Here is a 55,329-nt window from a genome sequence, read left to right on the forward strand (position 1 = left end):
GCACCCGGCGGCCTGCGCGGTTTTGCCGGTGTGGTCGGTGGCCAACAACCGGCGGCGGCGTATGTGACGGCTGATGGGAAGAACGTCGTGGTGGGCAGTCTGTTCGATGCCAACGGCGAGGATGTGGGCGCCGCGCCGCTGGAGAAACTGGTGGCCAAGCCGATGTCCGAGCGCTCGTGGAAGAAGCTCGACGAGAGTGCGTGGGTGCGTGACGGCAAGGCCGACGCGCCGCGCGTCGTCTATACCTTCAGCGATGCGAACTGCCCGTACTGCCACCGCTTCTGGGAGGCCGCGCGGCCGTGGGTGGACGCGGGCAAGGTGCAGCTGCGCCACGTGATGGTCGGTGTGATCCGCGAAGACAGCCCTGCCAAGGCGGCTGCCATCCTCACCGCGCCCAACCCCAGCGCTGCGCTGCTGGAGAACGAGCGCCTGTTCGACAAGGGCGGTATCAAGCCGGCAGCGTCGTTGACGGCGGAGGTCGCCAACAAGCTCGATGCCAATCAGGTGCTGATGATCGAGCTCGGATTCCAGGGCACACCGGGCATTTTGTTCAAGGACGCCCAGGGAATGGTGCAGCGCCGTTCCGGCATGCCGCAGGGGGATGATATGACCGTGGTGCTCGGCCCGCGCTGAGCACTGGCGACCGTAGTGTCACAGCGCGCCGGGCATTGCCCGGCGCGTTGCGTTTGGGCGGCCGGATATCCGCCTGGTAGTGGGCGACGTCACACGCTGTCGCATTCGGCTTGATTTGGATCAAGGCTGAAATCGCCTGCGTCGCTACGCTGCCCTGCATGCGCTATCTCCTGGATTTCCCCGCACATAGCGGACGCGTGGCCGCCCAGTCAGAAAACTGCCTGAGAACGTTCACGGGGTTCTCACTTTGCGATTGGTACTCAGAGCGCTGGCTGCCGCGCGTCAACGCGGCGGTCATCAGGGATGAGGGGATCCCGTGCGAGCGTACCCATGCAGGCGATGTGTCCGATGGCGTGACCGCCACCGGACCGCGCGTCGGCAGAGGTCGCCCGCATTGCAGTGCCGGGCTGCGTGCTCACCACCTGCGACGTTCTGGTCGTCAGCCGGTGTGGACCCGCGGGACTGTGTACGGTTCAAGGAGGACGTGATGCGCTTGGCTGTGTTGACGGTCGCATGCGTGGCAGCCTTGGCTGCGGCGCCGGTATATGCGCAGGATTCGGCTGCCGCGTTGCGGCAGGACATCCAGACGCTGCGGCAGGCGCTGGAACAGATGGAAGCGCGCCTGCAGGCCATCGAATCCGGCAAACCTCCGCCCGCGTCACCGACGGTCACGGCGGCGCCTGCGCCGAGCACGGGCTCACGTCCCGCACCCTCGCCAGCGCCCTTGACCGCCCAGGCACAGGTGCCCGGCATGGGCCAGGCCATCCTCCCGCAACGCGACTCCGTTGCGGATCCGTCCACCGCCGCATCCCGCCCGGACAGCGCCGCTGGCCCGACCGATCCCGAGCTGAAAGGCTTCTTCGCGATCCCCAACACCGACACCCTGATCCGCATCGGCGGCTACGCCAAGCTCGATGCGATCGCTGATTCACGCGCGGCCGGCGACCAGGAGCAGTTCATTACCTCCTCGATCCCCGTCGGCAGTGCGCACCGGGATGTCTCCAACTTCACCCTGCACGCCAAGCAGACCCGCTTCAGCTTTGAAGCGCGGCGGCCGACCACCCATGGCAACCTGCGCTTCTATCTGGAGAACGACTTCTTCGGCGCCAGCGACAGCTATCAGTTCCGCCTGCGCCATGCTTACGGGCAGCTCGGCAATACCTACGCCGGCTATGGCTATTCGACCTTCATGGATGCCGACAGCCTGCCCGATACGCTGGATTTCGCCGGGCCGGGCGGGGCGGGCTACCTGCTGGTGGCCGGCATCCACCACAGCTTCGCGATGGGCAAGGGCAACACGCTGACCGTGGCTGCCGAAGATCCCGATACCCAGTTGAGCACCCCCGCCGAGGGGATCATGCCGGTCGATCAACTGCCGGATGTCACCGTTACCGCCCGCATGGAGCGCGACTGGGGCCATCTGCAGCTGGGCGCGGTCGCCCGCAGCCTGGGCTACGACGGCGATGCAGGGGATGGCCGCCGTTTCGCCGGTGGCCTGCAACTCAGTGGCTCGGCCGCGGTGGGCGAGCAGGACCTGTTGCTGTTCGGGATGCTCGGTGGCAAGGGCCTGGCCCGCTATACAGCCGACCTGACCGGCTCGGGCATGGATGCGGTGGTGACCGCCGATGGCCGCCTGCAGGCGCTGTCGCTGTACGGCGGCTTCGTCGGGTACACGCACTACTGGTCGCCGCTATGGCGTTCCAACCTGATCTACGGCCAGCTCACCAGCGGGCGCAACGCGGCACTGGCTGCCGATGCGTTCCGCCAGAGCCGCTATGGCGTCTTCAACCTGCTCTGGAGCCCGGCACCGTCCTGGACGATGGGCATGGAACTGCTCTACGGACAACTGGAACAGCAAAGCGGGCAACGCGGCGACACGATGCGGCTGCAGGGCAGCCTGCAATACAACTTCATCAAGTAACTCCCACCGCCCGGCACGACCGGGTCCCTGCCTGGCAAAGGAGCAAACGTCATGGCACAAGCAAAGAAAATCGGGGTCGTCGGTGCCACCTTCCTGGTGGCCGGAAACATGATGGGGTCGGGGGTGTTCCTGCTGCCCTCCAGCCTGGCCAAGATCGGCACCGCCTCCATCTGGGGCTGGCTGATCACCACGGCCGGCGCGCTGCTGCTGGCGTTCGTGTTCGCCAAGCTCGGCAGGCTCGCGCCCAAGGCCGGTGGCCCGTATGCCTATGCACGCGATTGGTTCGGCCCTTACATGGGCTTCCAGACCAACACCATCTACTGGTTCGCCAACTGGATCGGCAACGTTGCCATCCCGATCGCGGCAGTGGGTTACTTCAGCTACTTCTTCCCGATCCTCTCCGAGCCGCTGCCGCGCTGCATCGCGGTGCTGGCACTGGTGTGGGCGCTGAGCTTCGCCAACGTCATCGGCCCGTCGTTCGTCAGCAAGCTGCAGACGGTGACCACCAGCTTCGCCCTGGTACCGATCCTGGGCATCGCGATCTTCGGCTGGTTCTTCTTCGATCCGACCATTTTCAAGGGCGCCTACAACGTCTCCGGTGAATCCAACTTCGGCGCGATCTCCAGCGCAGCGGCGTTGACGCTGTGGGCCTTCATCGGCGTGGAATCGGCTTCGGTCACCGCCGGGGTGGTGGAGAACCCGGAGAAGAACGTGGCCCGCGCGACGCTGGCCGGCGTGTTCCTGGCGGCGATCGCCTACATCGCCAGCTCCTCGGTGATCATGGGCATGGTGCCCAACGGCGACCTGCAGGTCTCCGATGCGCCGTTTGCACTGGCTGCTGCCAATGCGGTGGGTGGCTGGGGCGGTGCGCTGGTGAGCCTGTGTGCCTTCGTGGGTGCGGCCGGCTCGCTCGGCGGTTGGATCCTGCTCACCGCGCAGAGTGCCAAGGCGGCCTCCGATGACGGCCTGTTCCCGAGCATCTTCAGCAAGACCAACAAGGATGATGTGCCGGTCAAAGGCGTGCTGATCGTGGCCGTGCTGATGACCCTGGCGGTACTGGTCACCTCCACCTCCAAGACCGCCTCGGCCCAGTTCGACGTGATCACCTCGGCCGCGGTGGTGCTGACCCTGCTGCCCTACATCTACTCGTGCGTGGCCTGCTATTTCGTGGTGGAGCGCTCGCACACGCTGGTGCATACCGGCGCGTTCTGGCTGCTGACCAGTGTCACCGTCGTGTACTGCCTGTGGGCGATCTTCGGCTCGGCCGGCAACATCGTGCAGTACGCCTTCCTGTTCGTGTTGTTCATCACGGTGTTCTATCCGTTCTTCAGCGAGGAGCGTCGCCGCCAGCGCGGCCAGCTGCCCGCGCTCGACGCCGCCGTCCGCACGACGCTTTCGTGATCTTCCCCCAGGAGAATCCCTGTGTACTTCAAGTCCCTTGATTACCCGATCATCGTCATCGACGACGACTACGAATCCCCGCGCATCGGCGGCATCCTGATCCGTGCGCTGGTGGACGAGCTGCGCAAGAACGACCAGCGCGTGCTGTGCGGCTTGACCCTGGCCGACGCGCAGGCCGGTGCGCGCACCTATGTGGCGGCCTCGGCAGTGCTGATCTCCATCGATGGCACCGAGGAGAATCCGGAGCAGTTCCAGCGCCTGCTGGGCTTCCTGCGCGAACAGACGGCCCGCCGCGCCAACCTGCCTGTCTTCCTGTACGGCGAACGGCGCACGATCGAGAAGGTACCGAGCAAGCTGCTGAAGTTCGTGCACGGCTACATCTTCCTGTTCGAAGACACCAAGAGCTTCATCTCGCGCCAGGTGATGCGTGCGGCCGAAGACTACATGGCCAATCTGCTGCCGCCGTTCTTCAAGGCCCTGATCCACCACACCGCCGAATCCAACTACTCCTGGCACACGCCGGGGCATGCCGGCGGCGTGGCGTTCACCAAGTCGCCGGTCGGGCGTGCGTTCCACCAGTTCTACGGCGAGAACACGCTGCGCAGCGATCTCTCGATCTCGGTGCCGGAACTGGGCTCGCTGCTCGACCACACCGGCCCGATCAAGGAGGCCGAGAACGAGGCGGCGCGCAACTTTGGCGCCGACCATACCTTCTTCGTCACCAACGGCACCTCCACTGCCAACAAGATCGTCTGGCACGGGACCGTGGGGCGCGGCGATGTGGTGTTCGTCGACCGCAACTGCCACAAGTCGCTGCTGCACTCGCTGATCATGACCGGGGGCATTCCGGTGTACTTCACCCCGAGCCGCAACGCACACGGCATCATCGGCCCGATCAGCCTGGATCAGTTCACCCCCGCGGCGCTGCAACAGGCCATCGCCGCCAACCCGCTGGCCAGCAAGGCGTACAAGGCCGGGTCCAAGCCGCGCATCGCGGTGGTGACCAACTCGACGTATGACGGGCTCTGCTACAACGCAGAGAAGATCGCCGAGGAGATCGGCAGCGCGGTGGACTTCCTGCATTTCGACGAAGCCTGGTACGCCTACGCCGCGTTCCATCCGTTCTACGAGAACCATTACGGCATGGCCAAGGGCAAGCCGCGCGAGCAGGATGCGATCATCTTCACCACGCACTCCACGCACAAGCTGCTGGCCGCGTTCTCGCAGGCCTCGATGATCCACGTGCGCAATGCGGCGTCCCGCGAGTTGGATGCCGAGCGCTTCAACGAAGCCTTCATGATGCACACCACGACCAGCCCGCATTACGGGGTGATCGCGGCCTGCGATGTGGCCTCCAAGATGATGGAGGGCGCGGCAGGCGAATCGCTGGTGCAGGAGATGCATGACGAAGCGATCGCCTTCCGCCGCGCGATGCTGCACGTGCGCGAGGACCTGGGCCGCGACGACTGGTGGTTCAGCGTCTGGCAGCCGGACAAGCTGGAGCGCTCGCTGGCCAAGGGCGATGCCCCGGCCCCGATGGTGGCCAAGCGCAGCGAGTGGTACCTGCAGCCGGATGCGCATTGGCACGGCTTCGATGGCCTGGTCGACGACTACGTGCTGATCGATCCGATCAAGGTGACCCTGCTCACGCCCGGGCTGTCGATGGACGGCGAAATGGGCAAGCGGGGTATCCCGGCCGCGGTACTGAGCAAGTTCCTGTGGACGCGTGGCATCACGGTGGAGAAGACCAATCTCTATTCAGTGCTGTTCCTGTTCTCGATGGGCATCACCAAGGGCAAGTGGAGCACCCTGGTCACCGAGCTGATGGCCTTCAAGGAGCTTTACGACGGCAACGCGGCGCTGACCCGTGCGCTGCCGCAGCTCGCCGCCGAGTTCCCGATCGCCTACGCCGGCTGGGGTCTGCGCGATCTGTGCGATGCGCTGCACGCCTTCAACGACGAGTTCGGCGTGGCCCAGGTGATGCGCGCGATGTACGTGGACCTGCCCGAGCCGGTGATGACCCCGGCCGAGGCCTACGACCATCTGGTCCGCGGCCAGATCGAACGGGTCGACATCGAGCAGATCAGCGGCCGCATCGCCGGCACCATGCTGGTGCCATACCCGCCGGGCATCCCGACCATCATGCCGGGCGAGCGCTTCGGCAGCAGCGATGAGCCGATCATCCAATCGCTGCGGATCGCCCGCGAGCAGAATGCGCGCTTCCCGGGCTTCGAGTCGGATGTGCACGGGCTTATCATCGATACCGACGGCGATGCGCCGAGCTACAAGGTGGAGGTGCTGAAGGTCTGACGCCCGCGCGGAGGACCCTCGGCCAGCGATGGATACAGCACGCGAGCAGCGGGTCCTCACATTCTCCATCGGGGTGACGATGGCGGTCAGCGCCATCGGCTTCATCGGCGGCCTGTTGGTGGGGTCGCAGGCGATTCTGTTCGACGGTGTCTACAGCCTGGTGGACGTGGCGCTGACCCTGGTGGCGTTGTCGGTGCTGCGGCTGGTGGCGCGGGAAGAAAGCCCGCGCTTCCAGTATGGCTACTGGCACCTGGAGCCGATGGTGGAGGCGCTTGGCGGGGCGATCCTGTCGCTGGCCTGCATCTATGCGTTGGCCAACTCGGTGATCGGGCTGACCACCGGGGGGCATGAGGTCAAGGCGGGGCCTGCGCTGCTGTGGGCCGCCGTACTGTGCGTGAGCAATCTGGCCATGGCGGCGTTCGTGCGTACCCGTGCGATGCAGTTGCATTCGGCCCTGCTGTGGCTGGACGTGCGCGCCTGGCTGCTCAGCGGGCTGATGAGCCTGGCCGTGGTGCTGGCGTTTGCGATCGCGCTGCTGCTGCGCGGTCGTGAGCATGCCCACTGGATTCCCTACCTGGATCCACTGGTGCTGGCCGCGATCAGTGTCGCGGTGCTGCCGGTACCGCTGCGCAGCGCCTGGAAGGCCATGCGCGAAGTGCTGCAGGTGGCGCCGGATACGCTGGATGCGCGCGTCCAGGCGGTGATGAAGGACTTCGTCGCCGAGCACGGCTATCTGGATTTCACCAGCCACGTGGCCAAGATGGGCCGCATGCGGTTCGTCGAAATTCACATCCTCACTCACCCGGAAACGGTGATCGGCAACATCGGCAATGTGGATCGGCTGCGTGATGAGATCGCCGAGCGCCTGGATGCGCGCGGCAGTGAGTTCTGGTTGACCATCGATTTCACGGCCGATCCGGCCTGGACCTGAGGCGCGCAAGCGGAACGTCAACGACAGTACCGCAGCGTTCCAAGGCGCTGCGTTGACCTCAACCTCGGTTGAGGCCGGAGACTGCGCACCCACTCCCCGACGACGTCTCCCCCCATGTTGACCGATGCCCCTGTTGCGCCCGCCGGCCTGTTCGGCTTCATCAATCCGTCCGGTTTGTACGACCCGACCGCGAACGGCTATTCCCACGTTGCGGTGATACGGCTTCCGGCCCGCGTGATCCACATCGCCGGGCAGGGCGGGGAGACCGCAGATGGCGCGTTGTCGCCGCGCTTCGAGGCGCAGGTCGCCCAGGCGCTGGACAACCTCAGCCTCGCACTGGCGTCGGCCGGTGCCACCCTGGCCGACGTGGCGAAGCTGATCGTGCTGGTGGTGGATCACGATCAGGACCGGCTCGGCATTCTGTCGGATCAGATCGGCCGCCGCTGGCCGCTGGGCCGTGCGCCGACCTGCACGCTGATTCCGGTGCCGCGGCTGGCATTGGAAGGCATGCTGTTCGAGATTGAGGCGACGGCGTACACCGGCTGAGCGATCCGGGGCGGGCCTTCTCATGCGATATACGAAACATATATGATGTGTATATCACTTCAGAGGGCTCGCCTATGGGTATCGTCAACATCGATGACGAACTGCACGACAACCTGCGCCGCGCCAGCGGCGTCTCGGGCCGCTCGATCAATGCCCAGGCGGGGTTCTGGATCAAGATCGGCATGCTGTGCGAGATGAATCCCGGTATGAGCTACCAGGAGATCGTCAGCCGTGAACTGCGTGCCGCCGGGGTCGAACCGGGCGCGTTGCGGGTGGCCGAAGCATGATCAAGACCGCTGAAGAACAGGCGCTGATGCGCGCATCGGGACGCCTGCTGGCGCAGGTGTTCGACGCGCTGGACGAGCTGCCGCTGGAGGGCATGAGCACGCTGCAGGTGAACGATTGGGTCGAGCGTTTCATCGTCGATCAGCTGCACGCCCGCCCGGCGAGCAAGGGCCAGTACGGCTTTGCCTACGTACTCAATAGTTCGATCGACAACGTGGTCTGTCACGGCGTGCCCTCAGCGGATGTGATCCTGCGCAGCGGCAGCATCGTCAACCTGGACATCACCCTGGAGAAGGACGGTTACATCGCCGATTCCAGCAAGACCTATCTGATCGGCGAGGTGGACTACGCGGCCAAGCGGCTGGTGCGTGTGACCCGCGAAGCCATGTGGAAGGGGATCGGCGTGGTGCGCCCGGGCGCGACGCTGGGCGACATCGGTTTTGCGATCCAGCAGCATGCAAAAGCGCATGGCTACAGCGTGGTCCGCGAATTCTGCGGTCATGGCATCGGTCAGGAGATGCACGAAGAGCCGCAGGTGCTGCACTACGGTCGCCGTGGCGATGGGCTGGAACTGGAGGAAGGCATGACCTTCACCATCGAGCCGATGATCAACCAGGGCCGCGCCGCCATCGACATGAGCGACGACGGTTGGACCGTGACCACCCGTGATGGAAAGCTGTCGGCGCAGGCCGAGCACACGGTGCTGGTGACCGCCGATGGCGTTGAGGTCCTGACTCTGCGCACGGGCGAGCGGATGCCCGACTGAGCCGGGCCGCCGGGCCATGCTCGGCGGCCTCATTCGCTACGGGTGGACACCAGCTTGAGAAACGCCTCGTTCTGATAGCGGCTCATGCGCAGCTGCTGACCGGTGTCCATGGTCACCACGTGGTGGCCGTTGAACCAGGGGTGGATCGCCTTGACCCGGCGCACATTGACAATCGCCGAGCGATGCACGCGCGCGAAGTGCCGCGGGTCCAGCCGGGCGGCGAGGGTGGCCATGGTCTCGCGCAGCTCATGCATGTGCCCGACCAGGTGGATCTCCACCGTGTTGCGCGCCGCCTTGATCCAGACGATGTCATCGACCGCCACCAGCACCACATGCTCATCCACGCGCACCGGGATGCGCTGCAGGTAGTCGTCACGCTGCCGCAGCGCATCCAACGCCTGCAGGATCTGCGTCGAGGCCTGTGCGCCCAACGCGGCGGATGTGGACAACCGCGCTTTGGCACGCTGCAATGTGGCGGCAAAGCGCTCACGGCTGAACGGTTTGACCAGATAGTCCACGGCATTGGCTTCGAAGGCCTTCACGGCGTACTGCTCGTAGGCGGTGACGAACACGGTGGCCGGCATCCGCTCGGCACCGATGGTGGCGACCACGTCCAGGCCGGTGATCGCCGGCATCTGGATGTCCAGGAACACCAGGTCCGGCGACTGGTTGCGGATGGCGTTGACCGCCGATACGCCATCGCCGCATTCGCCGACGATCTCGATATCCGCGTCATCGCGCAGCAACCGGATGACCGCATGCCGCGCGATCGGCTCATCATCGACCACGAGAACGGTGAGGCTCATGCCGGCGCAGTGCCCGGGAAGAATTCCGGTGCATCGTCGGCGCTCTCCAGTTCCCGGAACGGAACGCGGATGCGGCACACGACACCTTCCGGCCACATCAGGTCCAGCCTTACCTCGGCGGCATCGCCGTACAGTTCCTTCAGGCGCAGGCGAGTGTTGGACATGCCGATGCCGTGCCCCGCCGATGCGGTCGGTTCGGCCGAGAGGGTGCTGTTGCGGTTGCGCACTTCGATGCACAGCGTGTCGCCATCGCGGCGAGCCTCGATCTCGATGGTGTCGCTGCCCACGCGCTGGCCGATGCCATGGCGTAGCGCGTTCTCCACCAGCGGCTGCAGGATCAGGCTGGGCACCGCGCAGGCCAGCGTGTCCGGGGCGATATACGTGCGGGTGGTGAGCCGATCCTTGAAGCGGGTGCGTTGGATGCCCAGGTACAGCTCGATCAGGTCCAGTTCCTGGCGCAGGCGGATCTCCTGGCCGTCGTAGTCTTCCAGGAAGGCGCGCAGCAGTTCGCTCAGGCGCAGCAACATGTCTTCGGCCGAGACCTTGTCCTCGTCGAGCAGGGTAATGATCGCGTGCAGCGTGTTGAACAGAAAGTGCGGCTGCAGCTGGGATTTGAGCGAGAGCAACCGTGACTGCGCCAGCTCGGTGGCCAGCTGGCTGGCTTCCAGTTCGCGCCGGGCTTTTTCGGCATGGAAATGGATGGCCTGCTGGATCGCGAACAGCGTCCAGTAGGTCAGCAGCCCGATGGCGAAGTGCTGCTCCAGGAAGTAGCCCAACTGCTGAAAGAAACCGCTGGGCTCGAACAGGGTGGAGACCATCGCACCCACGACCATCGCAATGAACGTCATGCACAGGCTGGCCACCACCTGTGCTCCCAGCCCGTGCAGGCGCCCGCTGCCGCGTACTGGAAAGCGCTCGGCGAGGCGGAAGACCGTGGGTGCCAGGGCAGCCCACGTGTACCACTGGATCAGCGACCAGCGCAGGAGATCCCAGAGGGGTTGTTGACTGTTCGGCAGGCCGGCGTTGATCGAGGTCTGCAGGGCGAACACCACGGCCACCGCCGTCCACAGGGCGAGGTAGCGGGACAGGCGAATCCGGGTGCTGCCGAGGCGAATGTGCATGGTGGGTTCCGGGCCAGGCGCTTCTGGCGGACGTCATCTTAGGCAGGCGGACGTGCGTGCGGGAAGCGCCATGAGGCCTCATTACGATTGGTCCGCGCGTGGCGACGATTGGTCCCGGACCGGTTGCCGGGCCGCCGTCGCGACGGCGAGATGGGACGACCGGAACGCGCCCTGCGATGCAGCCGCTGCCGGTATCCCTTCCTTGCTGGAGACCGCTGCCATGACCCTGACCCGCGCCGTTGCCCTTGCCGGACTGCTCTCCACCATGACGGTACCGCTTGCCGGCGCTGCCAACGCCCGTTATCTGACCCTGGTCAACCGCGCGCATGACAGCGTGAGTGCGGTGGAGGTCGCGCCTGCCGGCAGTGACGCGTTCGCGCCCCGTGCGTTGGTGCGCAGGCTGTCCGGGGGCGGCGATGCGGTGACGGTGGACCTGGCTGGCGAGGGCTGCCGCTTCGATCTGCGCTTCACCTTCGTCAACGGCAGGACCCAGGTCTACCAGGACGTGGATGCCTGCCGTGGCAGCAGGCTTGCGATCCAGCCTTGGCCGCAGGACCGTGCGGGTCAGGCGCGTCCCGACCTCCGGGTGGCCGATCAGCAACGGCCGCGCTGATGGATGCGATCAGCCTGGCCTGATCAGCCGCTCGCCTCGAGGTTGGCGTTGAGGCGCACCATCAGCGACTGCAACTGCGCCATGTCGGCGGCGCTGAAACCGGCGGTCGCTGTTGCGCTGGCCGCTTCCATGACCGCCTGTGCGGCAGGCAGCCGTTCGCGTGCCTGCGGGGTCAGCGCGATCAACCGGCTGCGGCGGTCGTCCGGGTCCGGGCGACGCTGGATCAGCCCGTCGCGCTCCATGCGATTGAGCAGCTGCGCCATGCTCGGCTGCTCGACACCGGCGATCCGGGCAAGTTCGCTCTGCGGCAGGGCGTTGCCATGCTTCAGTGACACCAGGACGGGGAGCTGGCTCATCGCGAAACCCAGTTCGCGCAACGGTGCATCCACGATCCTCTGGAAGCCGCGGTAGGCCACGCCCAGCAGCTTGAGGGGCTTGTCGGTGGACAGCGGGGGAGGTGAGGATTGACTTTCCATAGGTGGCTATCTATAAATATAGGCCCCTATGTTAGTCCCGGATGGATGCCATGCCCAGCCCCCCTCGTATTGCCATCGTCGGCGGCGGCCCCGCAGGCCTGACCCTGGCGCGGATTCTCCACACCCACGGTCTGCCGAGTACCGTCTATGAGGCCGAGCGCGATCCCGATGAACGCCCGCAAGGGGGCAGCCTGGACCTGCACGCCGAGTCCGGCCTGCTGGCGCTTGAGCGTGCCGGACTCAGCGCGGCATTCGAGGCGATCGCACGGCACGACGACCAGGGCGAGCGCCTCCTCGACAAGACCGGTCAGGTGCTGTTCGAGGACAACGAAGGCGCCGATCGCAGCCGCCCCGAGGTCGATCGCACGGCATTGCGTGCTCTGTTGATCGATTCGCTTCCTGCCGACACCCTTCGGTGGGGCAGGCGACTGGTGGACGTACGCAGCAGTGCGGACGACCGCTGGGAGCTGGTGTTCGACACCGGTGTGGAAGGACCGTTCGATCTGGTGATCGGCGCCGACGGCGCCTGGTCCAGGGTGCGCCCGTTACTCTCGCCCTATCGGCCGCAGTACAGCGGGCTGACCTTCATCGAGTTCGGCATCGACGACATCGACCGGGCCCATCCCGGCTTGGCTGCATTGGTCGGTCGCGGCAAGGTCGGCATCGAAGGCGACGGCCGCATGATCATCGCCCAGCGCAACGGCCATTCGCACGTGCGCGGCTACGCGGTGTTCCGCGTCCCCGTCGACTGGGCGGCGACGCGGTTCGATTTCACCTCGCCCGAGGCGATGCGCACGTCACTGCTGGAAGAATTCGAGGGATTCGCCGAAACGATCCGCGACCTGTTCCGGGCCAGCAACACCAGATTCGTGGCGCGCCCGATCCACGCGCTGCCGGTCGGACACCGCTGGAATCCACGTGCGGGGCTGACCCTGATCGGCGATGCGGCGCACCTGATGTCCCCCTTCGGCGGTGAGGGTGTCAACGCGGCGATGCTGGATGCCGCGGAGCTGGCCGCGCAACTCGGTCAGGGGCCGGACTGGCAGCGCGCCGTGGCAGCCTACGAGGCGCACATGTTCGAGCGCGTCATCGAGGCTGCGCAGGGCTCGGCCGAGGGCGCTGCGACCCAGCTTTCGCATCTGGGCCTGGCCCCGACGGTAGCGTTCTTCCAGGCGCAGCAGGCAGCACGACGTTCCTGAGCCGTGGTCGGGTCATGAAAGGTCTTGCGGCAGGGCCTTCACGCGATGACGGCTGCATCTTGCCGATAGTGGGCCGTCATCCTGCTTCCTGTTGCGGACCCACATGCCCCTGATTCCCGAGCGCGTGCAGCGCTGGCCCCGGCCGTGGCGCGTGGCGTTGCTGTCGCTGCTGGCGCTGTATGCGCTGTACCTGCTGGCGGGCAATGTGTTCCTCAATACGCCGCTGTTCGATGCGGTGACCAACCGCAAACCTGAAAAATTCACGATGCAGACCGGGCCCGCGCTGACCCTGATGCCCGGGCAGGCCGTGGTCTGGAATATCCGGATGCGTGGCCAGGCCAATCGAACGCAGTATGTGTTCCGCGCCGACCGGGCGAGTGCCTGGATCGATCTGCCGGCGCTGTTGCGCAAGGAAGTGCGCATTCCGCGCATTGATGCCACGGGGGTTGAAGCCGAGGTCGAGCGTGTCGAAAAGGCCATCCCACCGCCGCCGCGGGGTGACCGCGGCTGGACGCTGCGGTTCGATGCGATCCACAGCGAGACGATCCGCAGTGGGCGCTTCGGCAAGTTGCTGATCGTCGGCCAGGGGCGCGGCAATGTCGGTTTCCTCAAGCAGCTCAAGGGCGGGCCGTCGGAGCTGTTTGATTCCACGGCCGGCTTCGATGATGCCCAGGTCAGTTTCGACGGGGTCAACGTGCTGGACGATGCCCATATCGCCGCGCGCTTCCACTTCCCGCGGCACTATCGTGACGACGCGCCGGGGTTGCAGAAACTCGGCATCACCTGGGCGCAGCTGCAGATCGACGCGCGCAGCCAGGGCCTTCGCATCGATACGGGTGGCCCGCATGTCAAGGTGGGCAGCGCGGTTTCCAACGCGCGCCTGACCGCGGATGTAACGCTGGAGGAAGGCGCGCTGCGCCCCGGCAGCCGACTGGTCTGGCGGCTGCCGCTGCATGCCGGCGTCCACGCCGATGACCGCGGTCTGCTGGCACTGCAGCTGGACGTGGCGCAGGACATGCGGGTCCAGGCGCGGCTCCCGCGTGACCCGGAAACGGGCAGCGAACTCAATGCCGATCTGCGCGTGACCGGCCGGAAGATTCCGTTCCAGGCCCCGGCCGAACTGCTTCCACGGCTGTCTGGCAACGTGCAGGGCGCCTGGCAGTTCCAGTCGCTCAATTGGATCAGCGATCTGTTCGTGAAGAAACCCTGGTTCCATCTCGACGGCGGTGGACTGCTCAAGGCAGACGTCGTCGTTGCCGACGGTGAACTGGCGCCGGGCAGCACGGTGGATATCCCGCAGGTGGCCGCCGTGGCCGAGGTTGCAGGGGTGCGGATGCGCGGCGACGCCCACGCACAGGGGCGGATCGTGGAAGGCGAACCGCCGCAGGCGGAGCTGAAGGTGCAGATCCCGCGCTTCCAGGCTGCGCCAAGCAACGCGCCGAAGGCGGTGTTGTTCGATGGCCGCCAACTGGCGCTGACCCTGCGCGGGGATGCGCGGTTGAAGCAGTTGAGCGACGGCATGCGCGCCCAGCTGCGCTTCACCGATGCGCGGGTGCCCGACCTCACCGCCTACAACCGTTATCTGGGCAACGACAACGTGCGCCTGCTCGGCGGTACCGGTCTGCTCAGCGGTGATGTGTCGCTGGATGCCTCCGGCCGGGTAGGCAAGGGCAGTGCCGATCTTCGTGGCACCGGGGCCCGGCTCAGCGTGGCGGGCATGGCGATGCGCGGCGATGCGCAGCTGCAGGCGCGTCTGCAGCGTGCGGATTTCGACAGCCGCCAGTTTGATCTCGGTGGCACCACGGTGGACCTGCGCAACATCCACGTCGGCGATGAAAAGAGTGACGGGCGTTGGTGGGGCAAGGTGGCGATCCGCAGTGGCCACATCGATGCGGCCGCGCCGTTCCAGGTGGATGGCCTGGCCGACCTGCGCCTGCGCGATGCCGGGCCGTTGCTCGGCGTGTTCGCCCAGCGCAGCGAATACCCGCGCTGGGTGCTCGGGATGCTGGATTCCGGGGAGGTGCAGGCCAGTGGGCAACTGCGCTGGCGAAGTGGCGAGCTGATCGTGGAGGATCTGCAGGCCGAGAACGAGCGACTGTCCCTGCAGGCGCGGCTGGATCTGAGTCATGGCAAGCGGCGTGGCGATCTCTACCTGCGCTGGGGCGTGCTGGGGGCCGGCATCGAGCTGCAGGGCGAGCAGCGCAAGTGGCACCTTGCCGGGGCCCGCGACTGGTATGCAGAGCAGCCGCGGCTGCTGCCGGCCACGCCCGCCGCAACGAAGCAGGGTAGCGGCAGGCGCTGACGGGACGCATCTGTTCCCCCTGGCCGGGCGTGGCTTGGTATCCTCGCCGCGCCCACTGTCTGGTGACAGCGTGCCATTTCGCCGTCATCGACCCGTCATCCCATGAGCAACAGCACCCACCGCGTCCAAGGCCTCAACAACGATGAGGTGGCCGCCGACTGGCCCGCCATCACCGACCGCGAGATCAGCTGGCTCAGCGAACGCTTCGCGCCGCTGGCGGGCGCGTGCCGGCTGCTGTGGCACAGCCCGCGACCGATGTCCGCCGCGGCCATTGTCGAGAGCGACGCGGGCCGGGTGTTCGTCAAGCGCCACCATGGCAGCGTCCGCAGTGCGGCTGGCCTGGGCGAAGAGCATCGTTTCATCCAGCACCTGGCCGATCACGGCGTGCCCGTCGTCGAGGTGCTGCGTGACCGCGATGGCGCCACTGCGGTGGAGCACGAGGGGTGGACCTACGAACTGCATGGCGTGGGCCATGGCCAGGATCTGTATCGCGATGCGCCCTCCTGGACGCTGTTGACCGATACCGCGCAGGCGCACGAAGCGGGGCGGATGCTGGCCAGACTGCATCTTGCATCGGCCAGCTACCACGCACCCCAGCGCAACACCCATCTGCTGGTCGCCCGCGATGACCTGATCCGTGCCGCCGATCCCATCGCCGCCCTCCAGGCCGGGCTAGACGATCGCCCCGGGTTGGCGGCCTATCTTGCGCGGCAGGACTGGCAGGCCGATCTGCAGCGGGCGGTGCTGCCATGGCATGACGGCCTGGCCGAGCGGCTGCAGGCCGAACCGCGCCTGTGGGCGCACAACGACTGGCACGTGTCCAATCTGCTATGGCGCCAGGACGGCAGGTCCACCGTGGTCGATACCGTGCTCGATCTCGGGTTGGCCTCACCGACCAGTGCCCTGTTCGATCTGGCCACCGCCATCGAACGCAACGCCATTGCCTGGCTGGCGCTGGAAAGCGGCGAGGCGGCGGTGCGCGTGGATATCGCACTGGCGCTGCTGGCCGGCTACCGCGGGATCGTGCCGCTGTCTGCCGAGCGCGTACACCTGCTGGCCGATCTGCTGCCGATCGTGCAGCTGGATTTCGCACTCTCGGAAGTGGAGTACTTCGAGGCCGTGACCCACTCCCCGGCCAATGCCGACGTGGCCTACCACACCTTCCTGCTCGGGCATGCTGACTGGTTCAGCACCGCGGCGGGGCAGGGCCTGCTGAAGGCGCTGCACGCCGCCGCCTGAGGGCAGGCTCGCAAATCCGTACGGTTTGTAGTGAAATAGTCACAGAAGCGGGGGTGCCTGGCGAAACCAGGCTGAGAGAGTCCCTTGGAACCTGATCCGGTTTGCACCGGCGTAGGGAGCTTTGAGCAGCAGGCATACCGCCGTGATGGGGCGGTGCGCGTGCGCGCCTTCGCTTCGTCTCCCCCAGCTGATGACGAATCGAATGAACCGTTGCTTCCGCCCCACGCTGTTGTCCGCCGCCCTCTGCGCCGCGCTGCCTCTTCATGCCAACGATCTCGCCGATGCGCCCGAGCGCTCGCCGACCGAGCTTGCCGCCGTGCGCGTGCAGGCGCATCAGCCGGCAGCCACCGCCACGCAGACCAGCAGTTTCGGCGCGGGTGACTGGAAGAGCACCCCGGCGTCGGTGAACGTGCTGGATCGCGACCTGCTGGACAGCCGCCAGATCCGTACGCTGTCCGAGCTGGCCAGCAACGATGCCTCGCTGGGCGACAGCTATGCACCGGTCGGTTACTACCAGAACATCGCGATCCGCGGTTTCCCGCTGGATACCGGTACCGGCTACCGTTTCAACGGGCTGTCCATCACCGGCGAGCAACGCCTGGCGCTGGAGAACATCCAGTCGGTGGAGATCCTCAAAGGCGAGGCCGGCCTCGCCGCGGGCGTCATGGCGCCCGGCGGCATCATCAATTACGTGGGCAAGCGCCCGGCCGAGGTCCGCAACGTCACCCTCGGCACCAATTCGGAAGGCTCGCGCTACACCGCGGTGGATCTCGGCCATTGGCTGTCGCCGCGTTTCGGCGTGCGCTTCAATGCCGCGTGGGAAGACACCGACTCCTACATCGACCATGCCGACGGCCGCCGCAACTTCTACTCGCTGGCCACCGACTGGCTGATCGGCGAACGCGGCAAGCTGGAAGTGGATGCCAACTACCAGACCAGCGCGCAGCGCTCGGCCTCGGGCTATCAGCTGCTGGGGGCCACCGAGCTGCCGCGCGGCGTGGACCGCAAACACCTGCTGGGCTATCAGGCCTGGCAGCGGCCGGTCGGCATCGACAGCACCAACCTGACCGCGCTGCATACCTACGATTTCAGCCCGGGCTGGCAGTCGCGGGTATCGGCCAGCTACAGCCGCTCGGTGATCGACGACAACGTCGCCTTCGCCTACGGCTGCTACTACGCCGCCGGATGTGCCGATGGCAGCGTGCCGGGCAACTACTTCGCGCCCAACGGCGACTACGACATCTACGATTACCGCAGCCCGGACGATACCCGCCGCAACCTGGAATTCCGTGGCGAACTGCGCGGCAGTTTCGCCACCGGCGATATCCGGCACGCGCTGAGCGTGGGTGCGGACCGTTTCGAGCGCACCGTGGACAAGCGCCGCAACGTCAACGAATACGTGGGCACCGCCAACATCCACGATGCACAGGTGCCGCAGTTCGAACCGTCGCCGCTGATGCCGGGCCCGTCCGCGCGGCGTCTGGACAGCGCGCAGACGGCGGTGTTCGCTTTGGACCGGATGAGCTTCGGCGAGTGGCAGTGGCTGGCCGGTGGGCGTTTCGTGCGCCTGGATGAGCGTGCCTACGACAAGCGTGGCAACCCCGAGCGGCACAGCCGCCTGTCGCGCTTCCTGCCGCAGACCGCGCTGGTCTGGAAGGCGACCGACGAGGTCAACGCCTATGTGAGCTACGTGCGGGGCATTTCGCTTGGCCAGGAAGCGCCGTTCTGGACGTCCAACGAAGGCACGTTCCTGCCTGCGGTGCTGTCGCGCCAGACCGAAGTGGGCGTCAAGTATGTGTCCAGCGATGCGCTGACGTTGGGTGCCGCTTTGTTCCGCACTTCGCAGCCGTTCCAGTACGCCAAGCCGGACGGCAGTGATGCCGGCTACACCTTCGTCCAGGAGGGGCAGCAGACCCATACCGGGCTGGAACTCACCGCGCAGGGCCAGCTCACCGAGCGCCTGTCGCTGACCGCCAGCGCCAGTGTGCTGCGCGCCCGCGCACGCGATGCCGGCACGCCGGATTACGAGGGCCACCAGCTGATCAACGTGCCCAAGACGCGCGCGACCGTGCACGCGGAGTACCAGCTGCCGTTCGTGACCGGCCTGGGGCTGACCGGCGGATGGCGTTACGCGGCCTCCAACGTGGCCACTGCCGATGGTCGCGTGAGCGCACCGGCCTACAGCGTGTTCGACGCCGGCCTGCGCTTCAAGCATCAGCTGGCTGAGCATCCGGTGACCTGGAATCTCTCGGTGGACAACCTGTTCAACCGCTTCTACTGGCGCGATACCGGCAGCAGCTCTGGCGACTACTACCTGTTCCCGGGCGCACCGCGTCAGGCCAGGCTGTCGGTCACGTTCGCGCTATGAACCCGGCGATCCTGGAATGGTCGGCGGCCGGTGTCAGCATGCTCGGCGTGTGGCTGATGACGCGCCGGGTGCCCCTTGCCTGGCCGGTCGGGCTGATCTCGGTGGCGCTGTACGCGCTGGTCTTCGCCGAGGCCCGGCTGTACTCGGACACGCTGCTGCAGGTCGTCTTCGGTGGCTTCCTGGTCTACGGCTGGGTGCGCTGGCGTGGGCAGGTGGAGGACGATGGCCGGGTCGCGATCATGCCGCTGGCGCGGGCGGCCATGTGGCGTGACCTCGGCATCGGCGTCGCCTTCGGCATCGCGCTCGGCGCGGCGATGCACTTCCTCACCAATGCAGCGTTGCCGTGGCTGGATGCAATGCTGGCTGCGCTGAGTCTGATCGCCCAGTGGTGGCAGGCGCGGCGTCACACGGCCGCATGGTGGCTGTGGATCCTGGTCGACGTTGTCTACGTCGGCATGTACATGGTCAAGTCACTGCACGTGACCGCGGTGCTGTATCTGGTGTTCGTCGGCCTGGCCGTGATGGGGTTGCGGGCATGGACGGTGGCGCGCAACGACGCGCTGCTTCACAACGCAGAAGGGCGGCGCGGTTAAGTCCGCGCCGCCCTTCGTTGCTTCAGGTCTGCACTCGACCCGGCGCGGTCAGAACCGCGCCGTGGCACCCACGAAGAACGTGCGTGCGCCGCCGTCGTAGTTGTTGCCTTCCTCGATGGTGGAGACATCGCCGAGGTTGAGCACGCCCGCGCGCACCGTCAGGTGCTCGTTGACGTCGTAGCCGGTGACCAGATCCCAGGTGGTGTACGCCTTGGCGAACGTGGCGCTGGTGGAAGACACCAGCTGTTCGCCGATGTGCTGCGCGCTCAGGTTGAGCGACCAGTCATCGGTGACCTGCCAGTCCAGCGAGGTATTGGCGGTCAGCTTGGGCACCACCAGCAGGCTGGCGCCGGTGGTGCGGTTCTTCGATTCCAGCATGCGCGTGGCGTTGGTGATCCAGTTCAGTCGCTCATGCAGGGGCACGGTGACGCTGGCTTCGACGCCGCGGGTGCGGGCCTTCTGGATGTTCTGCGCGACCGTCCACCAGAAACCGTTGACGAAGCTGGTCGTCTGGCCGGGGATGTCACGCAGCGGGACCTGCTGGATCTTGTCATCGAAGTCGGTCAGGAAGTAGGTGGCCGAGGCCGACCAGCCGTTCTTGTCGTAGCCGACGCCCAGCTCGTAGTTGGTGCTGGTTTCCGGCTCCAGGTTCGGATTGCCGGCCATGTAGCAGCCGGTGGTGCCATCGGCGCTGATCGAGCGGTTGGTCCAGCCTTCCACGGTCAACGCGGTGCAGCCGTTGCCACCGGACTGGGTCGCAGCGCCCGCGGTGCCCTGCTTCAGGGTGGGCGCGCGGAAGCCCTGCGAGACACCGCCGCGCACAGTCCAGTCATCGGACGGGTGCCAGACGCCGTAGACGCGCGGGCTCAGGTTGTCGTCGTAATTGTCGGTGTTGTCCCAGCGCAGGCCCACGGTGAGGATGAAGCGCTCGTGCAGCGTGATGTGATCTTCGGCGAACAGCGCCCAGGAGTCGGCCTCACTGACCGGGCTGATCCGCCCGGTACCGGTCCAGGTGACCGGCACGGTGCCGATGGTGTCGCCGTTCTTCAACTCTTCGCGCTTCCACTGCCCGCCCACGTTCAAGCTCTGCTCGAAGCCCCAATGGAAGCTGCGGGTGAACGCGGTATCGAACACCGTCTCCTTGGAGTGGTTGCCGACCACGCTGCCCTTGTCTTCGTAATCGTTCTGGACAAGGGTGGTCTTGGAGGTGGCGGCATCGCCATAACGGCCGTCATGCTTGATCGCGTAACCGGTCTGCACCAGCTTGGACAGGCCCCATGCACCGACGTCACCGGCACCGCTGTTGCGCTGCTCGCCACGCGAGGCTTCAAAGCCGACGGTGTGGTCATCATTGACGCGCCAGTTCAGCAGGGCGTTGGCGTTCTCGGCCTTGTTGCCGGGCGTCTGGCGGCGGCCGGTATCCGATTCGCGGTTGGTGACATTGGCACCGACGCGCAGGCCCAGGTTCTCGGTCAGCGGACCACTGAACAGCGCGCCCATCTGGGTGGTATCGCCGCGGGTCGGGGAATCGGGCTTGCTGTAGTTGAAGGTGACCGAGCCGCCCCATTCGTCGGCGATCTTGCGGGTGATGATGTTGATCACCCCGCCCATCGCATCCGAGCCGTACAACGAGGACATCGGCCCGCGGACCACCTCGATGCGCTCGATCATGTCCGGCGAGAGCCAGTTCAGATCCTGCGGGCCCAGGTCATCGCGGTAGTTCACGCCGGAGGAATTGCCCTGACGGCGGCCGTCGATGAGGATCAGGGTGTACTGCTCGGGCAGGCCGCGCAGGCGGATCTTGGACTGCGCGCCGGACAGCGCGTAGCCGCCGGTCACGCCGGGCACGGTGCTCAGCAGTTGGCCGATGCTGCTGACCGGCTTGCGTTCGATCTCCTCGCGGGTGATCACGCTGATGCTGGCCGGGGCGTCCTTGATCCACTGCTGGGCGCCGGTGGCGGTGACCACCACGGTATCCATCTGGCGGGGTGAGGCGGCTGCATCCGCAGCGGCATCGGCATGCGCCTGGGCGGTCAGTACCAGACCGATGGCGACGGCCAGCGTGGCGCCGGAACGACGGGAAGAAGGGGAGGGGTGCGACATCGCGAAAGTACTCCGTGGCTATGGGAGCCCGCTGGCGATGGCTGGGGACGTCCGTGTGGGGTTTCAAGTAATCTTAACAATCGTATCACGAAGCATTCGCATTTGAAATGTAGTGATACACGTCGATATCGACGGCTGTCGTTATCGCTGTGCGGGGTCGATCACGAGAAACCCATGAGGGCCGTGCGGTTTACTCCACAACACGCAACTGCCCGGTAAAGCTCGGCCGCAGTGCCAGTTTGTGGGTGATGCTGGTGATGGTCCGGCGCGGGTCGGTCGGGTGCGGCCGTGAGGCGGTGCTGCTTCTTCCCTGGCGCCACAGCCCGAACATCACGATCTCCGCGCCCACCGGGAAGGACTTCAGCCACGCCGTATCGGTGTGCCCGACGCTGACTTCGTAGAAATCCCGGCGGTCGGTCACGCCGGTGTGCTGATACTTCGGGGCACAGTTGAGGAAGGTGACGCCATGGGGGTCACCCGGCTGTGGCGTGCGATGTGACCGCACCGTCCCGAGCAGCGCCAGCGGCAGCTCGCTGGATGCCGAGCCAAGCCGTTCCCATGCTGCGTCGTAGCGTTCCTGCCCGTAGAGGAAATTCGCCCAATCGACCCGCTTCTTGCCCAGGCGCAGGGTCAGCTGCGCGGTCAGCAGCGTGTCGTCCTCGCACATCGCGTGCAGGATCAGCAGGTCGGTGAGGGTGCGCAGGTAACCGTCGAACGGTGCGTCTGCCGGGAGAGGGGTCGGCCCGGCGCTGCCCCGCTTCAGGGCCTGCTGGAGGATCAACAGACGCAGCTCATGCCGGCCATCGCCCAGCGCAGGCAGGAACTCGGGATCGGTTCCGCTGGCGAGCAGGGCCTGCAGATGTGAGCGGGCGTTGTAGCGGCACCCTGGCAGGTGCTCAGCCCCCTTGTTCAACGCGATGTACGCAGGAACCGCGGCGGGAAGGGCACCGTCGGCACCGCTCCTGTCGTGCGCGGGGACGAATCGCACCGGCACGTTGCAGCCATCGCAGAGCAACGTGGGCAGGGTCTGCTGCGCGTCATGGCGTTTCTGCAGGTCGGCCAACCGGTGCAGGGTGCCGTGCGTTCCCACGGCCTTGCGCATCTTGATTCCGCGACTCATCTGCAACCACTGCTTCGTTCAATGGCGACCATCATAGTCGCTTCGATCAATCGCCCTGCGTCGCGAACCGCAGCCGGTTGTGGTCCGGATCGATCAGCATCATTTCGCGCCCGCCCCAGGGCACATCCGCCGGCGGCCGGAAGACCGGCGCGCCGGCCGCGACGAACGCGGCATGCAGCGCATCCACGTCAGGCACATGAAAATAGACAGCGCCGCCGGGCTCACAATCGCCGGCGTGTTCGCTGAGAAACACCTGCTGGCCCTCACGGCTGATCTGCACGAACAGCGGCATGTCCAGGGCAAAGCGGTGTTCCCAGTCGATCGAAAACCCGAGCTGCTGATAGAACGGCACGCTGATCGTGGCATCGGTCATGCGCAACTGCGGAATGACGGTCTGCTGCATGCTGCCGCCTCAGCCCGGATAGGACGGGAAGCGTTGATCGGGGTGGGTCTTCTTCCATTCGGTGTGGGCCACGGTGCCCTCCCACGCAAGGAACGCACCGGGGATGCGCCCGCGGCCGGACCAGGTGGCACCGCTGTGCGGCAGCCAGAAGCGGGGCGGCAGTGCTTCGCGGGGAATCTTGGCCGGCTTGGCGCGCGTGGCGGTGCTGGACGATCCGGCGCTGTCCACGGCTGCCTGGATCCTGCGCTGTTGTTCCGGGCTGAAATCGGCGTAGGAGGTGGTGAGCAGTACGAGTGCGCGCTCGAACGCCTCCTTCGTGGCGGCCCGTAGCAGCGCGCTTTCATCCATTCCCGATCGCGCGACCGCAGCTGCCAGGCTGGCCTTCATCGATGATGCGGAGGGGGCGGTGGAGGGCTTACGGGGCATGGGATTCCTGGGAAGGAGGGACGGACGGAGGGCACGATAGCAAATGCCAGCGTGAAGCCATCGGTTTGCGCAGGTTTACTCGTCGATCTTGTTGCCGGTCAGCAGCAGGCGGGCCTGCGACTGCCACCCCCAATGAACAGATCAGGCTTGCCATCCCCATCCAGATCACCGCGCGCCATGCTCCAGCTGCGTCCCACCGTGGTGCGGGGGATCACCGAGGCAGTGACGTCGGTGAAGGTGCCCTTGCCATCGTTCTGCCAGGCGCGAACCTGCAGCGGCACGAAGCCAGGTACCGCAATCGCGCTGACCACCAGGTCCGGATGGCCATCCTCATTGACATCCACCACCGTCCCGCCCCAGCTGGAGAAACGATGCGCGGGCAGGCGGGCGGCGGTGTCATCCCTGAAACGGGCCTCGCCTTGATTGATCAGCAGGCGCGTCTGAGGATTCTTGTCCCAGGAACAGGTTGTGCTGCTCGGTCTCTTCAGGGATGAACAGCACATCGACATGGCCGTCACCATCGACGTCGGCCACACGTACATGCTCGTTGTCGCCGGTGATCGTGCCGAACGCATCGGGCGCCTGTGTGAGCTTGCCGGTGCCCTCATTGAGGTAGAGCCGGTTGGCCCCATTCTCCACCGCCACCGCGACATCCAGATCGCCATCGCCATCGGCATCCAGCAACGCCGCATCCAGTGCATGGAGGGCCGCGTCGGTCGGAACATGGGTGGCGGTGACGTCGGTGAAAACGGTGCGCGACGGTTGCGACGGGGCAGCGCACGCCGTGACGGAGAGGCCTGAAAGAGAGGCGGCGAGGGCGAGGGCGGGGATCGGTGAGTGCATGCGGCTCGGGCTCTGAAGCGGTCGTTGAGTGCGTCCGTGGCGAGGCACACGCGTGCCACTGTAGAGGCGCAGGCGTCGGCTTGGCGCGAGGGCATGGCCCCGCCAAGCTGTACTTTCGCCAAACTGAACAGGGGGCGGTTCATCCGCGGGTGCGCAATGTTCCGGCAATCTTCGGCCACCAGATTCGATTCCACACCGATACGTTTGGAGGATCCAACGATGCTCACCTCAACCGCTTTCAGCTTCCGTGGCCTGGCCATGGCATTGGCTCTGACCGCTGGCGTCATCGCCGCAGGCGATGCCTCCGCGCTGTCGCGCAAGGACAAGAACACACTGGTCGGTGCCGTCGTGGGTGGCGTCGCGGGGCACGTGCTGTCCAACGGCGACCCGATGATGACCGCAGGCGGTGCAGTGGCCGGCGGCGCGATCGGCAATGTCACCACCAAGGATCGCCGGGACAACCGCGACTATCGCTACGACCGTGATCGCCGTTATGACCGCGACCACCGTTACGAGCGCACCAGCCGCCACGATCGTCGTCACGACCAGCGTCGCTGGGACCATGGCCGCCGCAACCACAACCGCGGCTGGCGCTGATCGGGTAAGAACGGATTGCCCACAGCCGCGGTAGCCGACCTGCCTGCGTGGATGGGGTCAGCCGGGCGCCATGGGCTTGCGCCGCAACAGTAAGTCGGGGATGGCGTCGCTTGTGACCAAGTAGTATAACCAGCGCTGGTTCACTACTTGGTCATGGCAGGGATGCGTCATGGGAGATTGGGACTTTCTACACGAGATGCATGGCCGCGGTTGCAGCGCCCGGGACATCGAGGACGCTGCCGCTTGTGGTTATGACCCCTCGGAATCGCTGTGCCTGGACAGCAACTGGGTCGATAGTGAGCTGGATGACGCTGATGAAGCCGATGCGTACGCGGGGAAATCTCCAAGTCCTTTCAGAAGTCGTGAGGGCTTTCCTCACAGCTTCATCGAGCAGGGCGAAGTCTTCAGCGACCTTGTCGACTGTGCCGAACGCCACTTTCAAAATACGGGCCGGTACCTGCAGATATGGGGAGAGCTCGGCGAGATCTATGCTGAGATCCGATTTGGTCTGCGCCGACACTGCACCCACCATGCCGGCTCAGACGGCACTATCGACGGCGCGCTTGTCGAGGTTAAGACTATCTCTCCAGAGAAGGCCAGCAGCCGCGTGATCGTGAAGAGAGAAGGCGGCTTCGAGAAGCTGATGATCGTGCGGATTGATGGGGATTTCAATTTTAAAGCGAAGCTCTTTAATAGAGCTGAGCTCAGAGATTCTGGTGGAAAGTACTTGCAGGGGCAGTTCTAGCGGAACGCGCAAGACGGGCAATTATCACTGCCATGGTGGAGACTCTGCTGCGCCGAGCAACGCTCTTGTGCCTCGTAGCGGGTTGACCTCAACCGCCTCTGGCAGAGCCGGGGCCTTTGCAAACTGCGCGGAGGCTAGAGCAGCCGGGGCTGCGCCGGTGCGCCGCGGCGACCCTGGATATGGGCCTCACCTCGACCGTGACAATGACGGGGTGGGATGTGCGCCTTAAGGAGACGCGCCTGCAATGAGAAGGATGTCCATCCCTGTTCTCCGTGGCGTAGCCATTGCCGTCGCCTGGTTGACTCCGTTTGCGGCTTCGGCTGCGGTGCAGCCGCCGGGGTTGGAAGAAGCGCTGCAACGCGTGGCGACGGTCGCGCAGGCGCCCGCGTCGAAGCAGGCGGCAGAGGCACTGTGGGGAGTGCCGCTGGATGCCCCTGTGGTGCTGCACGACCGCGTTACCGGAACGAGTTGGCGTCGAAACGTCGCCACGGGCGATGTGGAGTCTGTCGTTCTGCGGAAGGATCAGCCTCCTGCGAATACATGCATTGATATCGACGGGGCCTCCAACGTGCTGTTGATTCTGCCACTGCCTGCGGACAACGACGGACTCGCGACCCTGTTCTGGCATGAACAATGGCACTGCGTGCAGGCCATGTTGGGACTTTCCGCTTCCGAAGGCGACACAGCGCATCTTGATGGTGAGCTTGGGCGCATCGCGTTGCGGTTGGAGATGCGTGCGTTGGCGAAGGCGCTGTCCGCGACCGATGATCGTGATGCTCGGCCGCATGTCGCCGCAGCGCTGCGATTCCGTGCACTTCGCTCTGCGGGCTCGGCGTCGGGCACCCGGGTGCTGGACGAAGAGGCAAGGGTTGAGCGTAATGAGGGCCTTGCCGAGTACACAGGCCGCCGGGTTGCGGCTGCTGCCAATGGGGGGAACATGGTGACGGCGTTGGTCAAGTCTCTGGCTGCAGCAGATGCCTCACCGAGCTTTGTCCGATCGGCGGCGTACGTGACCGGGCCGGCGTACGGGATGTTGCTGGATCGGTGGTCGCCGCACTGGCGCAGCGGGCTGTCGCCCGCGTCTGACCTGCCGGCACTGCTGGCCGAACAGCTGGGCACGCCGCTCAGCGCAACCGGGGCGGACGGTGTCGGTCGCCGTTATGGGGTGGACGAGGTACGTGCCCAAGAACATGAGCGCGCCAGGATCCGTGAGCAGCGCAGTGCCGGGTATCGAAAGCGGTACCTCGGTGGGGACGCGGTCCGGCTTCCACTGAGTAAACCGTCCGCATCGTTCGATCCGCGCGCGCTCTTTCCGCTGGACGAGGTGGGCACGGTGTACACACCGCTCACGGTACGTGACGAGTGGGGTGAGCTCACGGCGGAATCGGGTGCGCTGATGTCAAAAGACTGGACACTTGTCACGCTGAGTGGCGGTGAGGTTACCGGTAGTGCCTCCAACTGGACAGGGCCGGGCTGGACCCTTGTTCTCAACGCGGGCTGGCGCCTCGAAAAGGAATCAGAGGGCTGGCGTTTGACGAATGTGCAGGGCGGCGATGACCACCGGTAGTGAGGCTCGGCAGAGATGAGAGACCTGATCGCAACCTACCGCATCTCCACCACCACCTTGCCCTTGGCCCGGCCACTCTCGACATGGGCCAAGGCGCTCAGGGTCTCCCGGAACGGGAAGACCCGGTCGATGACCGGGCGGATGGCACCGCCCTCTACCAGCGAGGTGATCTCGCCCAGCTGCTGCCCACTGGCCCGCATGAACACGAACGTGTAGGTCACGCCCTTCTGCTTGGCCTTACTGCGGATGCCATGGCTGAGCAGGCGAATGACCTGCTTGAGCGGCCAGGCCAGTCCGCGTGCCGCAGCAAACGCGGGCGTGGGGGGCCCTGAGAGGGAGATGAGATGTCCGCCCGGCCTGAGGATCTGCAGCGAGCGGGTCAGTTCATCCTTGCCGAGGCTGTTGAGCACCACATCGTAGTCACGCAGTTCCGTCGCGAAATCCTGCTGTTTGTAATCGATGACGACGTCTGCGCCGAGATCCTTCACCCACGCGACGTTGGCGGTACTGGTGGTGGTGGCCACGAAGGCGCCCAGATGTTTGGCCAGCTGGATCGCCACCGTCCCGACGCCGCCGGAGCCGGCCTGGATGAAGACCTTCTGCCCGGGTTTGAGCTGGGCGGTTTCGACCAGCGCCTGCCATGCGGTCAGCGCGACCAAGGGCAGCGAGGCGGCCTCCACCATGGTGAGGTTGCCGGGTTTGAGCGCCACCGAGGCAGCATTGACCGCAATGAACTCGGCGAACGTGCCGATGCGATCATCGTCGGCACGGGCATACACCTCATCGCCGGGTTTGAAGTGGTGAACCCCGGCGCCGACACTTACCACCGTGCCGGCCATATCGTTGCCAAGAATCAGCGGCAGGCGATAAGGCAGGATCAGCTTGAACTCCCCGGTGCGGATCTTGGTGTCCAGCGCATTGACGCTGGCCGCGTGCACGCGGATGAGGACATCGCCATCGCGCAGCGCAGGCTGTGGGGCGTCGCCGATGCGGCCGGTCTCCTTTGTGCCATAACGGTCGATGAGGAAGGCTTTCATGGGCGGTTGCGGTACCGTTCCGCCGCCTGCGCCTGCCGGATGTCCGAGAGCAGGCCCTGACGCGATGCGTCCAGCGTGTCCCAGCGTTCGGCCACATGCAGCGGTGGAATGGTGACGGTCTCGCGGCGATCAAAGCCGACCAGGGCGGCATCGACCAGCTCGCCGACATCCATCACTTCGGGCAACGTGTTGATGTCGATACCGGCCCGCTCCCAGATCTCGGTGCGCGTCGCCGCGGGCAGCACGGCCTGCACATAGACGCCCTTGGGCGTCAGCTCCAGGCTCAGTCCCTGCGACAGGAACAGCACGAAGGCCTTGGTCGCACCGTAGACGGACATGCCGAACTCCGGCGCCAGGCCGACCACCGAGCCGATATTGATGATCGCGCCTTCGCCGGCGCTGGCCAGCCGTGGTGCAACGGCAGCGGCAAGGCGGGTCAGGGCGAGAGTGTTCAGCGTGATCAGTTGTTCGATGCTGTCGGCCGACTGCTCGGTGAAGCCACCGGATTGGGCGATGCCCGCGTTGTTGATCAGGATGCCGATGCGGGTGTCGTCGCGCAGGCGGGTTTCAACGGCGGCCAGGTCGGCGCGCTGGGTGAGGTCGGCCGGAAGTACATCGATGGCAACGCCGGTATCGTGGCGCAGGCGCGCGGCCAGTGTGTCCAGCCGCGCCGTGTCGCGCGCGACCAGCACCAGATCATGGCCGCGGCGCGCGAAACGTTCGGCGTAAACGGTGCCGATGCCGCTGGAGGCGCCGGTGATGAGGACAGCAGGAAGCAGGCTCATGGTGTGTCTCTTGGCATGTAATGGGGGAACGGGGATGCGGCGCGGCTCTGGCGAGGGAGTTACTGCGCGAGCGTGTCGGTCAGGGCGGGGTAGTCGGTGTAGCCCTCCGCGCCGCCGCCATACAACGTGGCCGGGTTCAGGGCGTTCAAGGGCGCGCCGGTCTCCAGGCGTTCGACCAGATCCGGATTGCTGATGAAGGCACGGCCAAAGGCGAACAGGTCGGCCTTGCCACCGGCCAGATGCGCGTTGGCCAGCTCCAGGTCATAGCCGTTGTTGGCCAGGTAGGTGCCGGTGAAACGGCGGCGCAGGCCGTCGAAGTCGAACGGGGCGACATCGCGCGGGCCACCCGTCGCGCCTTCGACCACATGCAGGTAGACGACGCCCAGCGCGCTGAGCTGATCGACGATGTAGTCGTACTGCGGCTGCGGATCGCTGATGGTCGCGATGGCGTTGGCCGGCGAGACCGGCGAGAGGCGCACGCCGGTGCGATCGGCACCGATCTCGGCTGCCACGGCTGCAGTGACCTCCAGCAGGAGGCGCGCACGGTTTTCGATCGAACCGCCGTAGAAATCGGTGCGCTGGTTGGCGCCGTCCTTGATGAACTGCTCAAGCAGGTAGCCGTTGGCGCCGTGGATTTCGACACCGTCGAAGCCGGCGGCGATCGCATTGGCGGCGGCCCGGCGGAAGTCGTTGACGATGGCCGGCAGTTCGTCGATCTCCAAGGCACGCGGCTCGGACACATCGACAAAGCCGTTGTGGACGAAGGTCTTGGTCTGCGCCCGGATGGCCGAGGCGGATACCGGCGCGGCGTTGCCGGGCTGCAGATCCACGTGCGAGATGCGGCCCACGTGCCACAGCTGCACGAAGATGCGTCCGCCGCGCGCGTGCACGGCGTCGGTGACCTTGCGCCAGCCGTCGATCTGATCCTGCGTGTACAGCCCCGGCGTGTCCTGGTAGCCCTGGGCCTGCGCCGAGATCTGGGTGGCCTCGGTGATGATCAGCCCGGCCGAGGCGCGCTGGGCGTAGTAGGTGGCGGCGAACGGACCGGGCACCAGACCGGCCCCGGCGCGGTTGCGCGTCAGCGGTGCCATCACGATGCGGTTGGCCAGGGTCAGTGGGCCAAGCGGGTAGGGCTGGAACAGTGTCGAGGTCGTCATGGCGGGTGCGGGGTCGTGGTCGTTGAGGGGGTGGCGCGGGCGGGCCGGCAGTGGCGTCGCCTGGAAGTACCGCAATGATGATGACCATAATCTTAGGTGTCAATGGTTTGATGATGATGGTCATCTATCCATGGTAAAGTGCGGGTCTATCGCGGCAAAGCATCAAGAGACAACCCGTCATGAAGGTCACCAAGGCACAGGCCCAGGCCAACCGGGCGCACATCGTCGACACCGCCTCCACGGTTTTCAGGGAGCGGGGCTACGACGGCGTGGGCGTGGCAGACCTCATGGCGGCCGCCGGCTTTACCCATGGCGGCTTCTACAAGCACTTCGGCTCCAAGGCCGACCTGATGGCGGAGGCGGCAAGCTGCGGCCTGGCGAAATCGGCCGATGCCGCGGCCGACATGGACCTGGCGAGTTTCATGCGCTACTACCTGTCCCGGCAGCATCGTGACGCGCCAGGCCAGGGCTGCACCATGTCAGCGCTGTGCACCGACGCGTCGCGTCAGCCGGATCCGGTCAAGGCGGCCTTCGCGGCAGGTATCGAGGCGCAGCTGGCCGTCTCTCCCTACCGGGAAGGCCAGTCAGACGGCCCCACGTGCGAACAGGCGCGTGCGCGGCGCATCGCCTTGATGGCCCAGGCTGTCGGCGCGATGGTGTTGTCCAGGTCCTGCCCGGGCGACTCGCCGCTGGCGGACGAGATCCTGGATGCGTGCCGGGAAGACGTGCTGGCGCGGCTGGGTGGTGTGCCCAACGGCTGACGCGTGCTGGCCTGATCCGCAAAGCGCAGCAGGTGGCGCGCAATGCGTGTCCTGCCACTCGCTCGGTGGCCCGCTGCCGGGCATGCTCGCCGAGTATGTGGTGATCCATGAAGATGTCGTCGTCGGAAGCTGCGCCCTCTACCACGCCGGTGGCGACTCGTCATCACACTGCCTCTACGTCTCCCAGCTTCAACTGAATGCCGGTCATGGCGCTGGCGAAAAGGCCGCTATAGTCCGAACACCCCAGACGAAGGAGGCACTGCAATGTTTCTGACCACAAAACAAATGACGACGGCGCGTACGCTGGCTGTGGCAATCATCGCTACCGTAGGCCTCAGTTCCTGCGCCACGTACAAGGACGAGTTCGCCACGATCAACTCGCGCCTTGATCAGCTCGACACGAAGGTGCAGGGCGCGGCCCAGAGCGCCGAATCGGCCAATCAATCCGCGCAGCAGGCCAACCAGCGTCTGGATCAGATCGAAGGCCGTGTGCAGCAGCTCGAACAGGCACCCCGCCGCAAGCCACGCGGTTGATCGCTCGCGCGCCGTGTGTGAGCAACGTTTGAATCGACAACGGGTGGCCTACGCAGGCCACCCGTTGTCGATGATCGTGCAATCGTCATTGCAAGGAAGTGTCCCATCCGTACGCACTCATACCCCGTAGTCCTGGCCCTTCGCGGCGCACTGACCATGGCGCTGGCGCTGGCAAGCATCGGCGTGGCAAACGCCGAGGATGCGGCTGCGCAGCCGACAGCCGCTGTCGATGAACTCCCGCCAGGCCAGGAAGTATCCAACACCGTGATCGAACTCGCGGGCTGGGTGGTTGCCACCAAGGACAGCCAAGGCTATCCATTCGCAATCATGGACAAGGCCGCTGCCCAGGTGCTGGTCTTCGATGGCGAGGGCCGGCTTCGCGGCGCCGCGTCCGGGCTGTTCGGCTCGGCCACCGGTGACCACACGGCGCCCGGTATTGCCGGTCTTGCGCTTCGCGAGATTCCGGGTCGGGACCGTACGACGCCGGCAGGTCGCTTCGTGGGCGGCTACGGCCCGTCGATCGATGCCGGTCGCGTGCTGTGGGTGGATTATGAGTCCGCCGTCTCCATCCACCCGACGGCGATGGGCGTCCCGGCCGAAAGGCGCGTGGAACGTCTGGCATCGCCCTCGCCAGACGACAACCGGGTAACCCATGGCTGCATCAATGTGTCGCCGGGCTTCTACGAGCAGGTCATCCAGGCGACATTCCAGCGGGGCGGGGTGTTCTACGTCCTTCCGGACAAAGCGTCGATAGCGGAGACCTTCCCGGAGTTCGCGAAGAGCCGTGCGGCGACGCAGGGCGACGAGGGAACCCGGGCTGGCCCAGCCGGCAAGTGAGGGGCGCATCGCATCACGGTGCATGCCGTTCGAAGTGTGCTTCGAGCACGTTGATGTGTCCCTCAACAGCGACAGCAGCCACGTAGCCATCCGGCCGGATCAGCAGCCACTCACCCGGCGCCAGACCGTAGGCATCGGCGAAGTGTCCGGCCGCATCACGCAGCTCCCCGCCTTGGCCGATGACATGGATGCGCAGACCCTTCCGCGCACGAGCGGCGGCGCGGCCGGTTTGGTAACCCAGCAACGTCCAATGGGTCCCTCGAAATACCTCGAACAGACGTACTGGCTGCCCACCCGCACCCTGCAAAAGGGCGTCGGGGGCGCGGCGCCCCGGCGTGATACGCCCACGTCGGGGCTCAGCAGGTAGCGAGAGCGAGGCGTCGGCGTACCCGAGGTCGAGCTGCTGCACCTCGCGCCCACGTCGATTGTCGCCGCGCCGTGCGTGCTCAAGCAGCGTGGTTGCAAGCCCGAGCATGGCGGCCGCAATGGGGCGTCGCTCTTGTTCGTACGTACCGAGAAGCGCGGCCGGTGCACCCTGCAGCACTGCAGCCAGTTTCCACCCAAGGTTGTAGGCATCCTGCACGCTGGTATTCAGGCCCTGGCCGCCGGTGGGTGGATGCGTATGGGCAGCATCGCCTGCCAGGAAGACACGGCCGTCGCGGTAGCGGTCTGCCAGCCGGGCACTCATCTGGTAGGCCGAGGCCCATTGCACGTCGAGAACGGTGAGATCATGGCGGCCGGTCCGCGCACGCACCATGGCACCGAGGCCGTCGGCCGAGAGGTCCACCTCACCCTCCAGCGGGACCGGCGCCTGCAGTTGGAACAGGCGTGTTCCCATGAGTGGACACAGAGAGATCCGCTGCGCCATGTCGTCCTGGTTGAACGTATGCCAGGCGTCGCGTGGCAGCCCTTGCAGCACGATGTCGGCCACCACCGCGCGCACGCCCAGCGTTTTGCCGGGGAAGCCGATACCCAGTGCCTGGCGCACGAAGCTGCGCCCGCCGTCGGTGCCGATCAGGTAGCGCGTGCGCACGGTCTGCTCGCCCGTTGGCGTGGCAAGACGGACGCTTACCCCGGTGTCGTCCTGCTCGACGCCGATCAGTCCGTGTCCGAAGTCGACCCGGTGCCCCAACTCCGCCAAGCGGTCGCGCATCACGGATTCGGTCAGGAACTGCGGCACCATCAGCGGCTGTCGATACGGTTCGGCCGGGGAGGCCGGCGCGGCCTCGATGACGGCGGCGTCCGTGTGGGTGCCATCCGCATGGTGCGAGCGCGAGACGGGGTAGAGGCCGCCGGCCGCGAACAGCTGATCGACGATGCCCATGTCCTCGAAGACTTCCTGGCTGCGCGGCTGGATACCTTTGCCACGCGACCCATGGAACGGCTGATCCCGCTGCTCCACCAGGCGGAAGGCCACGTTGCGGCGGGCAAGTTCAATGGCCAGGGTGAGGCCGGCGGCGCCGGCACCACAGATCACTACGTCAGGGGTGTTGCCCATTGCATCGCTCCAGGTATGTGTAATATGCACTTACTTGGAGGGGATGCTATGCCGGTGAAAAAGAAGGTGCAAGATACACATAATTCGGCCGGGTTGAGGTCGCTCCACCTCTCGATGGTCAGCCTCGCCAGCGTGATGAACCGGCCGCGCAACGATGAACGGCTGATCCAGGACGCGGGCGTGACGCTGGACCAGGCGTTGTTCCGCCTGTTGGTGGTGATCGAACGGGTAGGGCCGATCGGGGTGGTTGAGCTGGCCGATCGCCTGGGCCGGGATTACACGACCATCAGCCGTCAGGTGGCCAAACTGGCCGCGATGGAGCTGGTCACGCGTCGCGGTAACCCACAGGACCGCCGCATCCGTGAGGCGACCATTGCACCGAAGGGCAAGGACATGACGGACCGGTTGGATGCCGCACGTGAGCGGATCGGCCGGGAGATCTTCGCCTCGTGGCCTGCGCAGGAGGTATCGGAGCTGGTGCGTTTGATGGCAAAGTTCGCCAGCGCGCTGGAAGCCCGTGAGCGCGAGCCGTAACGGTACCCCACGCCTCGCAGGGCATCTGGACGCCGCTGTCTGAACCTCACAAGGCATCACCAATGAAGGGATTTCTGTTGATCGGGATGCTGCTCGCAGTGTCTTCGACCGCCCATGCCATCGTCATCCGTCATGACGTGGATGATGCGCAGTACCGCGTTCCCGCCACCGAGTTTCCCGCCCTCGTGGACATGCCCGGCGAGGGCCACGGCGCGTTGATCGCACCGCAGTGGGTGCTGACGGCCGCGCACACGCTGCCGATGCAGGCCGATCTCAAGCAGGTGATGATCAACGGTACCGCGCGGGAGGTTGAGCGGGTGGTCACCCATCCCGGCTACAGGACGCTGCCGCAGACGTTGATCGATCAGGCCATGGCCAGCGGCGAGGCGATGCTGATCGTGGTGTTTCTCGCCTCGGGCGATGATGTTGCGCTGATCCGGTTGAAAGCGCCGGTCACCGACGTGGTGCCGGTGGACCTTTACGGCGACAGCGACGAAGCCGGTCAGATCGCGAAGATCCTGGGAAAGGGCGCTACGGGTACCGGCGCTACGGGGCATTCTCCCAACGGCCCCAACCGCACCGAGCTTCGCCGCGGCTTCAACCGGATCACCAGCGCGTACGACCGCTGGCTCTGCTATGTCTTCGATGCACCACCCGAAGCGCTGCCGCTCGAGGCTGTGCTGGGCAACGGTGACAGTGGCGGCCCGGTGCTCATCGAGCACGATGGCCACTGGCTGCTGGCCGGGCAGGGGTCGTGGAAGGTCGTCCAGGGCAATGTGCTGACCGCCCGGCCCGGGCGCTATGGGCAGGTCACCTGCAATGTGCGCGTGAGTCACTATCGGGACTGGATTGAACGCGTGATGGCCGGGCAGCCTTAGACAACATTGGAAGAGGGTGCCTGGCGGACCTCGTATCACCGCGTGGCGCAACGTCAACGGCGATGCCAGCGCTATGATCCAAGGAAGGACATCAGCAAAGGAGCACCACGCACATGGACGTTGTAGAACCAATGGAGGTGCTTCGCACGTCCGTACGCCGCCTCACTCTGTTGACTATCGCCCTTGGAGTGCTTGTTGCCGGCCTGGCCGTGGCGGTCTTCGCACTGTCGATGGCGCCGCGCGGAACGCTCACCGTTGATGAACTCCGCGCCCATCGCATCGTTGTGCTGGATGACCAAGGCGTAATGCGCGTTGAGATGGGCCAGGATGCAGTGGATGCGGGAAGGCGATCGCGCACGGCCGGTGTGTGGTTGTACGACGCCAAAGGCGACGAACGCGGTGGGATGGCAACCCACGAAGATGGCCTGGTAGGTCTTGCCTTCGATGCTCCGGTGGGGAAGGGCGAGGATCACCTGCGTGATCGCCTGAGCCTGCGCGTGGATGCCGACGGTGCGGCCCAGGTGCTGCTCACGGACAACCTGACCCGCGGCATTGTCGGTCTTCTATCCGACGGTACGGGCAACGGCGGGGTGGAGACGTATCGCTGGGACATGGATGCCAAGCTCATCCACCGCCGTTACATTACGTTCGATCAGGACGAGCGGCAGCAGCGCCCGTTGGGCGAGCCGCAGGCGCAATAGGCCGTCATCGCTCATGCCCACGCAGAGCCGCGTGCTCGCCCGGGATGGAGAGCTGCTGGCTCACCTCGGATCGAGCAGGCGCCGGGCGTGCCCCGGCGCCTGCGTCATGCATTGCGATCAGCCCGCCTGACCCAACCGCACCTTCAGCTGATCGATCTCCGCCTCGCTGACGCCGATGGACTTCAAGTAGCCTTCGGCACCGCCGTACTGTTGATGCAGAGCCACTAGGAACATCGCCATGTTCTCCGGTGCGGTGCCGGCCATGCCGGCCATCTTCCTGCCGATCTCCGGGTTCTGTTTGATCAGTTCCATGATCTGCGCGTTCATTGCGCTGTCCTTGGGCTGGCCCTCGAGGTAATGTGCGGAGATCGCATAGTTGTGCACGATGTCCGCCCGGGACACCCCCGCCAGGTCGAGCAGCAGCCCGGCGATGATGCCGGTGCGGTCCTTGCCGGCGGTGCAATGGAACAGCACGGTGCCGTCACGCTCGGCGGCGATGCGCTGGAAGACCTGCTTGAACTGCGGCTGGCTGTGATCCAGCCACTGCACATAGGCCGCGCCCAGCGAGTCGGGGAAGGTGGCAATCATTTTCTGCAGGTCCATCTTCTCGGTGCCCATCAGCGAGGTGCGCTGGTAGGCGAAGCGGGCGTCGGTGGCCAGCAGGTCCGGCGACTGCGCCTGCTCATCGGCGGTACGCAGGTCGATATCCAGCGTGACGCCGGCAGCGGCCAGTGCATCGCGGTCAGCGGCGGTCAGGCGGCCCAGGTCGGAGGTGCGCACGAAGGCACTGGCCGGGATCGGCCCATGGGTGCCTTGCAGGCCCGCAAAGGTACGCGTGTTCCAGGCGCCCTGCAGCGGGATCACGCGCTGCGCATCGGCGGCAACCGGCTGCACGTTGGTGCTAGGCGCGATGGTGGATGCGGCGGCGGTATCGGTGACGGGCGAGCGGGCCAGTGCGAGGCCGGCGCCAGTGAGCATCGGCAGGCTGAGGGCAATGGCAAGGGCAAGGTGGGTGCGGCGAAGGTGCATCAGGATCTCCAGGGCGATCAGAAGGTGACGGTGACGTCCAGGCCATAGGTGCGCGGGTCATTGAAGATCCCGCTCTGGCCCAGTGAGGCGTTGTTGAGCTTGTAGAACAGGTGTTCTTCGTCGAGCAGGTTGCGCGCCCACAGTGAGACGGCCATGGTCGAGCCCGTACTGTTGAGGGGCACGTCGATCAGGGCGACACGGGCGTTCACGATGAAGGAACTGTCGGTGAGCATCTGGTCGTACTCGCTGGTGTAGTACCCATCGGACCAGTTGCCGTCCAGGTGGAACTTCAGCGCGGAGAAGTTGGCGAACGGCACCAGATAGTCCAGCGACACGCTGCCGGCGTTCTTCGGCGCCAGCAATGGCTGCACCGTGACCTGCACGCCGGCGCCGAACGGGTCGACCGCGCGCTGCGCATCGATGCGGGTGTAGGCGTAGTTCAACCCCACGGTGAAGTTGTCCACCGGCATCACGTTGAACTCCAGCTCCGCACCGCGTGAGGTGCCGTTGCTGAGCGCGTTGGTGGTGACCATCGTGGTGCGGGTTTCGCCGCTGTTGGGATCGAACGGCAGCGAGAAATCCATCTGCTTGTGTTCGATCGTCGAATCGAACAGAGCCAGGTTCAGGCGCGCGCGGTTGTCCCAGAACTGCGACTTGACGCCGAGCTCGAACGCCGTCACTTCTTCGGGCGCGAAGGCGGTATACGTTGTCGAGCGCGAGTTGGCGCCGCCCGCCTTGAAGCCGGTGCTGTATTTGGCATACACCATGGCGTTCTCGCCCACGTCGTAGGCGATGTTCACCATCGGATCGAAACGGCCCCACGCATCGTCGAAGGCGAGGTCTTTAGCCGCCCCATTGACGATGTACAGGCTGCCCTTCTTGTCATCGCGCGTGTAGCGGCCACCGGCCGTCAGGTGCAGGCGCTCAAGCGAGGCGGGCGTCCAGGTGGCCTGGCCGAAGATGCCCAGGCTGTCCGTCCACGCCTTGCTGGCGCGGTCGATGCGCACGTCGCCCAGGTTCAACGGGTTGGTCGCCGGGTTGAGCGTATAGCTGTTGCCGCCCGGGCCCCACAGCAGCATGTTGGGGGTCTGCGCGTTGTCACCGGCGGTTTCGTGATAGTAGAAGGCACCGGTCAGGAACTGCACCTGCGAGGTGGTGCCGATCAGCTGGAATTCCTGGCTGTACTGGTGCTGGTAGACCTGGGCAAGGCTGTAGCGGCCGAAGGGTGTGTTCGGACCACCGTAGGCGGAGATCGCGTCGACCAGCCCCATGTCGAACTGACCCTGGGTCAGTTCCCGATAGGAGCTGATCGACTTCAGTTCCACGTTCTCGCTGAGGGTCCAGCCGAGGTTGAGCAGGTGGCCGCTGGTACGGCCGATGTTGTCTTCCTGCGGGCCACCAAGGATGGCGGAATCGCGTCGATCCTCGCTGGCGCCGGCCTTCTGCAGCGGGCTCACATAGGCGCCAAGCACCAACAACTGCGTGTGGTATGGCGTGGTGGCATCGTAGGAGCGGTCAAAGGCGTACAGCGCGGAGAAATCATCGCTGGGCTGCCACAGCGCGCTGAAGCGTGCGCCCCGCTTGTCGTAGCTGTTGAAGTCGCGCTCGCCGCGCATCGGGTTGTCGGTGGTACCGCCGCGTTTGGCCTGCACGGCGTCGATCTTGAAGCTCACATCGCCCACCTTCGGCAGGTCCAGATGCAGGCCCGTGGTGTAGCCACTGTAGTTGGAGACGCCGGCACTGACGCTGCCGCCAAACTCGCCGGTGGGCTGTCTGGTGACAATGCTGATCGCGCCGCCTTCGGTGTTGCGGCCGAACAGCGTACCCTGCGGCCCCTTCAACACCTCGATGCGCTCCACGTCGTACAACATGCTGCCCAGGCCCTGCGCGCGGCCCATGAACACGCCATCGACATACACGCCGACACCGGCATCGCGCGCGGGCTGATTGGCATCGCCGGAGGCACCGATCCCGCGGATGCCGATGTTCAGCGCCGAGCTGCGGGTGGCGAACGGGGTGACACGCAGTGAGGGGATGGAGCCATCGGAGAGGCTGCCGATCGAGATCGCGCTGCGATCCTTCAATGCTTCGGCATCCACCACGGAGACCGATATCGGGGTGTTCTGCAGATTCGTCGCACGCTTCTGGGCAGTGACGACGACCTGATCCAGTGCGACCACATCGCGCGCGGCGGCATCGGCGGTGCCGGTCGTCTCCGCGTCGTTGGCGAGGGCGAGACCGGGCAGGGCGGTGGCAATGGCAAGGGCTAACAGGCGACGGTGCAACGGGGCGTGGCGCATCGGTCGGGTTCACGGAAGGAAGGGGGCCGGCGCAGTCTGGGTGTGCGAAATGACAGGTGAATGACCGTTCATTCATGCCCGGGTTTGCCGTACCATCGGTGCTCAACTGGACGCCATCTACGACAAGCAATGACGCTTCCCCCCCTATCCGGCGCCCCCGCCGAAGACGCTGCAGCCGCGCGTGCCGAAGTGCAGCGCCAGCGGATCCTGGACGCCGCGCAGCGCTGTTTCATCGCCCGCGGCTTCCATGCCGGCTCGATCAGCGACATCGCCGCGGAGGCGGAGATCAGCCAGGGCCTGATGTACCGGTACTTCGAGAGCAAGCGCGCGCTGATCCTGGCCTTGATCGAACGGCAGCTCGCCTACGACCAGGATGCGATCGGCCATATGCCGGCGGCGGCCGATCTGGTCGACGGGCTGCTGCGCTGCTATCAGCTGTGGGCGCGGGGCGAAACGCTGGAAACCCGTGGCAATGCCATCGCCAATGTGGCGCTGTATGCGGAGATCACCGCCGAAGCGCATCGCGATCCGGTGATTGCCGAGGTGCTGCGCCGGCACGACAGGCAGACCAGTGCGGCGATCACCGCGTGGTTGCGGCAGCACGACATCGCGCGCGGCCGCACGCCCGAAGACGCCGACCTGGAGCGCCGCACGATATTGATGCGGCTGCTGGTGGAGGGCCTGGCGATGCGCGCGGTACGCGATCCGGATGTGGCCGCCGACACCGTGCGGGCGCTGCTGACGGCCTCGATTGCAACCGTGCTGGGGGAGTAAGCGCAGTCACGTGGATTTCACGGATCGGCGCGGTTAATCCGCCCGTGGCGGTCTCCCCGCTGTCCCGTGTGGAGCGGATCCAATGCGCATGCTTCCTTCGCTTCTCCTTGTCTGCGCACTGGCCCCGGTGGGGGCGACATGCGCCCAGGCACCCAAGGCGGCTGTCAGGGCCGTGGCGTCACCGCATACCTCCGATGGCATGGCCTGTGACAGCCCGAACCAGTCGCAGGCCGGGCTCAACCAATGTGCCAGCAACAGCGCGCAGCGCGCCGATGCCGAGCTCAATCGGATCTATGCCAACGTGCTGGCGCTCAATGCTCAGGACCCCGTTTTCCTGGAGCGGTTCAAGGCAGCGCAGCGCGCCTGGCTGGTGTTCCGCGATGCCCAGATCGCGGCGCGGTATCCGTCTCCAGACGACTATGGGAGCGTTCTGCCGATGTGCCAGAGTGGCGACTACGAGCAGCTGACCCTGGATCGGATCAAGCAGCTCAAGGCCTGGGTTGCCGGGGTCGAGGAGGGTGACGTGTGCGCCGGGTCCTATTCCATGAGCGGGCGCTAGCCGGGGCCGTTTAACGCCTCGGTACGGCCAGGTGCGCACACTGGTTCTGTCTGCACTGTCCCTCATGCACCCGAACCGGAGATCCCATGTCCTTCAACGCCCTCCTTGCGACCAAGACCGGCGATACCATCGCGGCCGGTCTCGTCCAGCTGACCGAGCAGGATCTGATGCCCGGCGACGTCACCGTTGCCGTGGAGTACTCCACGGTGAATTACAAGGACGCCCTTGCGCTGAGCGGCCGTTCGCCGGTGATCCGCACCTTCCCGCTCATTCCCGGCATCGATCTGGCCGGTGTGGTTGAAACGTCCACCCACCCGGGTTTTGCGCCGGGCGATCGCGTGCTGGTCAACGGCTGGGGCTTGAGCCAGACCCACCATGGCGGCTATGCGCAGAAGGCGCGGGTGCCAGGCGAGTGGCTGGTGAAGATTCCCGCGGCGTTTTCCAGCCGCGATGCGATGGCGGTCGGCACCGCCGGTTACACCGCGATGCTGTCGGTGCTGGCGCTGGAGCATGGCGGCGTGTCACCGGATCAGGGCGACATCCTGGTCACTGGCGCGAACGGCGGTGCCGGGTCCATCGCGATCGCACTGCTCTCCACGCTGGGTTACCGGGTCGTCGCGTCAACCGGCCGGCTCGAGGAATCCGCCTATCTCAAGGAACTGGGTGCGGCAGAGATCATCGACCGCGCGACGCTGTCCGAGGCCGGTGCGCCGATCGCCAAGGAACGCTGGGCCGGTGCGATCGACGCGGTGGGCAGCCACACGTTGGCCAATGTGCTGGCGCAGACGCGCTACCGCGGCGTGGTGGCGGCGTTCGGGTTGGCCCAGGGTGCGGATCTGCCGGGTTCGGTGCTGCCTTTCATCCTGCGCAACGTGACGCTCGCCGGCATCGATTCGGTCAACGCGCCTTACGCCGCGCGCGAGCAGGCCTGGACGCGCCTGGCGGCCGATCTGGACCTGGGCAAGCTGGCGCGCACCACCCAGATGATCGGTCTGGCCGAGGTGCCGGCGCTGGCCGACCAGGTGCTGCAGGGGCGTGTGCAGGGCCGCACCGTGGTCGACGTCAACGCGTGATCCAGTCGCGGCACTAAGGCGGGTGGGGGCCCGGCAGCTGCTTGACCAGCTGTTCGGCCATGGCCTTGTAGATCGGCACGCGGCACACCAGGCCGGAGACGCCGCGCGCGACCAGCACGGTGGCCAGGATGGGCAGCAGCATATCGCTGCTGTCGGTCAGCTCCAGCGAGATGACCGCCGAGGTCAACGGTGCCTGGGTGACGCCGGTCAGGTAGGCACACATCCCCAGCAGCACGAAGATGCGTTCATCGACCGAAGGCATGAGGGCGGCGAGGTTGTGGCCGAGCCCGGCGCCGACGGCCAGGGCGGGCGAGAACAGGCCGCCGGGAATACCGGCGACGTAGGAGACCAGATTGGCGACAAGCTTCATCAGCCCGAACTCGTGACCCACCGAGGGTGCTCCCTGCACCAGCCCCTTGGCCTGCTCGTAGCCGGTGCCGAAGGCCCCTGCGCCAAACGCTGCGCCCAGCAGCACCAAGGCGAGCCCGCACAGCGCCGCCAGCAGGACCGGATGGCGCTGGCGCAGCGTGCCCAGCCAGCGTGGTCTGCCTTCCATGGTCAGCAGCACGGCTTTGGCGAACAGGCCGCCAAGCAACCCCGCGGCGGTGCCGCACAGCACGATCGCCAGCCAGGCCTGCCCCAGCGGCAACGTGGCACTCACCTTGCCGAAGTACGTGTAGTTGCCGAGCAGGCCCAGCGACACCACGCCACCCACGATGACCGCGGTGAGCAGCGTGCCGGAGAAGCGGTGCTCGAAGCGGCCGCTGAGCTCTTCGATGGCGAATACGATGCCCGCCAGCGGCGTGTTGAACGCCGCCGCGATGCCGGCTGCGCCGCCGGCGAGCAGAAAGTGCGACAGCTCTTTCGGATCGCGGAACCCGAACCATCGCCCGAACATGTACATCACGCTGGCACCGACGTGCACGGTAGGGCCCTCCCGGCCCACCGAGGCGCCCCCGAGCAACGACAGCGTGGTCAAGGCGAGTTTGCCTGCCGATACGCCCAGCGAGAGATTCACACGCCGGAACGTGGGCGTCGGGATCTCCAGGGCCGCGATCACCTGCGGAATCCCGCTGCCGCGGGTGGGCTTGAGCGCGCCACTGGTCAGCCACGCCAACAGCGCGAACACGGTTGGGGTGAGCAGCAGCGCCCACCAGATCGAATAGGCGATGATCGACTGGAAGACCCGGAAGGCCGCATCACTGGCCTTGGCAAACACGATCGCGACCAGGGCGACAGCCACGGCACCGCCCCACAGGGCCGCACGGCGCTTCCACGCATCCCTGGACAGGAGAGGGCGTTGAGGGTCTGGCGAGGTCATGGGGCGGATTATCCCACGGTGATTCGCCGGTCCTTTTCACCCAATCTGTCGGTTTGCGCTTTCAAACGCGGGTGCCAGCGCGGTGCCAGTGCAGGCACGCTGCGGGTTCACGTGCCGGGGGGGTCCGTGCCGGGCAGGCGGTGGATGACAGCGTCGTAGGGAACAAGGTCGAGGAAGGCGGTGACGTCGACCGCCTTGCCCGCGCGCATCCGGAATATCCAGACGTAGTCGTTGCGATACGGCCTGCCGTCCCGGGCCACCGCGTTGCCGGCCCACTGGATGATCACATGCTCGCCGTCCGCCCAGATCTGTCGGGAGGTCGGGCGGACCGGCGTGCGTAGCCGGCTGACGAAGGGAAGCACCGCGCGGGCGATGAAGTCCTCCCGCCCGCGGTAGGTGCCTGAGCTCGGGCTGGAGCCGGCGATCGTCCACACGACCTCGGGTGCGAGCACTTCGTCGAAGAACGCCGTGCCACCGGCCGCCCATCGATCGAAGGCCTCGGTCACCACCTGCTTGTTGTGCGCCGTGTGCGGCAGGGTGGCTTCAGCCGCCGCGGCGACCGGGATCAGTGGCCCAACGGCGAGCGAGGCCACCGTGATGGCCATGGCGAGCATCCCGCCAAAGGGAGAGGTTGCCATGGCTTATCTCCGCCCGCTCAGCGTGGCGGTGCCGAAGATCAACTGCTGGGCCATCGGCCGGCCGATGAAGCGGGCGGGGAAGATCGGTGCCGGTGCACTGGCCTCATCCAATCGGGCCAGATGCGCCTCGCTCAGCACGACGGTGAGGGCGCCGAGATTGTCTTCGGCCTGCGCCACGGTGCGTGCGCCGATGATCGGCGAGACCACCGCGGGGTTGGCCAGCGTCCAGGCAATGGCCACCTGCGAGCGCGTCACGCCCAGTTCCTCCGCCACGTCACCCACCACTGCGGCGATTGCCAGCGAGCGTTCGTTGAGATGACCGATCGAGGCGATCACCCCTTTGCGGCTGCTTGCCACGTCCGCACCATTTTCGTCGGAGAGATCGGCGCGGGTGTACTTGCCGGTCAGGATGCCACCCCCCAGTGGCGACCACGGCAGTACCCCCAAACCCATCGCCTTGGCCATGGGCATGAGTTCGTGCTCCACGGTGCGCTCGACCAGGCTGTACTCGATCTGCAGCGCGATCAACGGCGACCAGCCGCGCAGGTCCGCCAGGATCTGCAGTTCGGCGACGCGCCACGCCGGGGTGTTGCAGATGCCCAGATACTGGACCTTGCCGGCGCGGACGAGATCGTCCAGCGAGCGCATCACTTCGTCCGGGCGGGTGGTGAAGTCCCAGGCGTGTACGTACAGCAGATCGATGCGATCGGTATCCAGCTGGCGCAGGCTGGCTTCCACCGAGCGCACCAGGTTGTAGCGGTGGTTGCCGCCGGCATTGATGTTGGCCGGGTCGCGCGCCATGGTGAATTTGGTGGCCAGCACCAGCCGGTCGCGCTGGGCCTTGGCGAAGCGGCCGAGGATGCGTTCGGCGGCGCCGTTGGTGTAGTTGACCGAGGTATCGATGAAGTTGCCGCCGCGGTCGACGTAGGCATCGAAAATCCGCTGGGCTTCAGCGTCATCGGCGCCCCAGCCCCAGTCGGCGCCGAAGGTCATCGTGCCCAGCGAGAGGGGGGAGACGCGCAGCCCGGAACGGCCGAGCAGGCGGTAGTGATCAAGCGAGGCAGGGGACGTCATGCGAAGGATCTCCGGGGCGGGCAGGCGGTGCCTGCGTGGGCTCCCATTGTTCTGGCGCGTCGCGTTGACCCGGTAGCCGGGTCCTCCGGCATGCTTGCACGATCGTACAAACACGACGGATGATGTCGACCTGTCCTGCCGCGCCCATGGAGACCTGCATGGCCCCGCTCGCGTTGTTCCGTGATGCCATCGCCCGGCATGCACCGCGCGATGGCACCTTCGCGTGCCGGCTGCCCGGGGTGAAGCTGATCCGTTGCAGCACCGCGACGCTGCCCATGCCGGTGATCTACGAGCCCACCGTGTGCTTCGTCGCCCAGGGCCGCAAGCGTGCCCTGCTCGGGTCGAGCGTTTACTACTACGATCCGACCCGTTATCTGGTGGCGTCGGTCGGGCTGCCGGTGATGGGCTCGGTGATCGAGGCGACCGCGACGCAGCCGTATCTGAGCCTTCAGGTCGATCTCGATGCGGCGGTGCTGGGCGAGCTCGCGCTGCAGTATCCGCAGCCTGCCGGCGAGCCAGCGGTCGCCGCGGGCCTGGCGCTCGACACGATGACACCCGGGCTGCTGGATGCCGCCACGCGGCTGGTCTGCTTGCTGGATTCACCGGACGACGCCGAGGCGCTGGGGCCGCTGGTGCTGCGCGAGATCCTCTATCGGCTGTTGACCGGCCCCAACGGCAGCGTGCTGCACGCGATCACCCGCGGCGACAGCCGGCACGGCCAGGTTGCCCGCGCGATCCTGTGGATCCGGGCGAATTTCCGTGGTGTCTGGCGTACCGATGAGGTGGCGCGCGTTGCGGGCATGAGTCGTTCGAGCTTCCATGCCCATTTCAAGGCGGTCACGGCGATGAGCCCGCTGGACTTCCGCACACAGTTGCGGATGCAGGAGGCGCGCCGGCTGATGGTCAATGACGGTCTGGATGCGGCCGATGCCGGCCACCGGGTGGGCTATGAGAGCCCCTCACAGTTCAGCCGGGACTACTCACGGCTGTTCGGCATGCCACCGGCAACGGACGCGCAGCGGCTGAGGTTGGCGGAGGTGTGAGCGTGCCGGTGCTCGCGCGATGACATCGGGAGGAGCTGCGGGACACCGTGGTGTGGCCGCAGTCCCATGATGCCCGCGATGTAAGCGAAGGTGCCGCCGGTCAGACCGGGGCGAAACCGCGGGTGGTCTTCTTTTCGTTCTTTTCCGCCTTCTTTTCCTTGGCGGTCTTGGCAGGTTTCTTCTTCTGCTCTTTCTGTTTGTTCAGGCCTTTGGCCATGGCGACGCTCTCCAGGTGGGTTGCAACGGAGGCGAGCATGGCACATCCGGTGTCGGCCGGCGCATCGGCGTGCGGTGGGTGCGCTGAAGTGAACCCGGGGTGCGGCCGTTCATGGCGCAGGCATATCCCGATAGGCCGCCTCGCTGCTCAGCACCTTCAGTCCATCCGGACCACCGTGCAGCCGCCGCTGCTCACCGACCGCCTGCTGCCATTGCAGGCGATAGCCGCTCATGTCGGGGTCGGCCAGTAGACACTGTCCGGTGTCGAACGCGCACCGAAGATGGCCTGGCCCACGCGTACCACGGTAGCGCCTTCTTCGATGGCGATCTCGACGTCACCTGACATGCCCATGGAGAGTTCCTCCAGGCTGACGCCCGGCGGCAGGGTGGGGCGCAACCGGTCGCGCAGGTCGCGCAGGCGCGCGAAGCACGGGCGTACCTGTTCCGGATCCGGCGAGAACACCGCCAGGGTCATCAGCCCGCGCACGCGCAGGTTGGAGAAGGCCGGCAGCTGCTGCACGAAATCGGCGACCTCGATCGGGTCCAGACCGTATTTGCTGTCCTCCCCGGAAGTGTTGACCTGCACGAACACATCCAGCGTGCGCTGCTCCAGTTCCAGCCGCTGATCCAGTGCCTGTGCCACGCGCAGGCTGTCCAGCGCCTGGAACTCGCTGGCGAAGCGTGCGACGTCACGTGCCTTGTTGGTCTGCAGGTGGCCGATCACCGACCAGCGCAGGCCGGGCAGGTCGGCCATCGCCGCGGCCTTGCGCTGGGCTTCCTGCACCTTGTTCTCGCCCAGCTCATGGCAGCCGGCCTCCCACGCCAGGCGCAGGCGGGCCTCATCGACGGTCTTGCTGACCGGCAGCAGGCGCACGCTGGCCGGGTCGCGGCCGGCCAGTGCGCAGGCGCGGGCGATGCGTTCGCGGACCATCGCCAGGTTGTGGCGGATCTCGTCGACAGTGGTGGCCTGGGGCCAGGTGGGGGCAGCGATGGGCATGGGGAGCTCCGGAAGCGGGGACGGCTGCGGCGCGTCGGCGCGCCGGCAGGGCGGTCCCATGACACCGGACAGGTTGTCATAGCGCTACCCGAAAATCACCGCCCGCCGATGTCAGGGCGCCGCAGCGGCGTTCGGGCTGACGTAGTGCGTCTGTTCGTCGTCGTTGAGGAAGATCAGTTCCGGTTTGCCCTGCCAGGAGGTCAGCATCGCGCCGGTGCTGTTCTGGTGCTTGACCACCAGGGTGGCGCCGCGATCCGGGTTGGCGGTGACCTTGAATACCTCGGTGGTGCCGGTGGCATCATCGAGGGTGAGGATGGCCTCGTCGCCGACATCGGCGGTGCCGTAGCCGCCACGCTCGGAGCCATCGGCGCCCAGCAGGATCAGGCCTGACAGCGGTGACGCGCGCGGCCCCTGGGTGACGCCCTTGGTGAGCGGATCGGGGACGGGGGCGCCGAGAATCACCCGCGCCTGGCCACTGGCATCGCGGATCACCAGGCCACGGGCGGTGATGACACGCTCCTCGGACTGGCTCTGGTGCAGGCGCAGCGCGGTCCAACCGGAAACGATCAGGGCGAGGCTGGAAACGACCAGCGTGGTGATGGTCAGCGCGCGCGACATGTGGCTCTCCGGATCCTTGGAAGGCTGCGACCATACCGGATAGGGTATTCACGACACCAGTCGGAAAAGTCTGGAATTACATTCAGAGCGTGAGGTCGGTCACGGGATGGCTCAGCGGAAATCGCGGCTGTGGGTACGCACGCCGTCGATCAGGGGGTCGATGTTGTGCATCTGGCGGACGATCAGGTGCTGCACGCCGTCCACGCGTTCGAGCCGGCCGTCGATCTGCATCAGTTGCGCTTCAACCAGTACGCGATGCTGGCGGTCGGCGATCTTGCGCCAGACCACGGCGTTGACCATGCCGCATTCGTCTTCCAGGGTGAGGAAGGTGACCCCGCTGGCGGTCTGCGGGCGCTGGCGCATGCGCACCAGCCCGGCAAAGCGCACGCTGCGCCCGTGCGGCAGGGCGGCCAGTTCGTCGGAGCGGTGGCAGCGGCGCTGGCGCAGCTGGCTGCGGATGAAGGAGACCATGTGCCGGCCCAGCGTGGTGCCGGTGGTGTTGTAGTCGGCCTGCATGTCCTCGAACGCGCTGGGCAGCGGCAGCGGGACGGCGGCCTCGGTGGTGGCGCGGGCAGATTCGAACAGCGGCAGCGGCTTTTCCACGCCGGAGACGTCCCAGCGTGCACGATGGCGATGGCCGCTCAAGCCCTTGAGTGCACCGGCATCGGCCAGCAGGCCCTGGTGGCGACGGTCCAGCTGCGCGCGCTGGCTCAGGTCGGCCACGCTCTCGAAAGGCGCGCGGTGGCGCGCCTGCACCACGCCGGTGGCGACCGCCTCGCTGAAGCCATCGACCAGACGCAGGCCCAGGCGGATGCCGAACGGCCGGCCCGGCGAGGTGGGCGGCACCAGCGTGCAGTCCCAGTCGCTGTAGCGTACGTCCACCGGCAACACCGGTACGCCGTGGCGACGCGCGTCCTGCAGGATCTGGTCCGGGGTATAGAACCCCAGTGGCTGGCTGTTGATCAGGCTGGCGGCGAATGCGGAGGGGTGATGGCACTTGAGCCAGCAGCTGACATAGGTGATTAGCGCGAAGCTGGCCGCATGGCTTTCCGGGAAGCCATAACTGCCGAACCCTTTGATCTGCTCGAACAGGCGCTCGCCGTATTCGCGGCTGTGGCCCCGGCTGGCCATGCCGGTGAGCAGCTTGTCGCGGTGCGGCTCCAGCCCGCCGTGGCGCTTCCACGCGGCCATCGAGCGGCGCAGCGCGTCGGCTTCGCCGGGGCTGAAGCCGGCGGCGGCGACCGCCAGCTGCATCACCTGTTCCTGGAACAGCGGCACGCCGAGGGTGCGTTTGAAGACCTTCTCCAGCTCGGGGGGATAATCGACCTCTTCGATGCCTTCTTCCTTGAGCTTCTTCCGTCGGTTCAGATAGGGGTGGACCATGTCGCCCTGGATCGGGCCGGGGCGCACGATTGCCACTTCGATCACCAGATCGTAGAAACAGCGCGGCTGCATGCGCGGCAGCATCGCCATCTGCGCGCGCGACTCGATCTGGAACACGCCCAGGGTATCGGCGCGGCAGATCATGTCGTAGGTGGGCTCATCACCAGGGGGAATCTTCGCCATGCTCATCTTCGGCTCGCCATGCGCTTCCAGCATCGCCAGGCATTTGCGCACGGCGGTGAGCATGCCCAGTGCCAGGCAGTCGACCTTCATCAGCCCGGTGACATCCAGATCGTCCTTGTCCCACTGGATCACGGTGCGGTCGGCCATGGCCGCGTTCTCCACCGGCACCATCGTGGACAGGGGATGTTCGGAAATCACGAAACCGCCCGGGTGCTGGGACAGGTGGCGCGGGAAGTCGACCAGTTCGGCGGTCAGCGCCACCACCCGCCGCATCAGCGGGGTCTCCGGGTCGAAGCCGCGCTCGCGCAATGCCTCCGGCAGCGGCTCGTGGCTGCTCCAGCGGTCCAGGCAGGCGGCCAGTTCGTTGACCTGGTCTGGCGGCAGGCCCAGCACCCGGGCCACATCGCGCACCGCGCTGCGACCCCGGTAGCTGATCGCCACCGCGGTCAATGCGGCGCGTTCGCGACCGTAGCGGTTGAACACGTACTGCAGCACTTCCTCGCGGCGTTCGTGTTCGAAGTCGATGTCGATGTCCGGCGGCTCATCGCGTTCGGCGGAGATGAAGCGCTCGAACAGCAGCGCCATCTCGCTGGGGTCGATCTCGGTCACGCCCAGCACGTAACACACCGAGGAATTGGCGGCCGAGCCGCGGCCCTGGCACAGGATCTGCTGGCCGCGCGCGAAGCGCACGATGTCGTGCACGGTCAGGAAGTACGACTCGTACTGCTTGGTGTGGATCAGCGCCAGTTCGTGTTCGATCTGGTGGCGTTGCTGGGGCGTCTCGCCCGCGGGCCAACGCCATTGCATGCCTTCTTCCACCAGCACCCGCAGCCAGCTGGCCGGGTCGTGGCCGGCCGGCACCAGTTCGCGCGGGTAGGTGTACTTCAGTTGTTTGAGATCGAAGTGGCAGCGCTCGGCGATGCGCACGGTTTCGGCCAGCAGCTCGGGCGGGTACAGCGTGGCCAGGGCCTGGCGGGTACGCAGGTGGCGCTCACCGTTGGGAAACAACCGCCAGCCAGCTTCGCCGAGCGTGCAGTGGTGGCCGATCGCGGTGAGGGTGTCCTGCAGCGCGCGGCGGCGGCGCACGTGCATGTGCACATCGCCGCTGGCCACCAGTGGAATGCCCTGGTCGCGGCCGAAACGACGCAGCCGTTGCAGGCGCGCACGGTCGTCGGCCTCGCGGTGCAGTTCAACCGCCAGCCACAGCCGCTGCGGAAAGCAGGCCTGCAGCCACTGCGCATCCTCGATGCCCGGGGTAGGGTCTGCCCACAGGCACAGCAGGCCGGCGTGCAGCTGTGCGATGTCGCTGCGCAGGCAGCGGTACTCGCCCTTGGGCGCGCGCCGGCGGCAGGTGGTGATCAGCTGGCACAGCGCGGCGTAGCTGCCCTGATCGGTGCACAGCAGCACCAGTTTCGGGCCGTCCTCCAGCTGGAATTCGGCCCCGGTGATCAGGGGCAGTGCGTGCTTCTTCGCGGCCTGCCAGGCGCGCACGATGCCAGCCAGCGAGCACTCATCGGTGATCGCCAGCGCGTGGTAGCCCTGGCCTTTGGCACGCGCGAACAACTCCTCGGCGATGGACGCGCCGCGCTGGAAACTGAAGGCCGACAGGCAATGCAGTTCGGCGTATCCGGGCAGCGGTGCGCTCATGCGAACCAGCCATGCAGCATGAACGGTCCGCTGCGTGCATCGGCGGCGGTATAGGCCCAGCCGCGCTGGCCTTGCGGCGTTTCGATGACGTAATAGTCGCGGCGGATGTCGCCGGCATCCCACCAGCCCGATTCGATCCGCTCCGGCCCGGACAGGATGCGCAGATGCGGATCCTGCAGCGCCTGCGGCTGGGCCAGCAGCCAGCCCGGGCGCATCGGCAGCACCGGGGGCGGGGGCTTGGGCGCGCCCTGGGCGTCACCGGTCGCGTGTTCGGGCCGATGGTCGGCGCGCAGCCCCAGCCCTTGCACGGCGTCATCGCCGAGCCGGGCGCGCAGGCGCTCGCGCAGCTGTTCCCACGGCATTGCCTGCTGCGGGCGCGGGTCGAACAGATCGCGTGCGGCCGGGACGAACGGCGGCAGTTGCTCCGCCTGCAGGCGCAGGCCGCGGCTGCCCGCTGGCAACTGCAGATGATCCACACGGTTGCGGGCCAGCTCGAACAGCATCGCCGGTTCGCGCTCGGGCGCGAGCAGGCCGATCGAGAGGCGCGTATCGGGGTGGTGTTCGTGTTCGAACCACAGATCGAACTGCAGCACGCCGCCATCGCGCGAACACAGGAACGCGGCCAGATCGGCGGTCAGGCGCCGCAACGGGAACAGCATGGCCTGGGTGGACTCGACCTCGTACTCGAACTCGATGCGCGCATCGAAGCGGTCCGGCGGCTGGAAATAGCGCAGCGGCGGCGTGCTGATCCCGCGCAGCGCATCCAGGTGCGCCAGTACCTGCGGCGGGAAGCGCCGGGCCAGGCTCTCGCGCGGCAGGCCGAATGCCGCGCCCAGTGTGCGCAACCCCGAGCGCGCCAGCACCGTGACCGCCTCGGCCGGCAACCCGCTGCGTTCGATCGGCACCTGGGCCAGGGCCGCCTCCACCTGGTGCGCAGCCACGCCGAGCCGGCCATGCACGCGGGCCAGTACGCTGGCGGCATGCGGATTCGGTGCGGCCACCAGCCGGTGGCGGAAACCCAGTTCGGTCAGGCCACGGGTGAGCCGCTGCTCGACCTCCGGCCAATCACCGAACAGCGCGCGGCTGGCCCGGATCTCCAACGCCAGCGCGTGCGGGAAATCCAGGCTGACCTGCGAGCTGATGCCGTACAGCCAACTGGCCAACAGCTGGCGGGTGGCCTGTTCGGCGCGCGGGTCGTATTCCACGGTGAGCATGTCGCGGGTGAGCACCTGCGCAGCTGAGAGCAGCATGCCGCGGCGCAGCCCCAGCTGCCGCGCCGAGGGACTGACCGCATGCAGCACGCGCCGCTGCGCCGGGCCGGTGACCAGCACCAGCGGCGCGGCCGGGTCCGGTTGCTGGCGCAGGGCGGCATCCAGCGCCAGGTGCGGCAGCAGCAGGCAGGCCCAGTCCACGGCGGCCGCTCAATGGGCCACGGCCAGCGGCAACGGCTGGGCCGGTGCCAGCCCGCCACGGCATTTGAGGACACGCACCTGGCCATCGTCGAGCTGCAGGCGCAGCGCGGCCGGGGAGGGGTTGCGCGCGTGCCGGGCATCGCGGAAGGAAAACCCCAGGCACTGGCCGGTTTCGGCCGCCACCTGCAGCCGGCGCAGCGCGCGGTCATCGGCCTGTTGCGGCCAGCACAGCACCGCCGCGCACGCGGCCGAGCGCAGGCATTGTTCGGCGGCCCACAACGCATCGCGCGGGCTGGCCTGGACCACCTGCACCTGGTTCAGCGCCAGCCCGGCGCGGGCCCACGCCGGGGCATGCGGCAGGTGCGGCGGGGCGATCAGCACCACGGTCTGCTGTTGCTGGCTCAACCGCGCCAGCGTCGGCCAGACCAGGGCCAGCTCACCGACCCCGGGCGAGGCCAGCAGCACCTCCGACAGCGCCGAGGGCGGCCAGCCACCGCCCGGCAGGCGGGCATCCAGCGCCGGGTGGCCGGTCGGGTGCGGGGCCACCTCCGGGAAGGCCGCACGCGGCTGCCCCCGCCAGACCCGGCGGGTTTCCAGCAGCCGGTCCAGGGCCAGCACGGCGCCCATCAGCGGGCCTCCCGGCAGGGCTGGAGCAGGTGGAAACGGGCAGGAAACAAGGGCATGGCGGCGAGTATCGGCAGCACGCGTGTCAAAGGCTGAGACCGACAATCCTACCCGCAATTAGTAAAAATGCTAACGAATTCGGCGGCCGGATTCCGAACCGGTTGGGGGTGATGAATGCTTCAGGAGCGCGGAATGGCAGCGCGCCAGATGGGATGGCCACGCGCGTGATGGAGGGCATCCACGCATGGCGTGGATCTACTCAGCGCCCCTGCGGATCGGGCCGGTGGTGCACGTACTCGACCACGGTGCCGTCCGGATGCACGGCGTTGAAGGCCGCCCCGGTGGGCACGACCTGCAGTGGAAAGATGATCTGCGCCCCGGCCGCCACCAGCCGGTCGTAATAGGGCTGCACGTCATCCACCAGCAGCGTGCCGGTGGTGGAGGTGAACGGGGCCAGCTTGTCCGGCGCGCCCTCGATCAGCAGGAACGCCCCGACCATCGCCAGGCGCAGGCCGGCCTCGGGGAACGGAAAGCCCGCATCGGCGACCACGCCCTGCAACTGCTCGTAGAACGCCACCCGTGCTTCCAGTTCGCCTGGGCCGACGAACACCCGGATCAGCACCCGCGGGCTGCGTTGCCGGGAGGTGTCGTTGCGGTCGCGCCAGAGTTGATCGAAGTGGCGGTGTGGGGGCATGCGGCGGCTCCGGGACGTGAGCGCTCATTATCGAGCCGCGATCCGCCCGGAACCGGGCAGGCCTCATGACCACCGGTGATGGCGTGATAACCCGGCATCGCCCACCAGGCCAGCAACGCCAGCAGCGACACACCGGCACCCGCCGTGCAGACCCCGGGCCAGCCGAACGCGGCATACAACGCACTGCCGGCCAGCGCCCCCAGCCCACTGCCGGCCGCGTAGAACAGCATGTAGGCGGCGATCACCTGCGCCTGCGCATGCGGGGCTGCGGCCAGAATCCGGCTCTGGTTGGTCACGTGCAGCGCCTGCACTGCCATATCCAGCAGCAGCACGCCGAGCACCAGCCAGCCCAAGTGGTGGGGCATCGCGGCGATCGGCAGCCAGCTCAGCAGCATCAGCCCCAGGGCGCCGGTGGTCACCCGCCCGGCATGGCCCCGGTCACTCCAGTGCCCACTGCGTGCCGCCGCCAATGCACCGAGCAGCCCGACCAGCGCGAAGGCACCGATGGCGGTGTGCGTGAGCGCATACGGCGGCGCGCCCAGCGGCAGGCTCATGCTGCTCCAGAACAGGCCGAACACGGTGAACAGCAGCAGGCCCAGCACGCCGCGCTGGCGCAGCACCGGCTGTTGCCGCAGCAAGGCGATCAACCCGGTGCGTGCGGTGGGTGGCGTCGCCACCGGCAGCCGTGGCAGACGCGCCCACAACAGCGCGCCCGTCACCATCATCAGCGCCGCCGAGAGCAGGTACACCGCCCGCCATCCGCCCAGATCGGCCACCGCGCCGGCCACGACGCGTGCCAACAACAACCCGACTACCACGCCCGCCTGTGCGGCGCCGACCACGCGGCCGCGCTCGTGCCCGCCTGCAGCGGCGGCGGCATAGGCGATCAGCCCCTGGGTCATCGCGGTGCCGAGCAGGCCCACCGCCAGCATGCCCAGCAGCAGGCTCCAGGCCTGCGCGGCCAGCGCGACGGCCAGCAGGGCCAGCACCAGGCCACCGGTCTGGATCGCCATCAGGCGGCGGCGGTCCACGCGGTCACCCAGTGGCACCACCCATAGCAGCGCCGCCACCGACCCCAGCTGGGTGGCGGCGATCACCGCGCCGATGCGGGAAGTGCTGATCTGGAGATCGGCGGCCAGCGCGTCCAGCAAGGGCTGGGCGTAATAGACATTGGCCACGCTCAAACCGGCGGCGCAGGCGAACAGCATCAGCAGGGCGGAGGGGAGGCGGGAGGCAGGGGGTCGGGCGATGATCGCCATATGTAGTCTCAAAATAGAACCAGTTGATTCTGGGGCATGTGGTTCTAAAATGAAACCTAGAAAGGAGGCCGCTCATGACAACCGATGCCACTACCCCCTGCCCGGTGGGGCGCGCGCTGGATCTGGTCGGTGACCGCTGGTCGCTGCTGATCGTGCGCGAAGCTTTCGACGGGGTGCGCCGCTTCAGCGATTTCCAGCGCCGCCTGGGAATGTCGCGCAGCATGCTGAGCCAGCGCCTGCAGGCCTTGCTGGAAGCGGACGTGCTGGCGCAGCAGCCGCTGGGCGAAGGCCGCAGCTATCAGCAATATGTGCTCACCGAGCGCGGTCGCGCGCTGTTCCCGCTGGTGGTGGCGCTGCGCCAATGGGGCGAGGCCTTCCTGTTCGCACCCGGCGAGCCGCGCTCGGTGCTGCAGGCCGACCGCGATGGGCAGCCCTTGGCCCCGATGCAG

The 55,329-nt window shown here is 66.7% G+C and carries 56 protein-coding genes and 1 riboswitch (2 of these 57 cut by a window edge); of the genes, 29 read left to right on the forward strand and 27 right to left on the reverse strand.

Features of this window, described 5'->3' with window-relative positions; all coding sequences use genetic code 11:
* The 8 genes from dsbG to map all read left to right on the forward strand — a co-directional run.
* Positions 1-633, forward strand: partial view of a thiol:disulfide interchange protein DsbG gene (dsbG, locus tag AC06E9_RS05955; protein ID WP_121037148.1) — the 3' portion only. Its footprint begins 180 nt before the window's first position; the window shows 633 of its 813 coding nt (coding positions 181-813); its start codon lies beyond the left edge, outside the window; the stop codon is at positions 631-633.
* Positions 634-1,120: 487 nt separating this feature from the next.
* On the forward strand, positions 1,121-2,554 hold the full coding sequence (locus tag AC06E9_RS05960; RefSeq protein WP_478055679.1) for a DcaP family trimeric outer membrane transporter: 1,434 nt from the start codon (positions 1,121-1,123) through the stop codon (positions 2,552-2,554).
* Between the two features lie 51 nt (positions 2,555-2,605).
* Entirely contained in the window at positions 2,606-3,955 is a 1,350-nt protein-coding gene (gene adiC / locus AC06E9_RS05965; RefSeq protein WP_121037144.1) for an arginine/agmatine antiporter, read from the forward strand.
* Between the two features lie 21 nt (positions 3,956-3,976).
* Entirely contained in the window at positions 3,977-6,265 is a 2,289-nt protein-coding gene (locus tag AC06E9_RS05970; protein WP_478055680.1) for an Orn/Lys/Arg family decarboxylase, read from the forward strand.
* 28 nt (positions 6,266-6,293) lie between these two features.
* Entirely contained in the window at positions 6,294-7,196 is a 903-nt protein-coding gene (locus AC06E9_RS05975; protein WP_478055681.1) for a cation diffusion facilitator family transporter, read from the forward strand.
* A gap of 114 nt (positions 7,197-7,310) precedes the next feature.
* Positions 7,311-7,742: a RidA family protein gene (locus tag AC06E9_RS05980; protein WP_461769985.1), complete on the forward strand. Its 432-nt coding sequence runs from the start codon at positions 7,311-7,313 to the stop codon at positions 7,740-7,742.
* A gap of 74 nt (positions 7,743-7,816) precedes the next feature.
* Positions 7,817-8,029 carry a ParD-like family protein gene (locus tag AC06E9_RS05985; RefSeq protein WP_088433419.1) on the forward strand — a complete coding sequence of 71 codons (213 nt, stop codon included), beginning with the start codon at positions 7,817-7,819 and terminating at the stop codon, positions 8,027-8,029.
* Positions 8,026-8,793, forward strand: a complete 768-nt coding sequence (map, locus tag AC06E9_RS05990) for a type I methionyl aminopeptidase (protein WP_478055682.1) — start codon at positions 8,026-8,028, stop codon at positions 8,791-8,793. Before AC06E9_RS05985 ends, map begins: the two co-directional genes overlap by 4 nt.
* Positions 8,794-8,822: 29 nt before the next feature.
* On the opposite strand, the gene AC06E9_RS05995 is transcribed toward map, so the two are convergent.
* Positions 8,823-9,599, reverse strand: coding sequence for a LytR/AlgR family response regulator transcription factor (locus AC06E9_RS05995; RefSeq protein WP_121037134.1), 777 nt, complete (start codon positions 9,597-9,599; stop codon positions 8,823-8,825).
* A complete protein-coding gene (locus AC06E9_RS06000) occupies positions 9,596-10,720 on the reverse strand; it encodes a sensor histidine kinase (RefSeq protein WP_478055683.1) in 1,125 nt (374 codons plus the stop codon). Before AC06E9_RS06000 ends, AC06E9_RS05995 begins: the two co-directional genes overlap by 4 nt.
* 220 nt (positions 10,721-10,940) lie before the next feature.
* Between AC06E9_RS06000 and AC06E9_RS06005 the strand changes: the two genes are divergently transcribed.
* Positions 10,941-11,333 carry a hypothetical protein gene (locus AC06E9_RS06005; RefSeq protein ID WP_121037130.1) on the forward strand — a complete coding sequence of 131 codons (393 nt, stop codon included), beginning with the start codon at positions 10,941-10,943 and terminating at the stop codon, positions 11,331-11,333.
* Between the two features lie 23 nt (positions 11,334-11,356).
* Here AC06E9_RS06005 and AC06E9_RS06010 read toward each other — a convergent pair whose 3' ends face one another.
* Complete coding sequence (locus tag AC06E9_RS06010; protein ID WP_121037128.1) at positions 11,357-11,809, reverse strand: MarR family winged helix-turn-helix transcriptional regulator; 453 nt, start codon at positions 11,807-11,809, stop codon at positions 11,357-11,359.
* Between the two features lie 50 nt (positions 11,810-11,859).
* Here AC06E9_RS06010 and AC06E9_RS06015 point away from each other — a divergent pair, with 50 nt between their 5' ends.
* From AC06E9_RS06015 to pnuC, 5 genes are all read left to right on the forward strand, one after another.
* Positions 11,860-13,008 (forward strand): FAD-dependent oxidoreductase, encoded by a 1,149-nt coding sequence (locus AC06E9_RS06015; RefSeq protein WP_478055684.1) that lies wholly within the window; start codon positions 11,860-11,862, stop codon positions 13,006-13,008.
* A gap of 103 nt (positions 13,009-13,111) precedes the next feature.
* On the forward strand, positions 13,112-15,310 hold the full coding sequence (locus AC06E9_RS06020; protein WP_478055685.1) for a translocation/assembly module TamB domain-containing protein: 2,199 nt from the start codon (positions 13,112-13,114) through the stop codon (positions 15,308-15,310).
* A gap of 102 nt (positions 15,311-15,412) precedes the next feature.
* Positions 15,413-16,549, forward strand: coding sequence for a phosphotransferase enzyme family protein (locus AC06E9_RS06025; RefSeq protein WP_478055686.1), 1,137 nt, complete (start codon positions 15,413-15,415; stop codon positions 16,547-16,549).
* A 39-nt stretch (positions 16,550-16,588) separates the two neighbouring features.
* A riboswitch (TPP riboswitch) is annotated at positions 16,589-16,684 on the forward strand.
* Positions 16,685-16,751: 67 nt separating this feature from the next.
* A complete protein-coding gene (locus AC06E9_RS06030) occupies positions 16,752-18,917 on the forward strand; it encodes a TonB-dependent receptor (protein WP_478055687.1) in 2,166 nt (721 codons plus the stop codon).
* Positions 18,914-19,510, forward strand: a complete 597-nt coding sequence (gene pnuC, locus AC06E9_RS06035; protein WP_461769978.1) for a nicotinamide riboside transporter PnuC — start codon at positions 18,914-18,916, stop codon at positions 19,508-19,510. Before AC06E9_RS06030 ends, pnuC begins: the two co-directional genes overlap by 4 nt.
* 48 nt (positions 19,511-19,558) lie before the next feature.
* Here pnuC and AC06E9_RS06040 read toward each other — a convergent pair whose 3' ends face one another.
* The 6 genes from AC06E9_RS06040 to AC06E9_RS06065 form a co-directional block, all read right to left on the reverse strand.
* A complete protein-coding gene (locus tag AC06E9_RS06040) occupies positions 19,559-21,613 on the reverse strand; it encodes a TonB-dependent receptor domain-containing protein (RefSeq protein WP_478055688.1) in 2,055 nt (684 codons plus the stop codon).
* Between the two features lie 190 nt (positions 21,614-21,803).
* Positions 21,804-22,733 carry a hypothetical protein gene (locus AC06E9_RS06045; RefSeq protein WP_478055689.1) on the reverse strand — a complete coding sequence of 310 codons (930 nt, stop codon included), beginning with the start codon at positions 22,731-22,733 and terminating at the stop codon, positions 21,804-21,806.
* A 46-nt stretch (positions 22,734-22,779) separates the two neighbouring features.
* Entirely contained in the window at positions 22,780-23,136 is a 357-nt protein-coding gene (locus AC06E9_RS06050) for a bleomycin resistance protein (RefSeq protein ID WP_121037115.1), read from the reverse strand.
* Positions 23,137-23,145: 9 nt separating this feature from the next.
* Positions 23,146-23,562 (reverse strand): H-NS family nucleoid-associated regulatory protein, encoded by a 417-nt coding sequence (locus AC06E9_RS06055; protein ID WP_259462088.1) that lies wholly within the window; start codon positions 23,560-23,562, stop codon positions 23,146-23,148.
* Positions 23,563-23,660: 98 nt separating this feature from the next.
* A complete protein-coding gene (locus AC06E9_RS06060) occupies positions 23,661-23,909 on the reverse strand; it encodes an FG-GAP repeat domain-containing protein (RefSeq protein WP_461769974.1) in 249 nt (82 codons plus the stop codon).
* Positions 23,910-23,958: 49 nt separating this feature from the next.
* Positions 23,959-24,405 carry an FG-GAP repeat domain-containing protein gene (locus AC06E9_RS06065; RefSeq protein ID WP_152151295.1) on the reverse strand — a complete coding sequence of 149 codons (447 nt, stop codon included), beginning with the start codon at positions 24,403-24,405 and terminating at the stop codon, positions 23,959-23,961.
* Positions 24,406-24,624: 219 nt separating this feature from the next.
* Between AC06E9_RS06065 and AC06E9_RS06070 the strand changes: the two genes are divergently transcribed.
* From AC06E9_RS06070 to AC06E9_RS06085, 4 genes are all read left to right on the forward strand, one after another.
* On the forward strand, positions 24,625-25,002 hold the full coding sequence (locus AC06E9_RS06070) for a glycine zipper 2TM domain-containing protein (protein ID WP_461769972.1): 378 nt from the start codon (positions 24,625-24,627) through the stop codon (positions 25,000-25,002).
* A 169-nt stretch (positions 25,003-25,171) separates the two neighbouring features.
* Positions 25,172-25,747, forward strand: coding sequence for a hypothetical protein (locus tag AC06E9_RS06075; protein ID WP_121037105.1), 576 nt, complete (start codon positions 25,172-25,174; stop codon positions 25,745-25,747).
* Positions 25,662-25,976 (forward strand): excalibur calcium-binding domain-containing protein, encoded by a 315-nt coding sequence (locus AC06E9_RS06080; protein WP_461770325.1) that lies wholly within the window; start codon positions 25,662-25,664, stop codon positions 25,974-25,976. Before AC06E9_RS06075 ends, AC06E9_RS06080 begins: the two co-directional genes overlap by 86 nt.
* A gap of 24 nt (positions 25,977-26,000) precedes the next feature.
* The gene (locus tag AC06E9_RS06085) at positions 26,001-27,314 is read left to right on the forward strand and encodes a hypothetical protein (protein ID WP_478055690.1); all 1,314 of its coding nucleotides are present in this window, start codon (positions 26,001-26,003) and stop codon (positions 27,312-27,314) included.
* 35 nt (positions 27,315-27,349) lie between these two features.
* Here AC06E9_RS06085 and AC06E9_RS06090 read toward each other — a convergent pair whose 3' ends face one another.
* From AC06E9_RS06090 to AC06E9_RS06100, 3 genes are read right to left on the reverse strand one after another with little or no spacing between them, the layout of a single operon-like run.
* Positions 27,350-28,351: an NADP-dependent oxidoreductase gene (locus AC06E9_RS06090; protein WP_478055691.1), complete on the reverse strand. Its 1,002-nt coding sequence runs from the start codon at positions 28,349-28,351 to the stop codon at positions 27,350-27,352.
* Positions 28,348-29,136, reverse strand: a complete 789-nt coding sequence (locus AC06E9_RS06095) for an SDR family NAD(P)-dependent oxidoreductase (RefSeq protein WP_152151302.1) — start codon at positions 29,134-29,136, stop codon at positions 28,348-28,350. The genes AC06E9_RS06090 and AC06E9_RS06095 overlap by 4 nt, the downstream gene beginning before the upstream one ends.
* A gap of 59 nt (positions 29,137-29,195) precedes the next feature.
* Entirely contained in the window at positions 29,196-30,293 is a 1,098-nt protein-coding gene (locus tag AC06E9_RS06100) for an alkene reductase (RefSeq protein ID WP_478055692.1), read from the reverse strand.
* Positions 30,294-30,472: 179 nt separating this feature from the next.
* On the opposite strand from AC06E9_RS06100, the gene AC06E9_RS06105 reads away from it, so the two are divergent.
* From AC06E9_RS06105 to AC06E9_RS06115, 3 genes are all read left to right on the forward strand, one after another.
* Complete coding sequence (locus AC06E9_RS06105; RefSeq protein WP_478055693.1) at positions 30,473-31,054, forward strand: TetR/AcrR family transcriptional regulator; 582 nt, start codon at positions 30,473-30,475, stop codon at positions 31,052-31,054.
* Positions 31,055-31,339: 285 nt separating this feature from the next.
* Positions 31,340-31,588: a hypothetical protein gene (locus tag AC06E9_RS06110; protein WP_478055694.1), complete on the forward strand. Its 249-nt coding sequence runs from the start codon at positions 31,340-31,342 to the stop codon at positions 31,586-31,588.
* Between the two features lie 156 nt (positions 31,589-31,744).
* Positions 31,745-32,425 carry a hypothetical protein gene (locus tag AC06E9_RS06115; protein ID WP_121037092.1) on the forward strand — a complete coding sequence of 227 codons (681 nt, stop codon included), beginning with the start codon at positions 31,745-31,747 and terminating at the stop codon, positions 32,423-32,425.
* Positions 32,426-32,438: 13 nt separating this feature from the next.
* On the opposite strand, the gene AC06E9_RS06120 is transcribed toward AC06E9_RS06115, so the two are convergent.
* Complete coding sequence (locus AC06E9_RS06120) at positions 32,439-33,923, reverse strand: FAD-dependent oxidoreductase (protein WP_478055695.1); 1,485 nt, start codon at positions 33,921-33,923, stop codon at positions 32,439-32,441.
* A gap of 93 nt (positions 33,924-34,016) precedes the next feature.
* Here AC06E9_RS06120 and AC06E9_RS06125 point away from each other — a divergent pair, with 93 nt between their 5' ends.
* From AC06E9_RS06125 to AC06E9_RS06135, 3 genes are all read left to right on the forward strand, one after another.
* Positions 34,017-34,457: a MarR family winged helix-turn-helix transcriptional regulator gene (locus AC06E9_RS06125; RefSeq protein ID WP_259462086.1), complete on the forward strand. Its 441-nt coding sequence runs from the start codon at positions 34,017-34,019 to the stop codon at positions 34,455-34,457.
* A gap of 62 nt (positions 34,458-34,519) precedes the next feature.
* Entirely contained in the window at positions 34,520-35,335 is an 816-nt protein-coding gene (locus AC06E9_RS06130) for a S1 family peptidase (RefSeq protein ID WP_478055696.1), read from the forward strand.
* Between the two features lie 113 nt (positions 35,336-35,448).
* Positions 35,449-36,036 (forward strand): hypothetical protein, encoded by a 588-nt coding sequence (locus tag AC06E9_RS06135; protein ID WP_121037084.1) that lies wholly within the window; start codon positions 35,449-35,451, stop codon positions 36,034-36,036.
* A gap of 117 nt (positions 36,037-36,153) precedes the next feature.
* Here AC06E9_RS06135 and AC06E9_RS06140 read toward each other — a convergent pair whose 3' ends face one another.
* The gene (locus tag AC06E9_RS06140) at positions 36,154-37,065 is read right to left on the reverse strand and encodes a tyrosine-protein phosphatase (protein WP_478055697.1); all 912 of its coding nucleotides are present in this window, start codon (positions 37,063-37,065) and stop codon (positions 36,154-36,156) included.
* 17 nt (positions 37,066-37,082) lie between these two features.
* Complete coding sequence (locus AC06E9_RS06145) at positions 37,083-39,365, reverse strand: TonB-dependent receptor (RefSeq protein ID WP_478055698.1); 2,283 nt, start codon at positions 39,363-39,365, stop codon at positions 37,083-37,085.
* A 129-nt stretch (positions 39,366-39,494) separates the two neighbouring features.
* On the opposite strand from AC06E9_RS06145, the gene AC06E9_RS06150 reads away from it, so the two are divergent.
* From AC06E9_RS06150 to acuI, 3 genes are all read left to right on the forward strand, one after another.
* Positions 39,495-40,139: a TetR/AcrR family transcriptional regulator gene (locus AC06E9_RS06150; RefSeq protein ID WP_478055699.1), complete on the forward strand. Its 645-nt coding sequence runs from the start codon at positions 39,495-39,497 to the stop codon at positions 40,137-40,139.
* Positions 40,140-40,311: 172 nt separating this feature from the next.
* Positions 40,312-40,698, forward strand: coding sequence for a lysozyme inhibitor LprI family protein (locus tag AC06E9_RS06155; protein WP_193222746.1), 387 nt, complete (start codon positions 40,312-40,314; stop codon positions 40,696-40,698).
* Between the two features lie 86 nt (positions 40,699-40,784).
* Complete coding sequence (acuI, locus tag AC06E9_RS06160; RefSeq protein ID WP_461769961.1) at positions 40,785-41,771, forward strand: acrylyl-CoA reductase (NADPH); 987 nt, start codon at positions 40,785-40,787, stop codon at positions 41,769-41,771.
* Between the two features lie 13 nt (positions 41,772-41,784).
* Here acuI and AC06E9_RS06165 read toward each other — a convergent pair whose 3' ends face one another.
* The 3 genes from AC06E9_RS06165 to AC06E9_RS06175 all read right to left on the reverse strand — a co-directional run bounded on the left by AC06E9_RS06165 (position 41,785) and on the right by AC06E9_RS06175 (position 44,804).
* Positions 41,785-43,092 carry a chloride channel protein gene (locus AC06E9_RS06165; protein WP_478049683.1) on the reverse strand — a complete coding sequence of 436 codons (1,308 nt, stop codon included), beginning with the start codon at positions 43,090-43,092 and terminating at the stop codon, positions 41,785-41,787.
* A gap of 107 nt (positions 43,093-43,199) precedes the next feature.
* Positions 43,200-43,730 carry a nuclear transport factor 2 family protein gene (locus AC06E9_RS06170; protein WP_478055700.1) on the reverse strand — a complete coding sequence of 177 codons (531 nt, stop codon included), beginning with the start codon at positions 43,728-43,730 and terminating at the stop codon, positions 43,200-43,202.
* A 3-nt stretch (positions 43,731-43,733) separates the two neighbouring features.
* Entirely contained in the window at positions 43,734-44,804 is a 1,071-nt protein-coding gene (locus AC06E9_RS06175; RefSeq protein WP_121037068.1) for an aldo/keto reductase, read from the reverse strand.
* A gap of 158 nt (positions 44,805-44,962) precedes the next feature.
* Here AC06E9_RS06175 and AC06E9_RS06180 point away from each other — a divergent pair, with 158 nt between their 5' ends.
* Positions 44,963-45,847 (forward strand): AraC family transcriptional regulator, encoded by an 885-nt coding sequence (locus AC06E9_RS06180; RefSeq protein ID WP_121037066.1) that lies wholly within the window; start codon positions 44,963-44,965, stop codon positions 45,845-45,847.
* Between the two features lie 100 nt (positions 45,848-45,947).
* Here AC06E9_RS06180 and AC06E9_RS06185 read toward each other — a convergent pair whose 3' ends face one another.
* The 9 genes from AC06E9_RS06185 to AC06E9_RS06225 all read right to left on the reverse strand — a co-directional run bounded on the left by AC06E9_RS06185 (position 45,948) and on the right by AC06E9_RS06225 (position 54,880).
* Complete coding sequence (locus AC06E9_RS06185; protein ID WP_167390404.1) at positions 45,948-46,103, reverse strand: hypothetical protein; 156 nt, start codon at positions 46,101-46,103, stop codon at positions 45,948-45,950.
* Positions 46,104-46,173: 70 nt separating this feature from the next.
* On the reverse strand, positions 46,174-46,296 hold the full coding sequence (locus AC06E9_RS06190; protein WP_461769958.1) for a hypothetical protein: 123 nt from the start codon (positions 46,294-46,296) through the stop codon (positions 46,174-46,176).
* The gene (locus AC06E9_RS06195; RefSeq protein ID WP_121037064.1) at positions 46,293-47,060 is read right to left on the reverse strand and encodes a YggS family pyridoxal phosphate-dependent enzyme; all 768 of its coding nucleotides are present in this window, start codon (positions 47,058-47,060) and stop codon (positions 46,293-46,295) included. The genes AC06E9_RS06190 and AC06E9_RS06195 overlap by 4 nt, the downstream gene beginning before the upstream one ends.
* Before the next feature lie 111 nt (positions 47,061-47,171).
* On the reverse strand, positions 47,172-47,678 hold the full coding sequence (locus AC06E9_RS06200) for a hypothetical protein (RefSeq protein WP_121037061.1): 507 nt from the start codon (positions 47,676-47,678) through the stop codon (positions 47,172-47,174).
* Positions 47,679-47,789: 111 nt separating this feature from the next.
* Positions 47,790-50,891, reverse strand: coding sequence for an error-prone DNA polymerase (locus AC06E9_RS06205; RefSeq protein WP_478055701.1), 3,102 nt, complete (start codon positions 50,889-50,891; stop codon positions 47,790-47,792).
* Complete coding sequence (locus AC06E9_RS06210) at positions 50,888-52,303, reverse strand: Y-family DNA polymerase (protein WP_121037057.1); 1,416 nt, start codon at positions 52,301-52,303, stop codon at positions 50,888-50,890. The genes AC06E9_RS06205 and AC06E9_RS06210 overlap by 4 nt, the downstream gene beginning before the upstream one ends.
* 9 nt (positions 52,304-52,312) lie before the next feature.
* On the reverse strand, positions 52,313-52,930 hold the full coding sequence (gene imuA, locus AC06E9_RS06215) for a translesion DNA synthesis-associated protein ImuA (RefSeq protein ID WP_088433373.1): 618 nt from the start codon (positions 52,928-52,930) through the stop codon (positions 52,313-52,315).
* Between the two features lie 256 nt (positions 52,931-53,186).
* The gene (locus tag AC06E9_RS06220; RefSeq protein WP_070425312.1) at positions 53,187-53,621 is read right to left on the reverse strand and encodes a VOC family protein; all 435 of its coding nucleotides are present in this window, start codon (positions 53,619-53,621) and stop codon (positions 53,187-53,189) included.
* A complete protein-coding gene (locus AC06E9_RS06225) occupies positions 53,543-54,880 on the reverse strand; it encodes an MFS transporter (RefSeq protein ID WP_478055702.1) in 1,338 nt (445 codons plus the stop codon). Before AC06E9_RS06225 ends, AC06E9_RS06220 begins: the two co-directional genes overlap by 79 nt.
* A gap of 74 nt (positions 54,881-54,954) precedes the next feature.
* On the opposite strand from AC06E9_RS06225, the gene AC06E9_RS06230 reads away from it, so the two are divergent.
* Positions 54,955-55,329, forward strand: partial view of a winged helix-turn-helix transcriptional regulator gene (locus AC06E9_RS06230; protein WP_478055703.1) — the 5' portion only. 69 nt of this gene lie beyond the right edge of the window; the window shows 375 of its 444 coding nt (coding positions 1-375); its start codon is at positions 54,955-54,957; its stop codon lies beyond the right edge, outside the window.

Source organism: Stenotrophomonas sp. Steno-Z10-BAI, from assembly GCF_056393115.1.

What these genes read in the sequence shown, in the direction of transcription:
- AC06E9_RS06005 (WP_121037130.1), top strand. Translation starts at nt 10,941, where the DNA reads ATGACCCTGACCCGCGCCGTTGCCCTTGCCGGACTGCTCTCCACCATG.
- AC06E9_RS06085 (WP_478055690.1), top strand. Translation starts at nt 26,001, where the DNA reads ATGTCCATCCCTGTTCTCCGTGGCGTAGCCATTGCCGTCGCCTGGTTG.
- map (WP_478055682.1), top strand. Translation starts at nt 8,026, where the DNA reads ATGATCAAGACCGCTGAAGAACAGGCGCTGATGCGCGCATCGGGACGC.
- AC06E9_RS06090 (WP_478055691.1), bottom strand. Translation starts at nt 28,351, where the DNA reads ATGAAAGCCTTCCTCATCGACCGTTATGGCACAAAGGAGACCGGCCGC.
- AC06E9_RS06055 (WP_259462088.1), bottom strand. Translation starts at nt 23,562, where the DNA reads ATGCCCCGTAAGCCCTCCACCGCCCCCTCCGCATCATCGATGAAGGCC.
- AC06E9_RS06040 (WP_478055688.1), bottom strand. Translation starts at nt 21,613, where the DNA reads ATGTCGCACCCCTCCCCTTCTTCCCGTCGTTCCGGCGCCACGCTGGCC.
- AC06E9_RS06135 (WP_121037084.1), top strand. Translation starts at nt 35,449, where the DNA reads ATGGACGTTGTAGAACCAATGGAGGTGCTTCGCACGTCCGTACGCCGC.
- AC06E9_RS06050 (WP_121037115.1), bottom strand. Translation starts at nt 23,136, where the DNA reads ATGCAGCAGACCGTCATTCCGCAGTTGCGCATGACCGATGCCACGATC.
- AC06E9_RS05995 (WP_121037134.1), bottom strand. Translation starts at nt 9,599, where the DNA reads ATGAGCCTCACCGTTCTCGTGGTCGATGATGAGCCGATCGCGCGGCAT.
- AC06E9_RS06000 (WP_478055683.1), bottom strand. Translation starts at nt 10,720, where the DNA reads ATGCACATTCGCCTCGGCAGCACCCGGATTCGCCTGTCCCGCTACCTC.
- AC06E9_RS06185 (WP_167390404.1), bottom strand. Translation starts at nt 46,103, where the DNA reads ATGCTCGCCTCCGTTGCAACCCACCTGGAGAGCGTCGCCATGGCCAAA.
- AC06E9_RS06075 (WP_121037105.1), top strand. Translation starts at nt 25,172, where the DNA reads ATGGGAGATTGGGACTTTCTACACGAGATGCATGGCCGCGGTTGCAGC.
- AC06E9_RS06150 (WP_478055699.1), top strand. Translation starts at nt 39,495, where the DNA reads ATGACGCTTCCCCCCCTATCCGGCGCCCCCGCCGAAGACGCTGCAGCC.
- AC06E9_RS06175 (WP_121037068.1), bottom strand. Translation starts at nt 44,804, where the DNA reads ATGACGTCCCCTGCCTCGCTTGATCACTACCGCCTGCTCGGCCGTTCC.
- pnuC (WP_461769978.1), top strand. Translation starts at nt 18,914, where the DNA reads ATGAACCCGGCGATCCTGGAATGGTCGGCGGCCGGTGTCAGCATGCTC.
- AC06E9_RS06110 (WP_478055694.1), top strand. Translation starts at nt 31,340, where the DNA reads ATGACGACGGCGCGTACGCTGGCTGTGGCAATCATCGCTACCGTAGGC.
- AC06E9_RS06025 (WP_478055686.1), top strand. Translation starts at nt 15,413, where the DNA reads ATGAGCAACAGCACCCACCGCGTCCAAGGCCTCAACAACGATGAGGTG.
- AC06E9_RS06200 (WP_121037061.1), bottom strand. Translation starts at nt 47,678, where the DNA reads ATGTCGCGCGCGCTGACCATCACCACGCTGGTCGTTTCCAGCCTCGCC.
- AC06E9_RS06130 (WP_478055696.1), top strand. Translation starts at nt 34,520, where the DNA reads ATGAAGGGATTTCTGTTGATCGGGATGCTGCTCGCAGTGTCTTCGACC.
- AC06E9_RS06070 (WP_461769972.1), top strand. Translation starts at nt 24,625, where the DNA reads ATGCTCACCTCAACCGCTTTCAGCTTCCGTGGCCTGGCCATGGCATTG.
- AC06E9_RS06205 (WP_478055701.1), bottom strand. Translation starts at nt 50,891, where the DNA reads ATGAGCGCACCGCTGCCCGGATACGCCGAACTGCATTGCCTGTCGGCC.
- AC06E9_RS06165 (WP_478049683.1), bottom strand. Translation starts at nt 43,092, where the DNA reads ATGACCTCGCCAGACCCTCAACGCCCTCTCCTGTCCAGGGATGCGTGG.
- AC06E9_RS06065 (WP_152151295.1), bottom strand. Translation starts at nt 24,405, where the DNA reads ATGCACTCACCGATCCCCGCCCTCGCCCTCGCCGCCTCTCTTTCAGGC.
- AC06E9_RS06220 (WP_070425312.1), bottom strand. Translation starts at nt 53,621, where the DNA reads ATGCCCCCACACCGCCACTTCGATCAACTCTGGCGCGACCGCAACGAC.
- AC06E9_RS06115 (WP_121037092.1), top strand. Translation starts at nt 31,745, where the DNA reads ATGGCGCTGGCGCTGGCAAGCATCGGCGTGGCAAACGCCGAGGATGCG.
- AC06E9_RS06145 (WP_478055698.1), bottom strand. Translation starts at nt 39,365, where the DNA reads ATGCGCCACGCCCCGTTGCACCGTCGCCTGTTAGCCCTTGCCATTGCC.
- AC06E9_RS06105 (WP_478055693.1), top strand. Translation starts at nt 30,473, where the DNA reads ATGAAGGTCACCAAGGCACAGGCCCAGGCCAACCGGGCGCACATCGTC.
- AC06E9_RS06170 (WP_478055700.1), bottom strand. Translation starts at nt 43,730, where the DNA reads ATGGCAACCTCTCCCTTTGGCGGGATGCTCGCCATGGCCATCACGGTG.
- AC06E9_RS06080 (WP_461770325.1), top strand. Translation starts at nt 25,662, where the DNA reads ATGGGGATTTCAATTTTAAAGCGAAGCTCTTTAATAGAGCTGAGCTCA.
- AC06E9_RS05960 (WP_478055679.1), top strand. Translation starts at nt 1,121, where the DNA reads ATGCGCTTGGCTGTGTTGACGGTCGCATGCGTGGCAGCCTTGGCTGCG.
- AC06E9_RS06195 (WP_121037064.1), bottom strand. Translation starts at nt 47,060, where the DNA reads ATGCCCATCGCTGCCCCCACCTGGCCCCAGGCCACCACTGTCGACGAG.
- AC06E9_RS06020 (WP_478055685.1), top strand. Translation starts at nt 13,112, where the DNA reads ATGCCCCTGATTCCCGAGCGCGTGCAGCGCTGGCCCCGGCCGTGGCGC.
- AC06E9_RS06045 (WP_478055689.1), bottom strand. Translation starts at nt 22,733, where the DNA reads ATGAGTCGCGGAATCAAGATGCGCAAGGCCGTGGGAACGCACGGCACC.
- AC06E9_RS05980 (WP_461769985.1), top strand. Translation starts at nt 7,311, where the DNA reads ATGTTGACCGATGCCCCTGTTGCGCCCGCCGGCCTGTTCGGCTTCATC.
- AC06E9_RS06095 (WP_152151302.1), bottom strand. Translation starts at nt 29,136, where the DNA reads ATGAGCCTGCTTCCTGCTGTCCTCATCACCGGCGCCTCCAGCGGCATC.
- AC06E9_RS06100 (WP_478055692.1), bottom strand. Translation starts at nt 30,293, where the DNA reads ATGACGACCTCGACACTGTTCCAGCCCTACCCGCTTGGCCCACTGACC.
- AC06E9_RS05975 (WP_478055681.1), top strand. Translation starts at nt 6,294, where the DNA reads ATGGATACAGCACGCGAGCAGCGGGTCCTCACATTCTCCATCGGGGTG.
- AC06E9_RS06225 (WP_478055702.1), bottom strand. Translation starts at nt 54,880, where the DNA reads ATGGCGATCATCGCCCGACCCCCTGCCTCCCGCCTCCCCTCCGCCCTG.
- AC06E9_RS05985 (WP_088433419.1), top strand. Translation starts at nt 7,817, where the DNA reads ATGGGTATCGTCAACATCGATGACGAACTGCACGACAACCTGCGCCGC.
- AC06E9_RS06010 (WP_121037128.1), bottom strand. Translation starts at nt 11,809, where the DNA reads ATGGAAAGTCAATCCTCACCTCCCCCGCTGTCCACCGACAAGCCCCTC.
- adiC (WP_121037144.1), top strand. Translation starts at nt 2,606, where the DNA reads ATGGCACAAGCAAAGAAAATCGGGGTCGTCGGTGCCACCTTCCTGGTG.
- AC06E9_RS06140 (WP_478055697.1), bottom strand. Translation starts at nt 37,065, where the DNA reads ATGCACCTTCGCCGCACCCACCTTGCCCTTGCCATTGCCCTCAGCCTG.
- acuI (WP_461769961.1), top strand. Translation starts at nt 40,785, where the DNA reads ATGTCCTTCAACGCCCTCCTTGCGACCAAGACCGGCGATACCATCGCG.
- AC06E9_RS06030 (WP_478055687.1), top strand. Translation starts at nt 16,752, where the DNA reads ATGAACCGTTGCTTCCGCCCCACGCTGTTGTCCGCCGCCCTCTGCGCC.
- AC06E9_RS06180 (WP_121037066.1), top strand. Translation starts at nt 44,963, where the DNA reads ATGGCCCCGCTCGCGTTGTTCCGTGATGCCATCGCCCGGCATGCACCG.
- AC06E9_RS06015 (WP_478055684.1), top strand. Translation starts at nt 11,860, where the DNA reads ATGCCCAGCCCCCCTCGTATTGCCATCGTCGGCGGCGGCCCCGCAGGC.
- imuA (WP_088433373.1), bottom strand. Translation starts at nt 52,930, where the DNA reads ATGGGCGCCGTGCTGGCCCTGGACCGGCTGCTGGAAACCCGCCGGGTC.
- AC06E9_RS06120 (WP_478055695.1), bottom strand. Translation starts at nt 33,923, where the DNA reads ATGGGCAACACCCCTGACGTAGTGATCTGTGGTGCCGGCGCCGCCGGC.
- AC06E9_RS06190 (WP_461769958.1), bottom strand. Translation starts at nt 46,296, where the DNA reads ATGAGCGGCTATCGCCTGCAATGGCAGCAGGCGGTCGGTGAGCAGCGG.